Raw genomic sequence first — 56,667 nt, forward strand, 5'->3', positions numbered from 1 at the left:
ACTTTTTCAAACCCCCGCCCCGTCCAAAACCCCGAAAACTCAGTCTCCGAAGCCCCGTTGGGCCAGCCCGTCTCCGAGCGAGGCGGCGATATACGAGGCGCTTTTCTCGAGGGCAATAGGCAAAACCAGCTTTTCCGATCTATCCACAGATCGAGCCTTTATGCACAGGTCGCCCAGCGCCTTAGCCGCCCCCTACCCCGCCGCTATATAGGTACGCAGGCTTTCGGCCTCATGCGTAGCCTGGGCGATCTGGCATTTGACCACGTCGCCGATCGAGACGACGCCGGCCAGACGCTTGTCCAGCAGGACAGGCAGGTGGCGGATGCGGCGGTCCGTCATTCGGGCCATCAACGCTTCAACGGTCTCGGCCGGATCGGCGAAAACCACCTCGCTGGTCATATAATGGGAGACAGGGCGCTCCAGGGCCTGCGTCCCGTCGCGAGAAATCGCGCGCACAATGTCGCGCTCGGACAGGACGCCCACCACGCCATCGCCTTCGCAGACGATCAAGGCCCCCACCTGACGGCGCTCGAGCTCGGCGCAGGCTTCATTCAGATTGGCGTCCGGCGCCAGTGTGAACACTGCGCCTCCCTTGCCCTTGAGAATCTCGGCGACCAGCATGGCGACTTCCTCCTGATGGGCAGGCCGTCGTCCGCGCGTCGCGGGCGGGCCGCAAGACCGACAGGTTGGCTCAGACGCCGCCGATAGGCAAATCACGGCGCGCGGCGAACCAGCCTCCGATCGGCCCGATGGCGAGAATGCCGAACACGAAGCCGATGGCGTGCGCCTCCCAGGCGATGCGGGCGCCGTCCGCCCCCGGCGCCAGACCGATCAGACCCACAATGAGATTCACCGCCATCCAGGCCGCCGAAGCGCGCAACACCATCGGATGGAACAGCGGAAGGACGCGCCCATGCCCGCCCATCAGCCTGGTGGCGGCTCCGATCAGGCCGAAGACCGCGCCCGACGCGCCGACCAGCGGCCCCATGCTGTGCGGATGCACCAGGCCATAGCCCAGGGCCGCCACGACGCCGGCCGCTATATAGAAGAGGATGAAGACCAGCGGTCCCGGTCCGCGTTCCATCAGACGGGCGACGGGTGCGCCGAAGGCCAGGGCGCCCACCGCATTCATCGTCACATGAGCCCAGCCCCCGTGCAGCAGCATGGAGGTGAACAGACCCTGCCAGTCGCCCGCCCACAGCCTTGCCGGAACGAAGGCCATCGACACCCCCAGATCAGGAAGCCGCTCCTGCAGATAATAGAGCACCGGCATGGATGCTGCGATCAGCAGGGGCAGGAAGGGCGCGTTGAACATCTTTTCGCGCGGCGGCCGCGGCGAACGGGCGTCAGATTGGGACATTCGTCCTTGATGAGGCCAGTCGCATTCCAGCTCAAGGCGTCGTTTTGCGCCATTCCGAGACTGATACGGTCTGGCACGGTCATTGCGAGGGCCCTTCCAGAAGTTCTCGGGAGCGCCTGATGCCGTCTCATAGACTGACACTCATGACCGTTGCGGCCGCCGCCGCCGTGCTGGCGGGCCTGCCCGCCGGTTCGGCCGTCGCGCAGTCGACCGGCTCGGCCGGCGCGGGCCAGTTCCAGGCCGGCTACGGCGCCTCGCGCTACACCACCGCCCAGGCCAGCCGCGGCACGACCCGCGACGCCAAGGGCAACCGCCTGGTCGTCGACGGCATCATCCAGCAGAACGGCAGCGCCTATTCGCGAAGCGACAGCAGTGCGTCGTCCAGCATTTTCAACGGCGGCGTCGGCTCGAGCGGCGGGACCAACATCGGCGGCTCGACCGCCATCGGCAACAACCTGAATGTGGTGGTCCAGGGCAACCGCAACACGGTTGTCGTCAACTCCAACCAGACCAACACCGGCGACATCAACGCCGGCACCACCCTGAACGGGCCGCGTCCATGAAAATCTCAGCCATCCGCCGCTCGCCTGTGCGCGCCCTCGGCTGCGTCGCCGCCGCCGCCGCCCTGCTGGGCGGTTGCGTCAGCACCTCCGCCGGGCCGTCGGGCCAATACGCCAAGCCGATCGGCAACGCCCCGGTGACGTCAAACCCGACGCCCTATTCGACCGCGCTCTATTGCCTGGCCGACTATGCGCGCCGCTATAACCTGCCCTCGCCGCGCATGGCCGTGGGCCGGATCAGCGACTACACCGGCTCCATCTCTTCGGACGGCGGTCGCCAGATCACCCAGGGCGCGTCCCTGATGGCGAACACCGCCCTGGCCAAGGCCGGCGCCCGCATCGTCGAGCGCTACGACACCTCGGTGTCGGAGCTGGAGTTGCGCTACGCCAACAACAAGCTGATCGGCGACGACGTGCCGAACGGCGGAGCCCAGGACGCCGCCTTCCGCCGCATCCTGGCGGGTCAGGTGCCGGGCTCGGACTTCTATGTGGTCGGCGGCATCACCGAGGTGAACTACAACATCCGCTCGGGCGGCTTCGACGTCGCCGGCGGCGAAGTGAAACAGAACGGCGGCTCGGGCCTGATCACCGGCAAGGTGTTTGTGATGAACGTCGCGATCGACCTGCGTCTGGTGCAGACCACCACCCTCGAAGTCGTGGATGTCGTCTCCTATCAGAAGCAGATCGTCGGCCGCGAAGTGTCGGCAGGCGTGTTCGACTTCCTGAACGGCAACGTCTTCGACATTTCGGCCGGGTCCAGCGGCCTGGAGCCGGTTCAACTGGCCGTCCGCGCCCTGGTCGAACGCGCCACGGTCGAGTTCATGGCCAATCTGTACGGCGCCCCCGGCCCGGAAATCTGCCTCAACCCCGCCAACGACCCGCTGGCCGACAGCCCTGTCGGCGCCACCGGCGGCTATTATCCCGCTTACGCAAACACGGACACGAACAATGGCCAAACTCGCGCCGACCCGTCTCGCTGGCACGATCGCCGCGACAGCGCTGTGCGTAGCGGCGGCCGCTGAGGCTTCCGCTCAAGATCGCGGGCTGGTCCTGAATGAGCAGCTCAACCTTGGCGACGTCATCAGCGGTCAACGCCTGAACGTCGTCAACGTCAGCGACAACGTCGCCGTGTCGAACGCCGCCATGGGCAACGCCCTGTCCGGCGGCGCCGAAGGCCGCGCCGCCGACATCCGTTCGACCCAGGACATGCAGGGCGCCGCGATAGCGGACACCTCCCTGACCCTGCGCGGCGATACGGGCTATGTGAACAGCGTCACCCAGGCGCGCGGCAACTATCTGGCCGCGACCGCCGTCAACACCGGCATCGACGTGGACGCCGGTCAGAATCTGGATGGCGACGTCACCGCGCGTACTCGGATCGAGGAAACCGGCGCCCGCCTGAACTACGGCGGCCACGTCTCGGCCGACGCGATCGGAAACACCGTCGCCCTGGGCGCCAGCGGCACGGGCGACCAGCGCGGCGCCATCACCGGCCGCGCCGATCAGAACTCGACCGGTCAGATCTATGCCGAGAACGAAGCCCGTTTCACCTACGCCCCGGCCCCGGCGGTCTTCACCAGCCATGCTTCGGCCAATGCCGTGCAGGCGACTTCGACCCCGAACTCGCACCAGGATCTGTCAGTCAGCCAGAGCGCCTCAGGCGCCGGGGTCACCGCCTGGACCGGCGTGTGGGCGGGCAACGCCTGGGACATCGCCGCGCGCAGCCGCGCCGCCTCCAACCAGGCGGCCTTCTACAACCAGGGCGGCGCTTTGCTGGTCGACGTGGACCAGCAGAACTCGGCCGAGGTTCTGTCGCGCACCGAGCTCAGCTCCTACGACTTCGGCGCCGCCTATTCGACCGCCGAGGCTGTCGGCAATGAGGTTCATGCGGGCAACAACGACATCTATGTCAGCATCGACAACACCCAGATGAACACCGGCGGCGTCACCGCCAGCGCCGGGTTCACCGGCCAGAACGGCTACGACGCCTATGTCGGGGCCAATGCGGCGGGCAACGCCGTCACCGGCTTCGCCTGTTCGACCTGCGGCGGCGACCTGAACGTCCGCAACAGCCAGACCAACGCAGGCGACGTGCGCGCTACGGCGACCGCCACCGTCAACGGTTGGGGCCGCAATGTCGTCGCCGGCGCCAACGCCGTCGGCAACACGGCGACCTTCTATGTCGCACGACCGGGAAATTAACTTTCGGTAACTTGAGCTAGTCAAGCTCGTTTGTCACCGTAAACAGGCGCGAGGCTGAAGAAGCTTCGCGCCTGTCTTACGTGCAGGGCCGCAATCAGTCCCGGGGGCCGCCCGCTCGCACGTCGCGGAGACCACCGAATGCGATCCCCTCGCCCTCGCCGCCTGCTTCTGCTCGCCGCGTCCAGCCTCGCCCTGATGGGCGGCGCGGCCCTCCCTGCCGTCGCTTTGACGCCGCCTTCGGCCGTCGCGACGCAGAACGCTCAACCATCCAAGCCTTGGGCTCAGGCGGCCAGCGACATCCCGGCCGACGCGGCCGTACGTTTCGGCGTCCTGCCCAACGGCATGCGCTACGCCATCATGAAGAACGCCACTCCTCCGGGTCAGGCGTCGCTGCGCCTGCGGATCGCGGCCGGTTCCCTGATGGAGAACGAAGACCAGTTGGGTCTGGCCCACTTCATGGAGCATATGGCCTTCAACGGCACGACGAACGTGCCCGAGAACGAGCTGCTGCGGATTCTGGAGCGTCTCGGCCTAGCCTTCGGCGCCGACACCAACGCCTTCACCAGCTTCGACCAGACCGCCTATACGCTGGAGCTGCCGCGCACCAACGACGAGACGGTCGACACCTCGCTGCGGATCATGCGCGAACAGGTCTCCGAGGCCCTGATGAAGGCCGAGGACATCGATTCCGAACGCGGCGTGATCGAGGGTGAAGAGCGGCTGCGCAACACCCCGGCCCTGCGCTCGCTGAAAGCCCAGATCGCATTGCTGGCGCCGGGCCAGCGCCTGTCAAACCGCCTGCCGATCGGCGACCTCAGCATCATCCGCAGCGCCCCGCGCGAACGCTTCGTTGAGTTCTACGAGGCCTACTACCGCCCCGAACGGGCCACCATGATCGCCGTCGGGGACTTCGACGTCGATCAGATGGAAGCCAAGATCAAGGCGACCTTCTCGGACTGGACCCCCAAGGCCGCCGACGGCCCCGAGCCCGATCTGGGACAGGTCGCCCCGCGTCAACCCGAGACCCGCATCCTGGTCGAGCCGGGCGTGCAGTCGTCGGTTCAGCTGAACTGGATCCGCAACCCCGACCTCGATCCCGATACGGCGTCCGAACGCCGCGACGCCCTGTTGCAGAACCTGGGCATGGCCGTGCTGAACCGCCGTCTGGGCGAACTGGCCCGCGCGGACAACCCGCCCTTTATCGGCGCCGGCGGCGGACAGGGCACCCTGTTCAAGACCCTGGACCTGGCCAGCGTCTCGGCCGCCTTCAATCCCGGCGGCATCCAGCGCGCGCTGGAAACCATCGAACAGGAACAACGCCGCCTGGTGCAGTTCGGCGTGTCCCAGATCGAACTGGATCGCGAGATCGCCAACAGCCGCGCCGCACTCGAAACGGTGGTGCAGGCCGCAGCCACACGCAGCACGCCCGCCCTGGCGAACTCCCTGTTGGGCGCTGTCAACGACGACAAGGTCTTTTCCTCGCCCGCCACCAACCTCGCCTTGTTTGAAGCCACGGTGAAAGACCTGCAGGCGGCCCAGGTCAGTGAGGCCGTCAAGCGCGCCTTTGAAGGTCAGGGGCCCCTGGCGCTGGTCGTCACGCCCGAGCCGATCGAAGGAGGCGAGGCCGGCGTCACCACCCTGCTGGAAGCCAGCCGCGCCACGCCGGTCGCCGCCCCGGCGGAACAGGCGGCTCTGGATTGGCCCTACGCCGACTTCGGCGCCGTCGCCACGCCCGCCTCGACCACCGAAGTCGCCGCCGTCGGCGCCACGGTCGTCACCTTCCCCAACGGCGTGCGCCTGACCGTCAAGCCGACGACCTTCAAGGACCAGCAGATCCTGATTTCGGTCCGCACCGGCATCGGCGAGATGGGCCTGCCGACCGATCGTTTCACCGCTCAGTCCCTGGCCCCGATGGTCTTCACGGCGGGCGGCCTCGGCAAGCTGACGGCCGACGAGTTGAACCGGGTCCTGACCGGCAAGATCTATGGCGCTGGTTTCAGCATCGACAGCGACGCCTATCAGCTGTCGGGCGCTACCCGTCCGGCCGATCTGCAACTGCAGATGCAGGTGCTAGCCGCCTATCTGACCGATCCGGGCCTGCGTCCGGCGCCGTTCGAACAGATCAAGGCCGTCCTGCCGCAGTTCATGGCGCAGCAGATGGCGACCCCCGGCGGCGCCTTCGGCCTTCAAGCCTCGGGCCTGCTGGCCAGCGGCGACAAGCGGGAATCCATGCCTTCGCCTGCGGAAATCGCCGCCTTCACCCTGGATGAACTGAAGCAGGGCGTGGTTCAGGGCCTAGCGACCGGCCCCATCGACATCGTCATGGTCGGAGACGTCAAGATCGAGGACGCAGTCGCCTCCGTCGCCTCAACCTTCGCCGCCCTGCCCGCCCGCGCTTCGGCCGCCCAGCCTCTGGCCGGTTCGGACCAGCGCCGCTTCCCGGCGCCGACGGCCCAGCCGATCCGCCTGACCCACGCCGGTCCGGCGGAGCAGGGTCTGGCCTATGTCGCCTGGCCGACCACCGACGCCGTCAACGACCGGACCGAAGCGCGCAAGGCCTCCATCCTGGCCGAAGTTCTGAAACTGCGAGTCATGGAGGAGATCCGCGAGAAGCAGGCCCTGGCCTACTCGCCCGGCGTCCGCGCCTCGTCGTCCGACGTGTTCACGGGCTACGGCTCCATCTCGATCACCGCCGACACGGCGCCCGAGAAGTTCGACGCCTTCTTCTCCGCCGTTGACGCCATCATCGCCGACCTGCGCGACAAGCCGGTCAGCGAGGACGAGTTGAATCGCGCGCGCCTGCCGGTGATCGAAAGCCTGCGCCGCAGCCAGGCGGGCAATGAATACTGGCTAGGCCAGTTGGAGGATCTGGCCGCCAGGCCCGCTACGCTGGAACAGATCCAGACGCACATCAGCGATCTGGAATCCTTCACCGCCGCCGACATTCAGGCGGCCGCGCGCCAGTATCTGAAGCCCGATACGGCGTGGAAGGCCGAGGTCGTCTCGGTCAACGCCGCCCAATAACGAAGAAAGGGCCCCGTTCCGCAAGGAACGGGGCCCAGTCGTTTAGGCCTATCGACGGAGAGTCGATGGCTGAGACTAGACGCCGGCGTCTGTCGCCAAGCTGAACAGCGGGTTCAGAAAACCCGGCCGCCGACCCCGCCGTCCATCATGATCATGCCGGTAGAGGCGGCGCCCTCGACCATCTCCTCGCGATACTCGGTGTAGGTCTCTTCGCGGATCATGGTCAGAACCTTCACGCCGGCGCCGTAACGGCGCAGCAGCGAGCGCTCATTACACTGACGCGCCTGCTTTTCAGGACGGCATTCCAGACGGCCGCCGGCGCCGTGCCACAGGGCGTCGCCCTTGTTGCAGGCCGTGGTTTCGCCGGCCGCGCCTTCCGCCTCGCTGACAGTCCACTGCAGCTTTGTCCCCGCCAGGCAGCGGTACAGTTCGCCGTCGTAGCTGTCCGCGACGTCGCGGCCCGGAACGACCTGGGACGCCGGGTGCGGCACATTGCGGTCGTCGATGCAGACGGCCTGCAGCACGACCTGCTTCTCGATACGGCGCGACGCGGTGAAGGGCACCCGCACCATCTGCATCCCGCCCTGGACGTTCAGTCCCTGAATGGTGGTGGGATAGGGCTGATCGACGTTGAAATAGGCCCCGCCGCCGCCCGCCACGATCACCGTAGACGCTGCGCGCGATCCGGCCCAGGCGCGCGCCGAGGCGTTGGCGCTGGCGTTCGCATTAACGTTGACGTTGACGTTCACATTGCCGCCGCCAGAGCCGCAGCACGGAGGGGGCGGAGGCGGCAGGCATCCTCCGCCGCCGCAGGGGGGCGTCACCGGCGGGCGCGGGGGCAGACAGCCGCTGGGGCCGCAGCCACCGCCCGGCGGCGTCACCGGCGGGGTGATCGGCGTCGGCGGAGGCAAGATCGGCGTGGGCGGCGGCGGCGGCAGGCAACTGGACGGCCCGCACTGCGCCGCAGCCGCATCAGCAACCGCCATCAGCCCCACAAAGGCCACAGCGCCGGCCAGCATTTTCGTAATCCCTATCCGCATGGGATCGGACTCCTGCATTGATCGTCAGCAGAGGCAATGCAAGCGCCGGGCCGTTCCGAGTGTCCGCCAATGGGCTGTTTCATCCCCTCATGCGCGAGTTTGCGCCGTTCCGACCCGTTAGTCGCAGCGCCTGTCCCATTGTGATCCGTGCCATTGTGGGGCGACGGTCAGTCGATCCGCTTCAGGTCTGTCACATAGCGCCGCCAGTTCTGGACATAGTGCTGCGCCGACATACGCAGACCCTCGATCTGACCCTCTTCCAATTCCCGCACCACCTTGCCGGGCTGGCCCATGACCAGACTGTTGTCGGGAATGACCTTGCCCTCAGTGATCAGGGCGTTGGCGCCGATCAGGCAGTTCTTACCTATGCGCGCGCCGTTCAGGACGACCGCGCCGATGCCGATCAGGCTGTTGTCGCCGATTTCGCAGCCGTGCAGCATCACCTTATGCCCCACCGTGACCCCGGCGCCGATCGTCAGGGGCGATCCGAGGTCGGTATGCAGGATGCTGCCGTCCTGAATATTGCTGTCGGCTCCGATGACGATGGGGTCGTTGTCGCCGCGCAGCACAGCGTTGAACCAGATGCTGGCGCCCGGATGCAGAATCACATTTCCTAGGACGGTCGCACTGGGCGCAATCCAGTATTCGCCTTCCGCTGGAAGCTGAGGCTTGCTGTCGCCCAGACTGTAAACACTCATCCGCACACCGCCTATTCTTCTTAAAATGAAGGCTTTAACCCTTCAGAAACCACGTTAGCATCAGTCTGTTGATGCGATTCGGCAGGCCCCATTCGCCCCCGGATCCGAAGCCGGATCAAGCCCGGTCCGGTCAGATGCTGGAGAATGCGCTTGGCGTGTTCGCGACCAGTTCGGGGACGGCGACGCACCTGCTGCGGCGAAGACCCTGCGACCGTTCGGGACGGCTGCGCGACTTCGGCCCCCACCTCCCCCACCGACGACCAAGGCGAGACCCAGCCGGGCTCGCCTTTTTTCATGCCCTGGAGGCGTCCATGAGCAAACGATCGGCCATCAAGCGTCAGCTGCGCGAAGGCGTGCTGGATTCGCCCGAATTCATTCAGGACGCCAAGGTACGGCGATTGCCCGCCCGCGTTGGCGGCTGGTCGCCCCTGCCTTCGAATGATGAGCGGGACCAGGCCTATATGAAGACGCTGAAGCCCAAGTCCGACGGCCAGGCCGAACTGATGGACGCCGTCGACCATGCCAATCTGGTGCTGGCGCTGGGCCCGGCAGGCACGGGCAAGACCTATCTGGCCGTCGCCAAGGCGGTCGAGGCGCTGGAGGCGGGCAAGGTCGGCCGCATCGTCCTGAGTCGTCCCGCTGTCGAGGCCGGGGAATCGATCGGCTTCCTGCCCGGCGACATGGAAGACAAGCTGGCCCCCTATCTGCGCCCGCTCTACGACGCCCTGTCGGACCGTCTGTCGATGAAGCGGGTCAAGGCGCTGATGGCCGAGGGCCTGATCGAGATCGCCCCCATCGGCTACATGCGCGGCCGCACGCTGAACAACGCCTTCATCGTCGTGGATGAGGCGCAGAACTGCACCTACGTCCAGCTGAAGATGCTGCTGACCCGACTGGGCTGGCACTCGACCATGGTGGTCACGGGCGACCCGCAGCAATCCGACCTGCTGCCGGGGGTCTCCGGCCTGTCCGACATCGCCGACCGTCTGGAAGCCGTGCCCGAGATCGCAGTCGTCCGCCTGGCCGAGCGCGACATCGTGCGCCACCCGCTGGTCGCCAGCATGATCGGAGTGCTGTGACCCTTTTCCGCCTCTGACGAGAGAAGGAAAAAAGAGAGTCCAATTCGTCTGAATCGTCTGAAATCTCCCCTCGGCCCGCGCGCAGTCTAACACAGGCGCCGAGGGGGGATGGCCGATTGCGTTGCGATCCCTGCCCTTCTCCCTCCCCTTCATGGGGAGGGTGGTCGCGGAGCGACCGGGTGGGGAGGGCTTGGTGATACGGAACTCAGCCCCCCGAGTGCAAACGACCCAGTTCAGCGCCTGAATAGCGAAGCCGCCCCCACCCGGCTTCGCCCTACGGGCTCAGCCACCCTCCCCATGAAGGGGAGGGAGAGGCGTTGCGCCTATGTCAGGCGCGTACCGCCCGGCTGGCGTCGACGCCCAACGCCGTCACGGCGGCGGCGGCGATGTGTTCGGCGTTGAGGCCGGCCTGGGCGTACATGACCTCGGGCTTGTCCTGATCCTGGAAGATGTCGGGCAGGTGAAGGGTGCGGACCTTCAGCCCGCCGTCCAGCGCGCCCTTCTCGGCCAGCAGTTGCAGCACGAAGGCGCCGAAGCCGCCCATGGCGCCTTCTTCCACCGTGATCAGCGCCTCATGTTCGCGCGCCAGACGCAGGATCAGATCGGCGTCCAGCGGCTTGGCGAAGCGGGCGTCGGCGACGGTGGCCGAGACGCCGCGCGCGGCCAGCATATCGGCCGCCTTCAACGATTCCTGCAGGCGGGTGCCCAGCGACAGGATGGCGACCGACGTGCCTTCGCGCACGATGCGGCCCTTGCCGATCTCCAGCGGGCCGGCCAGTTCGGGGATGTCGACGCCGACGCCCTCGCCGCGCGGATAGCGGAAGGCGCTGGGGCGGTCGTCAATGGCGAGCGAGGTCGAGATCATCGCCGCCAGTTCGGCCTCGTCGGCCGCCGCCATCAGCACCATGCCCGGCAGAGCGCCCATATAGCCGATATCGAACGACCCGGCGTGGGTCGCGCCGTCCGCGCCCACCAGACCGGCGCGGTCCATGGCGAAGCGCACCGGCAGGGACTGGATCGCCACATCGTGGACGACCTGATCATAGCCGCGCTGCAGGAAGGTCGAATAGATGGCGCAGACCGGCTTCATCCCATCAGCGGCCAGACCGGCGGCGAAGGTCACGGCGTGCTGTTCGGCGATGCCGACGTCGAAGGTGCGATCCGGGAAGGCCTGGCCGAACAGGTCCAGCCCCGTGCCCGACGGCATGGCGGCGGTCACGGCCATGACAGTCGGATCGACCTGCGCGTGCTTGATCAGTTCGGTCCCGAACACCTTGGTGTAGCTGGGGGCGTTGGAGATGGCCTTGGCCTGCTTGCCCGACACCACGTCGAACTTGACCACGGCGTGCAGCTTGTCGGCGCTGCTCTCGGCCGGAGCGTAGCCCTTGCCCTTCTGGGTGACGACGTGGACCAGCACCGGGCGGTCGGTGATGGCCGCCGCATTCTTCAGGATGGGGACCAGATTCTCCATGTCGTGACCGTCGATCGGCCCGACGTAGTAGAAGCCCAGCTCCTCGAACAGGGTGCCGCCGACGATCATGCCGCGAGCGTATTCTTCGGCCTTGCGCGCGGCGTCACGGAAGGGGCGCGGCATGTGGTCGACGAACTTCTTCCCGACCTTGCGGATATTCTGATAGGCGCCGCCCGAAACCTGTTTGGCCAGATAGGCGCTCATGCCGCCGACGGGCGGAGCGATTGACATGTCGTTGTCGTTCAGGATGACCATCAGCTGGCCGCTGGTGGCCTCGGCGGCGTTGTTCATCGCCTCATAGGCCATGCCCGCCGACATGGAGCCGTCGCCGATGACCGCCACGACGCGATTGTTCCCGCCCTTGGCGTCGCGCGCGGCGGCGAAGCCCAGCGCCGCCGAGATGGAGGTCGAGGCGTGGGCCGCGCCGAAGGGGTCGTATTCGCTCTCGGACCGCTTGGTGAAGCCCGACAGGCCGCCGCCCTGTCTCAATGTGCGAATCCGGTCGCGCCGCCCGGTCAGAATCTTGTGCGGATAGCACTGGTGGCCGACGTCCCAGATCAGAATGTCCTGCGGCGTCTCGAAGACGTGGTGCAGGGCGACCGTCAGTTCGACCACGCCCAGACCCGCGCCCAGGTGCCCGCCGGTCACCGACACGGCGTCGATGGTCTCGGCCCGCACCTCCTCCGCCAGCTGTTTCAGCTGGGGAATGTCGAAGCCCCGCGTGTCAGCAGGAAACTTGACGGTGTCGAGAAGCGGGGTGTTGGGCATAGGGATCGGGGGCCTTCAGACGACGGAGCGTCAAACAGTAACCCGCTGAGGGCGGGCGCGTTTCCTATCAGGACCGGCGTTTAAGCACAAAGTCCACGCTGGCCTTGAGGATTTCGGCCTCATGACCGAACAGGTCAAGGTGCGAGCGGGCCTGATCGGCCAGGTGCGCGACCCTCTGTCGCGCCGCATCGACGCCCAACAGGGTGACGAAGTTGGTCTTGCCCAGGGCCGCATCCTTGCCGCCTGCGGCCTTGCCCATCTCTTCGGCCGAGCCTTCCGCGTCCAGAACATCGTCGACGATCTGATAGGCCAGACCGATGTCGTGGGCGAAGCTGGTCAGGGCGTGCCACGCCGCCTCATTGGCGTCGGCGACGATCAGGGGAATCTCGAAGGCGTAGGCGAACAGGGCGCCGGTCTTCAGCCGCTGCATCCGGGCCACCCCGCCCAGATCATCGCGCACCCCCATCAGGTCGATCATCTGGCCGCCCGCCATGCCGCGCGCGCCCGAGGCGAAGGACAGACGCCGCGCCAGTTCGCAGCGCACCGCCGCCTCGTCGTGGGTGTCCTCGTCCAGAATGATGTCGAAGGCCGCCGTCTGCAGCGCGTCGCCCGCCAGAATGGCCGTCGCCTCGTCATAGGCGATGTGCAGGGTCGGACGCCCGCGCCGCACGTCGTCATCGTCCATCGCCGGCAGATCGTCATGCACCAGCGAATAGGCGTGGACGCATTCCAGCGCGCAGGCGGCGCGCAGGACGGCGCGGTCGTCCGCCTCAAGCATCCGGCCCGCCTCAATGGCGAAGAAGGGACGCAGGCGCTTGCCCGGCCCCAGGGCGGCGTAACGCATGGCCTCGGTCAGGCGCACTTCCGGTCCATCGGCGCGCGGCAACAGTTCATCCAGCGCTACGGTGACGACATCGGCGACCTCAGCGACGCGGTCGATGACAGCCTGCTCGGGCGAGTTGGCGGCCAGCACCTTCAAAACAGCCTCCCGCCCAGCGGCAGGTCGCGATCGACGCCGACCAGGACGACGTTCCCCTCCGCATCCGGGAAGCCGAGGGTCAGCACCTCGGACATCACCGGGCCGATCTGGCGCGGCGGGAAGTTGACGACGGCGGCGACCTTGCGGCCGTCCAACTGGTCCAGGGTGTAATGATGGGTGATCTGAGCCGAGGACTTCTTGACGCCGATGGCGTCGCCGAAGTCGATGGTCAGCTTATAGGCGGGCTTGCGCGCCTCGGGGAAAGGTTCGGCCTTGATGATCCGGCCGACGCGCACGTCGACCTTCATGAAGTCGTCGAAGCCGATCTGCGGCGCGAGGTCGGTCGCGGACATCAGCCGAACTCGGCCGGTTCGACGCCCTTGGCCTGGCCGTCGGCGCCGACGACGATCTTCTCGACCCGCAGCTGGGCGGCCTTCAGCCGGTCCTCGCAGTGGGCCTTCAGCCGCGCGCCCTCTTCGTACAGGGCGATGGATTCTTCGAGCGGCGCCTGACCCGATTCCAGGCGCGAAACGATGCCCTCCAGACGCGACAGGGCGTCCTCGAAGCTGAGATCGGCGGGCACGGCGGGGGAAACGGATGCGTCGGTCATGATGGGCGCAACCTAGAGAGGCGCGCGCCCCGCTTCAACGGCCTTCCTGAGGCCGCGACGTCAGCGCTTCACGAAACGGCGCTGGGACCAGTATTTGAAGCCCTGATTATGGGCCAGTCGCCAGCCGTGCGCCTTCAGCCGCTGGCCGACCATGTGGTTGAAATAGCCGTGCGCCAGCACCAGCACGTCATGGCCTTCAGAGGCGCGGGCGATCAACACGCGCGCGGCCTGATCGGCGCGGACCTCGGCCTCGGCGCGGGTTTCCTGACCCTCATGATGATTGAAGGCGTGCCACCAGATCCGCGAGATCACGCCCCAATAACGCGGCGACAGCTTGATCCAGGCGGGAAAACGCGGCGGCGGCAGGGGCGCTTCGATGAACAGGGCGTCGACCAGCACGTCGCGATCCGGCGCCACCGCTCTGGCGGTTTCCTGCGCGCGCGGCCGTGTCGAAGCGTAGATGGCCCCCGCTCCTTCGGCCGCCGTCAACAGCGCCTGAGGCGGCGTCTGGCCTGCGCGCAGACCGCCGATCTCATAGCGGCCCCACCAGTCGCGATATTGATCCGAGGTGATCATGCATTTGCGCGACAGCGCCGGTTCGCCGTGGCGCGCCAGCGTAATGGCCCCATAGGCGACTTCAGCCCCGGCGGAGCGGGCGGCCGCGACCGGCGTCTGAGTTGCGGATTCGGAATGAGTCATGAGCGCAGGAGAAGTCATAGCACGGGGATCGGCCTGTGAAACCAAGGCCTTGGCGTCCCTTAACCTCCCCATCCGAGCATTGGCGTGCGCCGCAGACGACGCACCTTGGACAAAGGTGGTAGCCCTCGTCGCCCGCCCCTGCAACCACGCAAAGGTGACGAGGCTGCGATGATGTCGCCACGCGGGTCTCGACACGCCTTCACCCGACGCCCGCCCGGCGCTATTGCGTCGATCATGAGCGACCCTGTGATCCGCCCCGCCCGTCCTGACGACGCCGCCGCCCTGGCCGTGCTGGGACGCCAGACCTTCATCGACACCTTCGTCACTGGCTTCGGCATTCCCTATCCGGTCGCCGACCTGACCGCCTTTCTGGACGCCAGCTTCAACGCCGAGGCCATCACCACCAAGCTGGCCGAGCCGGGCGCCGCCTGGTGGGCAGCCGAGCGCGACGGCGAACTGCTGGCCTTCGCCAACGCAGGGCCGAACACCCTGCCCCACCCCGACGGTCGCGCCAGCCACGCCGAGCTGCGCCGCCTCTATGTCGGCAAGCAGGCGCAGGGGCTGGGCCTCGGCACGAAGCTGCTGAAAATCTCGCTGGACTGGATGGAGGCCAATACCGACGGCCCCCTGTGGATCGGCGTCTGGAGCGGCAATCTGAAGGCCCAGAAACTCTACGCCGCTTATGGCTTCGAGAAGGCGGGCGAGTACCAGTATCCGGTCGGCGCCTGGATGGACGACGAGTTCATCTTGCGGCGCGGCTAGGCCGGGGCCAGTCTTAAACCCATGCTGCTGCCCTTCTTCACCGCCCTGCGCGAGGCCAAGGTGCCTGTGTCGCTCAAGGAATGGCTCCATCTGATGGATGCCATGGACAAGGGCGTCGGCGGCCGCGACGTCGAGGCCTTCTACCACCTGTCGCGCGCCGTCCTGGTCAAGGACGAGAAGCACTACGACCGCTTCGATCAGGTCTTCGGCAAGGTGTTCAAGGGGCTGGACGGCGTCAGTCCCGGCGAAGAGATCACCGCCGACATCCCCGAGGACTGGCTGCGGCTGCTGACCGAAAAATACCTGACCGACGAGGAGAAGGCGCAAATTGAGGCGCTCGGCGGTTTCGACAAGCTGATGGAGACGCTGAAGCAGCGGCTGGAGGAGCAGAAGGAGCGCCACCAAGGCGGCAACAAGTGGATCGGCACGGGCGGAACCAGCCCCTTCGGCCACGGCGGCTATAACCCCGAAGGCGTGCGCATCGGCGGCCCGGGCCGTCACGGCCGCGCGGTCAAGGTCTGGGAAAAGCGCGAATACAGGAACCTGGACGACACGGTCGAACTGGGCACGCGCAACATCAAGGTCGCCCTGCGCCGCCTGCGCCGTTTCGCCCGCGAAGGCGCGGCCGAAGAACTGGACATCGACGGCACCATCGACGGCACGGCGCGTCAGGGCTGGCTGGACATCCAGATGCGGCCTGAGCGGCGCAATACGATCAAGGTGCTGCTGTTCCTCGACGTCGGCGGCTCGATGGACGGCCATATCCAGCTATGTGAAGAGCTGTTCTCAGCCGCGCGGACCGAGTTCAAGAACCTGGAGTTCTTCTACTTCCACAACTGCCTCTACGAAGGGGTGTGGAAGGACAACCGGCGCCGCCACAGCGAACGCATCCCGACCTGGGACCTGATCCACAAATACCCCGGCGACTGGCGCGCCATCTTCGTGGGCGACGCGACCATGTCGCCCTATGAAGTGACCATGCCCGGCGGCTCGGTCGAGCACTGGAACGATGAGGCCGGCGCCGTCTGGCTGAAACGCGCCCGCGAACAGTGGGACAAGTTGGTCTGGTTGAACCCCGTGCCCGAACGCCACTGGTCCTACACGCCTTCGGTGAACCTGATCGGCGAGGTTATGGAGCACCGCATGTTCCCCCTGACGCTGGAGGGGCTGGAACGGGCGATGCGGACGCTGGCGCGCTAAAAAACCGCCGCCCAGCAAGGGCGGCGGTCGAGACGAAATCAGTCCTTGTCGCCCTTCAGGGCGTCCTTGACGCCGCCGACGGCGTTCTGGACCTTGCCCGCGACCTGATCGGCGCGGCCTTCGGCTTTCAGTTTTTCATCGCCGGTGACCTTGCCGGCGGCTTCCTTGATCTTGCCGCCGATGTTCTTGGCGGCGCCTTCGATGCGGTCGTGATCGGCCATGGGGAGCTTCCTGTCTGACGGCCGCCGGGACTGGCGGCCTCTCAGGGAAAACAACCCTTTCTGCTCAACCCGGTTCCGAGGCTGCGGCATGACGGTCGCGCAGCCAGCGGGCTACGGCCCAGCTGTGGGCCTCATGGCGCAGGCTGAACAGGACGCGCATCGGCTCCATCCAGACCAGTTCGTGGTCGGCTTCCTGTTTGGTCGAGGGGTCGGCGCCGGTCACGCTGACGACCCAGACCCCGCCGACGTTGTTCACCGGCGTGCCGTCAGACTTGAGGAAATACTGTCCCGCCTCCGTCAGGCGGTCGACCGGCTGGATGATCAGGCCGGTCTCTTCAGCGAACTCGCGGACCAGGGCCTGCTGTTCGGTCTCCTCGCCATCCAGGGCGCCGCCGGGCAGATCGTAATAGACGACCCCTTCGCCGCGATCCACGCGGACGCAGGCCAGACGGCCTTCACGCTCGGCGATGCCGAAAACAGCGGGGCGGTGGATGTAGTCGAGGCCCGGGCGGGCCGTGCCGAACTGAAGCTTCATTTCACCGAGCTTAAACCCGCCGCGCCGCCGGGCGAAAGCCCCAAATGCACGCTCAGAGGTCGAACGCCAGTCGCGCGCGCACGCCATGATGCGCCGGGTCCACCTCAATGGCCGAGCGCAGGCCGCTGGCCATCGCCGAGATGATCTTGGAGCCCAGGCCGGTGCCCTTGGGCGCGCCGTCGCCAAGACCCGGCCCGTCGTCCTCGACAGTCAGCAGGGCTCGCCCGCCGCCCTCCGCCTGTTCCAGGATGATGCGGATTTCGCCTGCCGCGCCGGGCTCATAGGCGTATTTGACGGCGTTGGTGACCAGTTCGGTCACGATGACGCCCAGAGACACGGCCTGATCCGTCGTCACCCTCAGGGGCTCGGCGCGCAGGGTCAGGCGCGACCCATCGCCATCCGGCCCGATCGACTTGCTCAGTTCCTCGACCAGCCCGGCCAGATATTCATCCATCTGCACCCGTTCGACATCGGCCGAGGTGTAGAGGCGGCGGTGGACATGGGCGACGGCCTCAATGCGGACCTGAGCCTCGCGCAGAGCGGCCCGCGCGCCTTCGTCGGCGAGCTGGCGCAGTTGCAGGGAGATGAAGCTGGAGACCAGTTGCAGCGAGTTGCCCACGCGGTGATTGACCTCGCGCAGCAGAGCCTCGGCGCGGTCGCGCTCTTGCCGCACTTCATCGTTCGCTCGCTGGTTCTCATGCTCCAGACGGCGACGCAGCAGGGCGTCCTCGACCGCCGAACGCAACAGGGCGGTGAAGTCCTCGGACACGTCCTTGATGACGTAGTCGGCAGCGCCCGCGCGCAGGGCGGCCACGGCGATCCGCCCGTCCTGCGCACCGGTGACATAAACCACCGGCGGCGGGGTCGGCAGGGCCAGGATGTCCGGCAGAACGTCCAGTCCTTCGCGGCCCGGCATATAGTGATCCAGGGCGCAGACATCGAAGGCTTCCGCCTTGAGCGCCTCATAGCCCGCATCGGCGTCGGGCGCGCAGACGACCTGATAGCCGTGGCGCTCCAGTTCCTTCTGGACCAGGCGCGACAGGCCGCGATCATCGTCGATGTACAGAAGCCGTATGGGAGGCTGGACCTGATCCACGTGTCAGATCTCGGGGGCTTGCATGACGGAAAGGAACAGGCCCAGCTGACGGATCGCGCCCGCGAAGGCCTCATAGTCGACCGGCTTGGTGATGTAGACGTTGCAGCCCAGGTCGTAGCAGCGCTGGATCTCGCCCTTGTCGTCCGTCGTGGTCAGCACCACCACCGGGGCGCGTCGCAGGCGCTCGTCCGCCTTGACCCGCTCCAGGATATCCGTGCCCGACATGTCCGGCAGATTGAGATCCAGAAGGATCAGCAGAGGGCCGCTGCGGCGAACCTCTTCCTGAAAGAGATAATCCAGCGCCGCATCGCCATGGTCGAAATGAACGATGTCGTTGGCGATATTCGCCCGCCGGATGTTCTTCTCAATGAGCTTGGCGTGGCCATGGTCGTCCTCCACCATGACGATCTTCACCGAGTGGCTCACAGGCGATCTCCTTGATAGTCACCCAGCATAATCAGACGCTTCGGAAATTTTAGGTAAAAAGTCGAGCCTTCGCCCAGTTCGGATTCGACGTCGATCACGCCGCCCATCCGGCGAACGATGTTGCGTACGAACGCCAGTCCCAGGCCTTCGCCCGGCGTGTCCTGCTTGCCCGAGCGCCGGAACAGCTCGAATATCCGTTCATGATCCCGAGGCGAGACGCCCCGGCCGTTATCTCGCACAGCATAAGAGACCCAGCCGTCCGGCTCCTGCCGGCCGCTGACCTCGATATGGATCGGTCGGCCCGGCTGCTGATACTTGACGGCGTTGTCGATCAGATTGCTGAAGACCTGCTCGATCGACAGACGGTCGTTCTCCATCGCAGGCAGGTCGCTGATCGTGATCTCGCCGCCCGTTTCGGCGACCTGATGGCTGACGGTGTCAGCGATGGCGCGGACCATGGCCGTCATATCGAGCGTCTCGGGCTGAAGGGCGCGGCGCCCCTCGCGCGACAGGCGCAGGATGGCGTTGATCAGCCGGTCCATCTTGGCCGTCGAGGTGCGGATAAAGCCTACCGCTTCGGGCGCGTCCTCGCGCACTGAACGCAGCGCCTCAGCGTCCACAAGCTCCGGGTGGGTCGCCTCCAGCGAGGTCAGCTGCTGTTCCAGAGCCTTGCTGACCTGCTCCAGCTCGGACGTGTAGCCCATGACATTGACAAGGGGCGCGCGCAGATCGTGGCTGACGATATAGGCGAACCGCTGGATTTCCTCATTGGCGCGGGTCAGCTCGGCGGTGCGGTCACGGACCTCGTTTTCAAGCCCGGCGTTGACGCGGTCGAGTTCGAAATGCGCCTCCTCGATCTCGGCCACATAGCGTCGCACCATCCAGACGCTGATGCCCGCCAGGATCAGCACCAGAACCGCCGCGAGGGCGTTGACTGCGACCGTGACCGTTTGCGCCCGCTCGGACTGACGCGTCCTTTCCGTCAAACGCTGCGCCTCGACCGCATCCACTGCAGACAGCTCGACGCGGATCTGGTCCATCAGAAACTTGCCGCGACCGTTACGGATCAAGGACACCGCTTCGCCGATGCGCCCCGTTCGCGTCAGCTCGATCGTGTCCGCCATCAGTTTCAGACGCTCGCGATAGAGCCCCTTCACCTTGGCCACCCGGCGGGCCTGATCCTGGTCGCCGACCGCCAGTTGCTCCATCCGCTCGACCACGCCCGGCAGCTTGGCCACGGCGTTCTCGTGCAGCCCCAGATATTCGGTCCGAGCCGTCAGCATGAAGCCTCTCTGACCCGTCTCGGCCTCGGTCAGCAGCATCAGCATGTCCTTGGCCGCCAGACGCACCTGCTGGCTGTGGTCGACCGTATCGTTATAGGTCGCCGTCCGCTGGATCATGACGAAGGTCGCGGCGTTCACCGCCATCAGCAACAGGATGGCCAGCGCCAGAAGCGCGATGATGGAGCGACTGAGGGTCGGGGTGCGCAGGAAGGTTCCGAAGGTGCGCAGGGCCGGCCGAATGCGTTTCATGGCCGGAACCATATTCGCCGCCTGCGCGGTGTCCAGCGATTAACCGTGAAGTCGCCTAAACCGAGCCGACGGTGCGCAGGCGGGCCTTGGGGTGAATCTCATTCTGGCTCATCACCACCGTCTGACCGCGGAAGCGCTCGATGATGGAGCGGACGTAGGGGCGCACCTGCGGCCCGGTCAGGAGGACCGGGTTCTCGCCCGTCATGGCCGCGCGCTCGAACACGTCGCGCACGGTGCGGATGAAGTCCTGAAGTTTGCTGGGCGCCATCGCCAGCTGCTTGTCTTCGCCGGGACCGACCAGACTGTCGGCGAAGGCCTGCTCCCACTCGGGCGACAGGGTGACGATGGGCAGGGCGCCGTCGTCGGCCTTGTGCTGCCAGCACAGCTGACGCGCCAGACGGCTGCGGACGTGCTCGACCAGGGTGGAGACGCTGGTGGTGTGCGGCGCGGCCTCGGCCAGGCCTTCAAGAATGGCGGGCAGGTCGCGGATCGACACCTTCTCGCGCAGCAAGGACTGCAAGACGCGCTGAAGCGTCGTCACGGTGACGACCGAGGGGATCAGCTCCTCGACCAGCTTCTGCTCCTCGCCCTTCAGCTCCTTCAGCAGCTTCTGCACCTCGGCGTAGGACAGCAGCTCGGCCATGTTCTCCTTGAGGATTTCGGTCAGGTGCGTGGTCAGCACTGTCGAGGGGTCGACGATGGTGTAGCCGCGGAAGGTCGCCTCCTCGCGCAGGGACTCGTCGATCCAGGTGGCGGGAAGGCCGAAGGCGGGTTCGCGCGTGTGTTCGCCGGGCAGTTCGACCTGACGTCCCGCAGGGTCCATCGCCATCAGGGAGGACAGACGCACCTCGCCCGATCCGGCGTCCATCTCCTTGATGCGGATGGCGTAGCCCTGATTGGGCAGGCGCATGTTGTCGAGGATGCGCACGCTGGGCATGACGAAGCCGTATTCCTGGGCCAGCGATCGGCGCAGGGCGCGGATTTGGTCCGTCAGGCGCCGCCCCTCCAGATCGTTGATCAGAGCCAGCAGGGCGTAGCCCAGTTCGATCTTCACCTCGTCGATGGTCAGGGCGGTGGAGATCGGCTCCTCGACATCCTCCCGTGGTTTGAGGTCCACCGGCTCGGCGGGCGGAGGCTTCAACCGGTCGCGGCCGAGTTTCCACGCCATGAAGCCCGTCGCCAGCGCCAGTCCCGCGAACGGCAGCAGCGGCATCCCCGGGATCAGGCCGATCAGGCCCGCCGTGCCGGACACCACCCCCAGCGACACCGGGTTGGTCGCCAGTTGGGCCGCGAAGGCCTTGTCGGCCGAACCCTCGACCCCGGCCTTGGTCACGAGGAAACCCGCCGCGACCGAAACGATAATGGCCGGAATCTGCGTCACCAGACCGTCGCCGACCGTCAGCTGCACATAGGTGTTGGCGGCCTCCATGGCCGGCATGCCGTGCTGCAGCACCCCGATCAGCAGGCCGCCGATGACGTTGATGAAGGTGATGATCAGGCCCGCGACCGCATCGCCGCGCACGAACTTCGAGGCGCCGTCCATGGCGCCGAAGAAGGTGGATTCCTGCTCCAGCTCCTTGCGACGCAGCTTGGCCTGTTCCTCATTGATCAGGCCGGACGACAGGTCGGCGTCGATGGCCATCTGCTTGCCCGGCATGGAGTCCAGGGTGAAGCGGGCCGAGACCTCGGCGATGCGGGTCGCGCCCTTGGTGATGACGACGAAGTTCACCACCAGCAGGATGGCGAAGATGATCACCCCGATGATGAAGTTGCCCCCCATCATCAGTTCGCCGAAGGCCTGGATGATCTTGCCCGCGCTGTCGTGGCCTTCCTGGCCGTTGCTGAGGATCAGCCGCGTCGAGGCCAGATTCAGCCCCAGGCGGTAAAGGGTCGAGACCAGCAGCACGGTCGGGAAGATGGCGAAGTCCAGCGGCCGCTTCATCATCACGGCCGTCATCAGGATCAGCACGCTCGAGACAAGCGAAATCGCCAGCAGCAGATCCAGAAGCATCTTCGGGACCGGCAGGATCAGCAGCATGATGACGCCGATGACGCCGACCGCCATGCCGACTTCGCCACGCAACAGCCAGCCCATCGCATCACGCCCCGTGGGGCGCGCCATGCCGTCCTTCATCAGGAACGGCGCGTCAGCCATGACGACGTGCGAAGGTCATGTCGCCTGATGACAGGATTCGCCAGATCTCATCCATGTCAGCCATGCCCCAGCGCCTTGAGCGCCTGCCGCGTCGCATCGGCGACCACCGCCTCGCGCTGGGCGTCGGTCGAATCCTTCGTGGCGTGGAAATAGACGGCGATGGCGATGGGCTCGCCGTCGGTCGGATACAGCACGCCGATGTCATTCACCGGACCGTCGCCGCCCGTGCCGGTCTTGTGCGCGACGGTCCAGCCGGAAGGAACGCCCGCCTTCAGGCGCGCCTGCCCCGTCGGCGACGCCACCATCCATTCCAGAAGCAACCGCTTGAAAGCCGACTCGAGCGGCGAGTCCTCCGACAGGATCAGCCGCTCGATATTGCGGGCCGACTGCGCAGGCTGGATGGTGTCCTTGTCGCCGTCCGCCCGGTTCAGTTCAGGCTCCAACCGATCCACGCGGGTCGTCTCATCGCCGATGCCGCGATAGAAGGCGCGCAAGGGCTCCAGCCCGCCCATTTCGCGGATCAGGATGTTGGCGGCGGGGTTGTCGCTGACTTCGACAGCGCCCTTCATCAGTTGCTCGATGGTCAGGGTCGAACCGACGGCCGGCTCCGTCACCGGGGCGTGGCTGATCATGTCGGCCTGCGTCACCGGGATCGCCCGGTCCAGCCGCTCCTGCCCCGCCTGAACGCGCAACAGGGTGGCGGCGGCCAGATACATCTTGAAGGTCGAGCAATAGACAAACCGCTCGTCGCCGCGCCAGTCGGCGCGCTTGCCTTCGGTCAGGACCGAGACGCCCAGACGGCCGCCGTGGCGGGCTTCCAGCGCCGACAGGTCGAGATCGAGAACGACGGGCTTGGCCGTCGCAGGCTCTGTCGCTCGCGCACAGGCACCCAAGGCCGTGCCCCCAAGCGTCAGGGCGCCCGCGCCGATCAGCAGGGTGCGACGGTCGGCGCGCACCGGATCAGCCCGCCGCGCCGTAGGCGGCCGCCACGCCCGACTGGGGCGCCGGGATCGGCGTGCCCTGATCGGCGTATTCGTTCAGCTTGTTGCGCAGGGTGCGGATGGAGATGCCCAGGATCGTCGCCGCATGGGTGCGGTTGCCCAGGCAGTGGCTGAGCGTGTCCAGAATCAGCGTCTTCTCCATCTCGGCCACGGTCTGGCCGACAAAGCTGCGGGTCACGGCGTCGGCGGCCTGAGCCGCCTGACCGGCCACGCCGGCGTCATAGGTCGAGGCGGCGGGGGTGGAGGCTCCCTCCCCGCCCAGCAACGGGCGTCCGTCCGGCAGGCGGATGGCGTCGACGTCGATCTCGGACCCGGACGCCAACAACACCGCGCGGTGCATGGCGTTTTCCAGCTCGCGCACGTTGCCGGGCCAGCGGTGAGCGACCAGGGCGCGTCTGGCCTCAGGGCCGATGGCGCGCGGCGGCACGCCGTTGGCGGCGGCGTATTTCTTGACGAAGTGGTCGGCCAGCACGGCGATGTCGCCGGGGCGTTCGCGCAAAGACGGCAGGCGCAGGTTCACGACGTTCAGCCGGTACAGCAGGTCTTCGCGGAACGTCCCCTCGGCCACCGACTTGGCCAGGTCGCGGTTAGAGGTGGCGATGATGCGGATGTTGACGGGCACCGGCTTGGAGCCGCCGACGCGGTCGATCACCCGCTCCTGGATGGCGCGCAGCAGCTTGGCCTGAAGGCGGGCGTCCATCTCGGAGATTTCATCCAGCAGAAGCGTGCCGCCGTCGGCTTCCTCGAACTTGCCGATCCGGCGCGCCACGGCGCCGGTAAAGGCCCCCTTCTCGTGACCGAACAGCTCGGATTCCAGCAGGTTATCCGGGATGGCGGCGCAGTTGACGCTGATGAAGGCCTTGTCCGCACGGCGCGAGCTGCTGTGCAGATAGCGGGCCATCACCTCCTTGCCGACGCCGCTTTCGCCGGTGATCAGGATGGAGGCTTCCGAACGCGCAACCTGATCGGCCAGTTGGATGACCGACTTCATCGCCGGATCAGCCGAGATCATCGGCCGCTCGTCATCCGCCACCGCCGACAGGACGGCGGCGATCAGGTCCGCCTCGGGCGGCAGGGGGATGAACTCCTTGGCCCCGGCGCGGATGGCGTCGGCCGCTTCCTTGGCGTCAGCGTCGACGCCGCAGGCCACGACCGGCACATGGATTCGCTCGGCGTCGTTGGCGGCGATCAGGGCCGCGATGTCGATGCGGTAGTCGACCATCAGCAGGTCCGCGCCCTGCCCCCGGCGCAGTTGCTCGGTCGCCTGATCGGCGCGCTCGACGTGCTGGACCTTGGCGCCGTGCGCCATGGCCATCTTCACCGCCGTCGCCAGTTGGCCGCTTAAACGACCCACCACCAGAAGACGCATCGCCCTACTCCTTCAAATCCTGTCCGTGACGAGGCGGCCGATCAGGCGCCCTTGTCCTCGGTCTTGATGATTTCCGTCATGGTCACGCCCAGACGATCCTCGACGACGACGACCTCGCCGCGCGCCACCAGACGGTTGTTGACGAAGATGTCGATCGCCTCGCCGACCTTGCGGTCCAGCTCCAGCACCGAGCCCTTGTTCAGCTTCAGCAGCTGGGCGACCGACATGTGCGCCTTGCCCAATACGGCCGAGATGTTGACCGGCACGTCGAAGACAGGCGCCAGATCGACAGCGGACTTCTCGCCGCCGTCATCGGCCAGATTCAAGGCGGTGGAATCGCCGAATTCCTCAAGCGAGAGATCGTCGGTGGCCATCAGAAGCCCCTCCTGTCATGGGCGCCGCCTTCAAGGGGCGGCTCAGCGTGGCCGGCTTCGGCGGCCAATGCGGCGTTGAGCGCCGCAACGACGCGCGCTTCAGCTTCGGCCGGGTCGAACTCGGCGCGCCCGTCAGCCCATTCCAGGGCGAAGGCGGCGGCGGGCAGATGCGGTTCGTCGCGGAACACCACCAGCCCTGAAAAACCCGCCTGAGCGCACAAAGCCTCGATCTGAGCGCGGCCGTCCTCGTCCAGCCCCGAGGCGCGGACGACAAGGCGCGGCGTGGCGTCCATCTCCTGCCCCAGAGACTCGATGGCGGCCTCCAGCGGACGATGCGGGAAGCGTTCGAAGGCGGCCGAACCGATCACACGCGCGGCGGCCAGCGCCAGTTCGGCGGACTCGCGGCGGTGCGCCTCGGCCACGCCGCGCAGGGCAGTCGCCGCCTGGGACACCGTCTGCGCCACGATGGACAGGGCGTCGGCGCGCAGGGCCTCGACCTCGTTCAACGCCTGCTGGCGGGCCTCCAGCCGCGCCTGTGCCACCAGGGCGTCGACCTCGGCGGGGGCGAAGGACCGCTTGGTCGGCTGCCAGGTCGAGGCGCGCAGCACGGCGCCGTCAGCCCCGAACTCGGTGTCGAAGGCGAAGGGGACGGCGTTGGAAGGCAGGGCGGTCATGTCAGTAGATCAACTCGTCGTCGCCGCCCTGACCGGCCAGCATGATGTCGCCGCGCGCCGCCAGATCCTTGGCCACCTGGACCATGGCCATCTGGGCGTTATCGACGTCCTTGAGGCGGACAGGCCCCATCGAATCCATGTCCTCGCGCATGATCTTCGAGGCGCGCTCGGACATGTTGGAGAAGAACATTTCACGCAGGGAATCCGAGGCGCCCTTCAGCGCCAGCCCCAGTTGGTCCTTCTCGACCGAGCGCAGCAGGGTCTGCACCCCGCCCGGATCAAGGCGCGACAGGTCCTCGAACACGAACATCAGGGCGCGGATACGCTCGGCCGCGTCGCGGTTGCGTTCCTCCAGCGCGCCGATGAAGCGGGCCTCGGTCTGGCGGTCGAAGCTGTTGAAAATGTCGGCCATCAGTTCATGGCTGTCGCGCTTGGACGTGCGCGCCAGATTGGACATGAACTCGCTGCGCAGGGTCTGTTCGATCTTGTCGAGGATGTCGCGCTGCACCGGCTCCATGCGCAGCATCCGCTGGACGCATTCCAGGGCGAAGTCCTCGGGCAGGGCCGTCAGCACGCGCGAGGCGTGGTCCGGCTTGATCTTGGACAGGACCACCGCGACCGTCTGCGGGTATTCGTTCTTCAGATAGTTGGCGAGCACGGCCTCGTTCACATTGCCGAGCTTGTCCCACATGGTGCGGCCGGCGGGACCGCGGATCTCCTCCATCAGGGCCTCGACCCGGTCGGAAGGCATGAAGGAGGCCAGCAGACGCTGCGTCTGCTCGTAGGAGCCCATCAGCGAGCCCGAGCCGCCGATGCCAGAGACGAACTCGACCAGCACCTCTTCGACCACGGCGGCGGTGACGCTGCCCAGCCCCGCCATGGCCTGGGAGACCTCCTTAATCTCCTCATCGTCGAGTTGCTGCCACAGGGCCGTATGCTCTTCGCCCAGAGACAGAAGAACGACGGCCGCCTTTTCAGGCCCCGTCAGCTTCTTGGCGTCGTCGACCGCCGCGCCTTTTGAAACCAGCCGCGCCGCCATCAGGTTTCATGCATCCAGGCGCGCAGGATCGCCGTGGATTCCTCTGGGTGGCTGTCGACGAAATCGGCGACCTTCTTGATGGACGAGGCCTTCACCTGACCCTCGATGCGGGCGATGTCGATGCGTTGCTCCATGTCGCTGGGACCGGCCAGCATGGGCGCGCCGCCCGGCAGGGTTCCGCCGACGAGCTGGGTGTCCAACGCCGTGACGGGAATGCCGCCGGCGCCGGCCAGGGCGGGCACGCCCGCACGCCCGTGACCCGATGCGGTCTTCAGCAGCGGACGCAGGACGAAGAAGATCAGCAGCAGGCCGGTGACCAGCAGGACCAGCAGTTCGACCCCGCGCATGATGTCGTTCTTGTCGAAGGCGAACAGCGACGACCCCTGTTCCTCGCCCGGCGCGGCGGAGGGTTCGCGGTTGAAGCGGACGTTGACGACTTCCAGCTTGTCGCCCCGCGCCTCGTCGATGCCGACGGCGGCGGCGACCAGGGCCTTGATCTGCTGAACTTCCTCGGCGGTGCGGGCGGCGTAGGTCGGCTCGCCCTTGCCGTCGGCGGCGGGAGTGTATTTGCCGTCGACCGCGACCGAGACGGACAGTTTCTTGACCTCGCCCGGCTCCTTCACCGTCGTGGTGGTGGTGTTGGAGATTTCGTAGTTGGTCGTCTCGGTATTCTCGGCGCGGGTCGAGCCGATCGGGTTGGCGACCGGAGCGTCGTCGCCGGGAATGTTGGCGGTAGCGGTCGCGCCATCGCCCTGACCGGTCGTTTCCTGCGACTGGCTGCCGTTCGTCGAGGTCGAGCGGACGACCTGACCGTCAGGGTCGAACTTCTGCTCCTGAGTGGTCGAGCGGCTGTGGTCGATGTCCGCCGTGACCTGAACGCGCGCGGCCCCGGCGCCGACGACGCCTTCGACGATGTCCTTGATGCGGGCCTGCATCTGCGCCTCGGTCGAGGCCTTGGCGGCGTCGGCGGTGGCGGAGGTGAAGCCGGTCTCTTCGGAGCCCGCAGCCAGGGTGCGGTTGGCCTGATCCGTCACCGTGACCTTGTCCGGCTTCAGATTGGGCACGGACGACGCCACGACGTTGCGGATGGCGCGCACCTGATCGGTCGTCAGGTCGCGGCCCGACAGACCCACGACCACAGCGGCGGTCGGATCGATGGCGGCCGCCTGGAACATCTCGCGCCGGGGCATGGTGATGTGGACGCGGGCCGAGGCGATGCCGCGCATCGACATGATGGTGCGCGCCAGTTCGCCCTGAAGCGCGCGCTGTTCGTTCAGGTTCTGCTGGAACTCGGTCTGGCCCAGCACCGACTGATTGTCGAAGAGTTCGTAGCCGACGCTGCCCGAGGTCACGAGCCCCTTGCCCGCCAGCATCAGACGCGCCGTGCCGACTTCGTCGCGGCTGACGAAGAGGGTCGAGCCGTCGCCCTTGGAGGAATATTTGATGCCCGCCTGGCTCAGGGCGGCGCTGATCTCTGAGGCTTCGCGCAGGTCGAGGTTGGAATAGAGCAAGGCGTCCGGCGCCTGCCCCACGCGCAGCATGACGGCGACCAGCACAGCGGCCACGCCTGCGGCCACGCCGAGGATCGCGGCCAGGCGTCCGATACCGAACTTCTTCAAAGCTTCCGTGAAGCCGCCCACGCGCAACCGCCCCTGCACACGCGGGACGAACCGAACCCGCTAGGCAGAAACTGCCGCCTGGATGGTAAATGCGGCGTTAAGAGGCGTTAAAGAGATGGGAATCCGCGCCCCCGCTCCCGATGCGAGAGGGATAACTCGCGCACAAAAGAAAAAGGGGCTGCGGGACCATCACGCCCCGCACCCCCTTCGGCGCCCCCCGGCGCCCGCCCGCTTCCTAAACGGAGGCAGGCTGTCTGGTTGAAAGCCTTAGACCTTCTGGGCCTCGGCCTTCTTGTCGGCGGCGACCTTGATGCGGGCCTCGGCGATGGTGTCGGCGATCAGGTGGGTCGGCTTGTTCTCGGAAACCGAACGCTCGAGGATTTCCTCGAAGGTCTCCATCAGGCGCGACAGCTTGCCTTCGACCCACGAGGCGTCATAGGCGCCGCCGGTCTGACGGGCGTTCATCTCCGAAGCGACGTTGATGATGCCCCCGCCGTTGATGACGTAGTCAGGCGAATACAGGATGCCGCGCTTGAACAGCTCGTCGCCGATATCGGCGGTGGCCAGCTGGTTGTTGGCGGCGCCGCAGACGGCCTTGACCTTCAGGCGATCCAGCGTCTGCGGGTTCAGCGTCGCGCCCAGGGCGCACGGGGCGTAGATGTCGGCGGCGACGTCATAGATGGCGTCCGGCGCGACGATCTCGGCGCTGGTCTTGGCGGCCACGGCTTCCAGGTTGGCCTGGTTGACGTCGGTGATGATCAGCCTGGCGCCGGCCTTGTGCAGCTTCTCGGCCAGATAGGCGCCGACGTGGCCCACGCCCTGAATGGCGACGGTCAGGCCGGTCATGTCGTCCTGTTTGAACAGGCGGCGGGCGACGACCATGTTCGAGCGGAACACGCCCTCGGCGGTGACCGGGCTGGGATCGCCCGAGGCTTCCGGGCCGTCCTTCAGGCCCAGAACGAATTCGGTGACCTTGCGTGCTTCGGCGATGTCCTCGACCGAGGTGCCGACGTCTTCGGCGGCGTAGTAGTGGCCGCCCAGACCGTTCAGATAGCGGCCGAAGGCGTGGAACAGCTCAGGCGACTTCTGGGTGCGGCTGTCGCCGATGATGACCGACTTGCCGCCGCCCATCTCCAGATCGGCGATGGCGTTCTTGTAGCTCATGCCCTTGGACAGGCGCAGCACGTCTTCCAGAGCCTCGGCCGAGGAAGCGTAGTTCCACATGCGGGTGCCGCCCACGGCCGGACCGCGCGCGGTGGAGTGCACCGCAACAATAGCCTTCAGGCCGGTTTTCTCATCATAGAAGGCGTGCACGCCTTCATGGTTCGCAAACGAGGGAGATTCAAACAGCGTCGTGCCCATGACAGGCCTTTCCTGGGGTATTTTTTGTGCGCATGGACATACGCGCCCCCTGCCCAAACGGCAAGCATCACCGTGCAGCCGCCGCTGGTTCCGGGCCGACTGCGGCTTGAGGCCTGATTTACCGCAGATTTTGCGTTCAGCGCGCCTTGGGATCGGCCCGCAGCGCCGGCAGGACCGCGGGTGCCCCGGACGGCAGGGGCCGCGCCGGGTCGCGCAGCCAGGCCTCGACGTCGGCGAAGACGGCTTCAGCCTGCAGGTCCCGGTTCAGGATATGCCAGCCGTCGGCATAGTAGCCCGTCGTCAGATTCGCCCGCTCGCCCGCCTGCTCCAGGGCGCGGCGCATCGGCCGCTTGGTGATGATCTGGTCGTGGGCGCCGTACAGCAGCAGGGTCGGCTTTTCGACGCGGCCGAGGCGCAGGGTCGCCGTCTCCATCAAGTCGACCAGGCCGTACAGGGAATCGAACCGGGTCGACAGGATCGATAAGGGATCGCGGCCGTTGCGGATCAGCTCCAGCGTATTGTCCGAGGCGCGGATGTCGCGCACGGCGAACGACGGCGGCTCGACCCGCTTGGCCCCCATCAGGCGAGCGGCGGCCCACAGCCCGGCGCGATTGAAGGCGCTCTGGCTGGACCAGCCCCAGACGCCGGGCGCCAGCAGCACCACCCGGTCGGCGTCAGGGGGAGTGTCCGAGCCGAAGGCGGCGATGGCGGACGATCCGCCCATGCTCTCGCCCGCCACCACGATCAGGGCGTCCGGCCTTTGCGCGCGGACCAGGGCGACGATGGTGCGCAGGTCCTGGCTGGTTAGGCTCTCGGCCGCAAACTCGCCCCGTCCGGGCGCCAGGCCGAAGCCGCGCTGGTCATAGGCCCAGGTCTCGATGCCCCGTGTCGTCCACCACGGCCCGGCGAAGCGGAAGGAGGCGTAGTGGTCGTTGAACCCGTGCAAGGCGACGATGACGGCCCACGGCGCCTGCTCCTGCGGGCTCCAGCGCAGATAGGGCAGCCGCGCTCCGTCCTGCACCACAAAGGCGCCGCGCCCCAGGGTTCCTTTCTCGACGCGCGGACCGGTGAAGCCTGAGGGCGGCGTCAGGGGCGGCTGGACGTAAGGCGTGGCGCAGCCTGCGAGACTGAGGGATAGGGCTGCAAGGGCTACCGCCCATCCACTCCGCCTAGTCTTCACGCCAATATCTCCGCTGTCCTCTGGCGAAGGTAGGGCAGAACCTCGGCCTCGAACCAGGGATTCTTCTTCAACCAGGCCGTATTGCGCCAGGACGGGTGCGGCAGGGGCAGGATATCCGGCGCATAGTCGCGCCAGGCGCGCACCGTCTCGGTCATATTGGTCTTGACCCTGTCGCCCAGCGCCCAGGCCTGCGCATAGCCGCCGACCAGCAGGGTCAGCTCGACCTTGGGCAGTTCAGCCAGAAGGCGCGGCCGCCAAAGCTCGGCGCAGCGGCGCGGCGGCGGATAGTCGCCGCCTTTCGGATCGGTGCCGGGGAAGCAGAAGGCCTGGGCGGCGACGCCGAGGCGCGCGTCGCCGTAGAAGGTCGCCTCATCCACCCCCATCCAGTCGCGCAGGCGAACGCCGGACGGGTCGGTGAACGGCAGGCCGCTTTCATGCACCCGCCGGCCCGGCGCCTGGCCGCAGATCAGCAGGCGGGTTTCCGGCGCGACCATGACCACCGGGCGCGGCGTGTGCGGCAACAGGCCCAGACACGCCCGACAGGCGTGGATTTCGGCCAGGACCGCGTCGAGCGCAGTCTCCGGGCCGTTTTCTGGATCAGTCGAAGTCGTCATCCGACGCTTCGACCGGCGGCAGAGCCGCGAGGGCTGCGGCCGTCTCGGCCTCGGTCGGGAGGCGCAGACGGATCACGCCGCGGAAGTTGTTGGGGTCGACGACCTTGCCCTTCTTGGTGATGGTCAGCCTGCCCTGACGCATCAGGCCCAGCGCCGTGGCCTTCACCTTGGGCAGCATCCGCTGCCACTGTTCGGGCTGCAGTTCCTTGGCCACATCGGCCGGTTCAATGCTCTTGCCGCCGACGTTTTTCGGATCGGCCTTGGCCAGTTTTTCAAAAATGGCTGCTTCGATTGGATCGCTCATAGGCGCTATATGCGGCAGCCCGAGTTCAGAAAGAAGGCGTAATCGCATGGTCGGCAGGATCACCATCACCGAAGGCGAATTCGCCGGCTGGGAAACCTATGAGGTGACGCACAGCACCTTTGATTCGACCGTCGGCCCCTTCTATCGCCGGCCCGACCCTGACGGCTCGATGCGCTGCGCCTTCCGGGCCGAGCAGAAGCACATGAATTTCGGCGGGCGGATGCACGGCGGCTGCCTGATGACCTTCGCCGACATCGCCATGTTCCAGATCGCCTATCAGGAGATGGAGGGGGCTTCGGGCGTGACGGTGCAGCTGGATTCCACCTTTATCGACGGCGCCTATGTCGGCGAACTGATCGAAGCGACGGGCCAGGTGACCAAGGCGGGCAAGAGCCTGATCTTCGTGCGCGGCCAGATCGTCACCGGCGAGCGGCTGCTGATGACCTTCTCGGGCGTGATCCGGAAGTTCACGCCGCGCGATTGAATCGCACGCCTAGCGCCAGTGTCATGGCGACGGCAGCGGCCGGCCACAGAGCGTCCAGTCCCAAACGGCCATAGACCACGGCGCCCAGCAGCGCGCCGCCGACCAGCCCGGCCCACAGCACCATATAGGGCCGGAACGCCCAGGGATCGCCGCCCCGCACCGCCGCCGCCAGGGCGTGGCCGGTCTTGACGAGCGTTCCCGTCATATAGGTCAGGCTGACCCCGACCTCGCCGTCGCGCAGGAAGACCGAGTTCTCGACGGCCATCGCCATGACCATCAGGCCGATGGCCACAGGCGCGATCCCCGCCCCCGCCGCCACGGCGGCTCCGCCCAGCAGGAAGGCCTCGACCGCCAGCACCCGGCTGCGCGACCGCGCGCCCTCGCCGCCCGCGACCAAGGCGCCGAGCATGGCGCCCAGCACGAACAGCGCCAGCACCCCGGCCACCGCGCCCGTCGCCTGCCACCGCCCCTCGGCCAGGCTGACGGCCAAGCGGGTGCTGTTGCCGCTCATGAAGGAGACGAACACCCCGCCCAGGTGCAGGAAGCCCAGGCTGTCGACATAGCCCGCCAGGGCCGCCAGCAGCAGAGCCAGCCAGCGATCCGACCGCGTCAGAGTGCGCAAGGCAGGCTCACATCCCCGCCGCCGCCGCCGGACGGGCGCGGCACGCCTCCAGCCAGCGGGCCAGATGGGTCAGTTCCTCTGGCGGGCGGCATTTGACCAGCCGTGCGAAATCCAGGCCCACGGCCCCGACGATGTCGGCGATGGTGAAGCGGTCGGCGGCGATGAACTCATGATCCGCCAGATGCCGGTCCAGCGTCTTCATGAAGCGTTCGGCGCCCAGGCGGTTGTATTCGGCGACCTGGGGCTGGGGCGCCTCAAGCGCGGCCAGGGCCGGATGGGTGAAGCGCACGTTCAGCATCATCGGATTGGCCAGATACATCTCGCACCGGCGCATCCACATCTCGATGATCGCCTGCTCCTTCGGATCGCGGCCGAACAGGTTCGGCTCGGGGTGCAGCGCCTCCAGATAGCGGCAGATGGCGATGGATTCGGTCAGGCAGGTCCCGTCGTCCAGTTCCAGCGCCGGAACGTGCGGCACGCCGAACTTGGCGCGATAGGCCGGTGTGCGGTGCTCGCCCGCCAGAAGCTCGATCTCGACCAGTTCGACGTCGGTCACGCCCTTCTCGGCCATGACCCAACGGACGCGGCGCGGATTGGGCGCGCGGCGGCTTTCATAGAGCTTCATCAGAGGGTCCCTTCGGCTGCCCTCGGAAACGCTACTAGGCGAAGACGGCGGCGGGCAAGGCCCCGACGATGCAGGCGGTCATCAGGGTCGCCAGAAAGCCGGCGAACAGCGCCTTCCACACCAGGCCCAGCACCTCCTCGCGACGCTCGGGCATCAGCACCGACAGGCCGGTGACGGTGATGCCGACCGAGCCGATGTTGGCGAAACCGCACAGGGCATAGGTCATCAGCATGCGGGTGCGCTCGCTCATCTCGGCGGCTGGGACCTTGCCCAGCTCGATGAAGGCGACGAACTCGGTCAGGGTCAGCTTGACCCCCAGCAGCCAGCCCGCCTTCTGGGCGTCGGCCCATTCCACGCCGGTCAGCCAGGCTACCGGAGCGAACAGCCAGCCCAGGATGCGCTCGACCGTCAGCGGATCTCCGGCGATGACGAAGCCGCCCAGAATGATGTTGGCCAGCGCCACCAGGGCCACGAAGACGATCAGCACGGCCGAGATGTTCAGCACCACCATCAGGCCGTCGGACGTGCCCTTGACGATGGCGTCGACGGCGCTGTCGTACTTCAGCGCCGAGTTGTAGTCGGCCACCGCCCCGCCCTCGCCGGGCTTCTCCGGGATGATGACGCGCGCCAGCATGACCCCGGCCGGAGCCGAGACGATGGACGCGACCAGGACGTGGCCCGCCGCATTGCTGAGCACCGGCGACAGGATGGTCGCATAGGCCACCATGGTCGAACCGGCGACAGTGGCCAGACCCACCACCATCATCAGAAAGACTTCCGAACGGGTCAGCTTGTCCAGATAGGCGCGGATGACGATGGGGCTTTCGATCATGCCCAGAAAGACGTTGGCCGCCACCGCCAGCGCCGAGGCGCCGCCCAGCCCCATGGTCCGCTGGAACAGGAAGCCGAAGCCCAGGGTGATCCACTTCAGGATCTTCCAGTGCCACAACAGGGCCGACAGGGCCGAGATCACCAGGATCAGGGGCAGCACCTTGAAGGCGAAGGTGAACAGGGCGCTCTCGTTGGCCACGGCGTAGGGCTGATCCCCGCCCGCCAGGAAGCCGAAGACGAACTTGGTGCCCTCCTCGGTCGCCAGCTCCAGCCCCTTTACGGCATTGTTGATGCCGTCCAGCACCACCTGCGAGCCGGGAATGGCGAAAGTCGCCAGCACCAGAGCCGCCTGCACCAGCACCGCCCCGATCGCCAGCCGCCACGGAAAGGCGCGGCGGTTCTCGGAGATCGCCCAACAGACGGCGACAATGACGACCAGCCCGAACAGGCTCTGGAGGTTCAGAAGGCTGAACATGAAACAAGCGGCTCCGCGACCGGCGCTATGGGAGCCGGCTTCTTAAGTTGCGCATCAACGCCAGCAGAAGGCCGCTGGCAAGGGGAGACTTCCCTTCTCCCGATGGGAGAGGGCGACTAGAGCGTTCCGCGCACCAGCTTGCCGTAATCGTCCATCAGGCTGAGCGACAGGTCGCCCGGCGTGAAGCGATAGTCGCCGACCTGGCCCACCGGCGTCACCTCTGCGGCCGAGCCGGTCAGGAAGCATTCGGAGAAGTCAGCCAGTTCTTCCGGCAGGATGTCGCGCACGACGACTTCGACGCCGCGCGCCTCGGCCATCTCGATGACGGTCTGCCGGGTGATGCCGTCCAGGATGTGGTCCACGCGCGGGGTGTGCAGAACGCCGTCCCTGACGAAGAAGACGTTGGCGCCGGTCGCCTCGGCCACATAACCGCGCCAGTCCAGCATCAGGGCGTCGTTGAAGCCGCGCTTTTCCGCCGCCGTCTTGGACATGGTGCAGATCATGTACAGCCCCGCCGCCTTGGCCGTGGACGGGGCCGTCGCGGGGTCGGGACGACGCCATTTGGCCCACTCCAGCGCAATGCCCTTCTTCTTGACCTCGGGGTCGAAATAGCTGGGCCATTCCCAGGCGGCGATGGCCAGGTGAACCTTGCTGTTCAGCGACGAGACGCTCAGCTGTTCGGCGCCCAGGTAGGCGACAGGCCGGATATAGCAGTCGATCAGGCCGTTGCGGACGCAGGTTTCCTTGCAGGCGGCGTCGATCTCGGCCACGCTATAGGGAATCTCGAAGTCGAGCAGTTCGGCAGAGCGCTTCAGGCGCTGGCTGTGGGCTGTGAGCTTGAAGATTTCACCGCCATACATACGCTCACCCTCGAACATCGACGAGCCGTAGTGAAGGCCATGGGTCAGGACGTGCGTTTTCGCTTCCCGCCAGGGGACGAAGTCGCCGTCAAACCAGATCCAGCCGTCACGATCGTCGAAAGGAACGAAGGCCATTGAAGTACGTCTCCTGCGCAACGATCTCGGTTAGACGCCTGCCGCAACCCAGCGTCAACGGCGCCTCGCAGGGAGAATGGCGATGAGCATGGTCGAGCCGCGCGCCAACGGCCGTTCCGGTCCCGTCGCCCCGGCCGGCAGCGGACGGCACATCCTTGTCGTCGACGACGACGACCGCATCCGCGAACTGCTCAAGGAGTTCCTGAGCCGCGAGGGCTATCGCGTCACCGGCGCCGCCCACGCGGGCGCCGCGCGTCGCATGGTCGAACTGATCGAGTTCGACCTGATCGTGCTGGACGTGATGATGCCGGGCGAGAGCGGCTTCGACCTGACGACCTGGATCCGCAGCCAGGCGGCGCTGTCCAAGACGCCAGTGCTGCTGCTGACGGCCAAGGGCGACCCGGACGACCGGATCGAGGGCCTGTCGCGCGGGGCCGACGACTATATGTCCAAGCCCTTCGATCCGCGCGAACTGGCGCTGCGGATCGAGGCCATCCTGCGCCGCACCGGCGGCAAGCTGATGACGCCCAGAGAGATCCACATGGGCCCCGCCGTCTTCGACATGGAGCGTCTGGAACTGACGCGCGACGGCGCCCTGCAGCGCCTGACCGAGGCCGAGGCGCAACTGCTCAAGACCCTGGCCATCCACGCCCATTCGCCGGTCGAGCGCATGACCCTGTCGCCCGACACCGCCGATGTGACCGGCCGCGCCGTCGACGTGCAGGTCACCCGCCTGCGCCGCAAGCTGGAGGCGGACCCCAAGAACCCGCGCTACCTCCAGACCGTGCGCGGCATCGGCTATATGCTGGCCCCGGACTGAGGCGACGCCGATGCGGCTGATGCCGTTCAACGTCTGGACGCGCTGGATCAAGCGCCGGGTGCCGACCTCTCTGTGGGGCCGCTCGCTGCTGATCATCGTCCTGCCTGTCCTGATCATGCAGGCGGCGGTGACCTGGGCCTTCTTCGACGCCCACTGGCAGGCGGTAACGGCGCGCCTGTCCGAAGGCCTGGCGGGCGACGTGGCCTGGGCGGCCGAGAGCTATCGCGACGACCCCTCGGCCCGGAATCTGGCTCTGATCTCGGAACGCGCCGAGCGGTCGATGCAGTTGTCCATCGCCTTCCAGCCCGAAGCCTCCCTGCCCGCCGAAGAACGGCGCGGCGCCCTGGGACTGGTCGACAGGACGCTGGAAAAGGCCCTCGCCTCGCGGCTGGACCAGCCCTTCTGGTTCGACACCACCCGCTACCCAGCCTATGTCGATATCCGCGTGCAGGAAGCGGACGGCGTCCTGCGCGTCATCGCCCCGCGCGAGCGGGCCGTGGCGACGCAGGCCCACATCTTCGTCCTGTGGCTGATGATCGCCACCGTGCTGCTGCTGGCCGTGGCGGTGCTGTTCATCCGCAATCAGGTGCGCGCCATCGAACGTCTGGCCCACGCCGCCGAAGCTTTCGGCCGGGGCGAAAGCGTGCCGCGTTTCAAGCCGCACGGCGCGCGTGAGGTGCGGGCCGCCGCCAGCGCCTTCCTGGACATGCGCTCGCGCATCCAGCGCCACATCGACCAGCGCACGGCTCTGCTGGCCTCGGTCAGCCATGACCTGCGCACGCCCCTGACCCGTCTGCGGCTCGAACTGGCCCTGGCGCCGCCCTTCAAGCGCGCCGAGGCGATGAAGGGCGATCTGGACGAGATGGAGCATATGATCGACGAATACCTGGCCTTCGCGCGCGGCGAGGCCGGGGAAGCCGCCCAGACCATCTCCGTGCCCGAAATGCTGCGCCGCGCCGCCGACGACGCCCGCCGCGCCGGGGCCGCCGCCGAGGTCGAGACGCCCGACGACCTGAACATGCTGGCCCGGCCGCTGGCCTTCCGCCGGGCGATCAACAATCTGGTCGGCAACGCCGCTTCGCATGGCGAGCATGTGCGGCTGTCGGCGCGCCCCCTGCCCTCCGGCGGGCTGGAGATCACGGTCGAGGACGACGGCCCCGGCATCCCCGAAGACATGCACGAAGAGGCGTTCCGCCCCTTCTCGCGGCTGGACGCCTCGCGCAACCAGAACCGCAAGGGCGTGGGCCTGGGCCTGGCCGTGGCTCGGGACGTGGCGCGCAGCCACGGCGGCGACATCGCCCTGGGCCGCAGCGAACTGGGCGGGCTCAAGGCCGCGATCCGGCTGCCGGCGGATCGTCGCGCCCCCTAGATCTTTGAGCGGCGCCCCTAGCGGAACCGTAAAATCATCGCCATCTTGTCCCGTGTTCCAGGGGGGCCTGGAATTCTGGAGCCTGACTATGCGTCCTATTGCTTTTCTTGCACCGATCGCCGCCGTTCTCGCCCTCTCTGGCGCGGCTGCGGCTCAACCCTCGGCCGTCGTCGTGACGGTCAGCCCCCACTTCGCCAAGACCGCTGCGGAGTTGGGCGAGCGCGACGTTCAACAGCAGGTCAGCGATCTGACGCGCACGCTTGAACGCGTGTTGACGGATCGTCATGCGCTGGACGGCGCCCGGCTTGAACTGGTCATCACCGACCTGAAGCCCAACCGTCCGACCATGCAGCAGTTGTCCGACAAACCGGGGCTGGACGGCATGCGCAGCCTGTCGATCGGGGGCGCCGCGATCGAAGGCACGGTGACGACGGCTTCCGGCGAGGTTCAGCCGGTCAAGTTCGACTACTACACCCGGACCCTAGCCGACGCGCGCGGCGCCACCACCTGGACCGACGCCCAGCGCGCCTATGACCGCCTGGCCCGCAATCTGGCCGACGGGCGTTACGTCAAGCGCTGAAGCGCCTGACGATCAGCCGCTGAGTTCAGTGGACTTGGCGACCGCCGCCTTCACGGCGCTTTCGACAGAATGGTCGAGAGCGCCGTTTTCATTGAGGGCGACCAGACCGGCCTGTGTCACGCCGCCTGGCGAGGCCACACGGTCGATCAGGGTGTTCAGCGCCTCGTCGCCCTCCACGCCCGCCGCAGCCGAACGCAGAGTGGCGCGCGCCAGGCGGGCGGCGGCCTGGGGCGACAGGCCCTGGGCCTCTCCCGCCTCGGCCAGAGCCCGCGTGAAGGCGAAGAAATAGGCCGGGCCGCAGCCGGACACCGCCGTCGCCGCGTGCATCAACGCCTCGTCGTCCAGCAGGACGGTTTCGGCGATCGGCTCGAACAAGGACTGGCCGAGCTTCAGGGCGTCCGCGTCGGCCGACCACAGCGTCGCCACGCCCCGCGCCTGAGCCACGCCGGTCGTCGGCATGACACGCACGACCGGGCGGCCGTTGTAACCGTCAGAGATCGTCTCGCCGCGCACCCCGGCCATGACCGAGACGATCACGGCTTCAGCGGCCAGATGCGGCAGCACCGCCTGCGCGGCTTCCAGCCATTTGGCGGGCTTGACGCCGATGACGAAGGCGCGGGCGTTCGCCAGTTCTTCCAGCGGCGGATTGATCCGAGCGCCCCTGGCCCGCGCCGCCTCGGCGACCGGCTTCTCCGAAGGCGTCAGAATGATCAGATCGGTCGGGTCGACGGCGCCCGTCGCCAGCCAGCCTTCCAGAATGGCCGAGCCCAGGCGTCCCACGCCCTGAAGAACGACCGGACGTCCCACACTAGCCATCAGGCATTGCCCACCGTCTCGAACAGGCAGGCGTCGATCGCCTCCTGCGGCTTCTTGGAGCCGCGCACCATGAAATCGAAGGCTGGATAATAGCGGTCCGCCGCCTCGACCGCCGCGTCGATCATGGACGCGGCCTGCGCCAGCGTCGGGCGTTCGGTGTGCGGGAGGGCCAGGGCGTGGCGGAAGACGATCTCGCCCTCGTCCGGCCAAATCTCGAAATGGCCCAGCCAGGTGCGCTGATTGATCATGGAGACCAGTTCATAGGCCGCCGCCCGGCGCGTCTTGGCCACGCGAAGGTCCAGCGCCAGGCACAGCTGAAGACAGTCGCCTTCGGGCCGCCAGGCGAACCACAGCTCATAGTCCTTCCAGTCGCCGGCCAGGGCGAAGGCCAGATCGCCCTCGTCCGTGCGGTCGAACGGCAGGTTCTCCGCCGTCAGGACGTGTTCGACCACATCCAGCGGATCAAAGGGCAGGTCGACCTCTTCGGGTCTCACAGCATCCATCAGGCGTTCAACTTCTTCAGCAGCGACAGCGACTCAAGTGAGCGCTTTCGAGGACGGTAGGCGTGTTCGCAGATTCGGCTCAACCGGCTGAATCCGGGGTCGAGGCTGCGTCTGTGGACGATCCCTTGGCGGCCTTCTTCGGGGCGACGGCGGCGGCCTTCAGCGCTGCGATCTCAGTGCGCAGGGCGGCGATCTCGTCCTTCAGCACATCGAACTCGTCGCGACGCACCAGATCCATTTCGGCGACGAAGCGGTCGGCCTGGGCGCGCCAGGCGGCCTTGGCCTCTTCGCCCGCGGCCTGGGCCAGGCCCATGGCGCCGGTGGTCAGCTTGGCGAACTCATCAAGGAGGGGATTGCGCGTCTGCATGGCGGCCTCTTGAGAACTCCCGGACCATCGGCCCGGACATGGTTAACGGTGCATTGATTTGGGTAAACCAAACCTTACCTGCCTGCGGCCTATAGACTGCTTCGCGGGAAAAGCGCGCGACGAATGCAGTCCCGCTTGCTAGACCAAGGACAACTTCTGAAGGCGCAGACGGAGGCCCCGTGCCCTTTCCCGAATTCGACCCCGTCCTGATCCATCTCGGCCCCCTGCCCATCCGCTGGTACGCCCTAGCCTATGTGGCCGGCATCGTGCTGGGCTGGTGGTATGCTTCTCGCCTGGCCAAGACCGAGCGGTTGTGGGCGCCCGGCAAGCCGCCGGTGACGGGACCGCAACTGGACGATCTGGTGCTGTGGATCACGCTGGGCGTCATCCTGGGCGGACGTTTCGGCTACGCCCTCTTCTACAAGCCGGCGATGTTCGCCCAACTGTTCACCGGCGACAGCTGGGGCGAGCGGCTGGAATTGCTGCAATTGTGGACCGGGGGCATGAGCTTCCACGGCGGCTTCCTGGGCGTGGTCGTGGCCCTTGCCCTCTACGCCCGTCGGCAAAAGGTGAACCCGCTCAGCCTGGGCGACCTGATCGCCCCGGTCGCGCCGCTGGGTCTGTTCTTCGGCCGTATCGCCAACTTCATCAACGGCGAGCTGTGGGGCCGCGAAACGACGGTCCCGTGGGCCATCCGCTTCTGCAACGAGCGCATCCAGCAGATGTACGGCTTCTGCCCCGCCGGCAATGAGCCGCGCCACCCCAGCCAGCTTTATGAGGCCGGGCTTGAGGGCCTGCTGCTGTTCGTCATCCTGTCGCTGGCGATCTGGAAGTGGCGGATGCTGAAACGTCCGGGCTTCGTCACCGGCCTGTTCCTGCTGGGCTACGGCGTCTGTCGCGCCGCGCTGGAGAACGTGCGCCAGCCCGACGCCGGGCTGGAGAACCTGCCGCTGGGCCTGACCATGGGCATGATCCTGTCGATCCCGATGATGCTGGTCGGCGCCTGGCTGATCTGGCGGGCGCTGAAGAAGCCGGAAGTCGCGGAGGCGTAAGACCACTATGGCGGAGACGCTCAAGGACCGGCTGGTCCGCGAGATCGTGCTGATCGGGCCGATGACGGTGGCGGACTACGTCACCCGCTGCCTGCACGACCCCAGGGGCGGCTATTACGCCACGCGCCCGGCGCTGGGGGAACGAGGCGACTTCATCACCGCCCCCATGGTCAGTCAGATGTTCGGCGAACTGATCGGCCTGTGGGCCGTCGAGACGTGGAGCCGCCTCGGCGCGCCCGAGCGGGTGCGGCTGGTCGAGGTCGGCCCCGGCGACGGCACGCTGATGTCCGACGTGCTGCGCGCCGCGCGGCTGGTTCCGGCCTTCCTAGAGGCGGTCGATCTGATCCTGATCGAGCCCAGCGCCCCCTTACGCGCCGAACAGGCCCGGCGCCTAGCCGACGCCGACGTGCATCCGCGATGGCTCAGCGCCCTAAATCAGGTCGAAACGGACGCCCCCGTCATCCTGATCGCCAATGAGGTACTGGACTGCCTGCCCGCGCGCCAGTTCATCAAGACCGAGGGCGGCTGGGCCGAGCGCCGCATCGGCGTCACCGACGACAATGAGCTGACCTTCGGCCTGACCGCCATCGCCGACGGCTTCGAAACGCCCGGCTTCGATGTCGAACCGGGCCAGATCATCGAGATTTCCGAACAGCAGGCCGCCTTCGGCCGCGATCTGGCCAGTCTGATCCGGGCCGCCTCGGGCGCCGCCCTGCTGATCGACTACGGCCGCAGCAGACCCGAGGTGGGCGACACGCTGCAGGCCCTGCGGCGGCACCAGAAGGTCGATCCCCTGTCGACGCCGGGCGAGGCCGACCTGACGCAATGGGCTGACTTCCCCCTGGTGCTGGAGGCCGCCGTGCGCGGCGGCGCCGACGTCACCGGCTGCGTCGGCCAGGGCGCCTTCCTCAAGGCGCTGGGGATCGAAGCCCGCGCCCAGCGGTTGATGCAGGGACGCCCCGAAGCCGCTCCGGTCATCCAGCGCCAGTTGGACCGCCTGACCGCGCCGGATCAGATGGGCGAACTGTTCAAGGCGGCGGCGATCTTCTCGCCGCGCTCGCTGGCCCTGCCGGGATTTGAAGTATGAGCTTGGCCCCCATCACCCACCCGTTGCTCGACAGGGCCGGGGTGCGCCACGGCTTCTTCACCCGCGCGGGCGGCGTATCCGAGGGCGTCTACGCCGGGCTGAACGCAGGCGTGGGGTCCAAGGACGACCCAGCCCACGTCGCCGAGAACCGCCGCCGCGTGGCCGAATGGATGGGCGGCGCCGCTGACGACCTGTGCGGCTGTTATCAGATCCACTCCGCCGTCGCTCGCGTGGCCGAAAGCGGCTGGGCCGGAGAGCGTCCCGAAGGCGACGCCGTGGTCGCGGGCGTGACGGGACCGGTCCTGACCGTCCTGACAGCCGACTGCGCCCCCGTCCTGTTCGCCGACGCCGAGGCGGGCGTGGTCGGCGCCGCCCACGCAGGATGGAAGGGCGCCCTTGGCGGGATCATCCACTCGACCGTCGCCGCCATGCAGAGCCTGGGCGCCGAACCGGCGCGCATCGTCGCCGTCGTCGGCCCCTGCATCGCGCAAGGCTCATACGAAGTCGGCGCAGATTATCAGGACCGCTTCGCCCACCACGACCCCGGCAGCGAACGCTTCTTCGCTCCCGGCGCGACCGACGACAAACGCCAGTTCGACCTGCCCGGCTTCGTCCTATGGCGTCTGGAACAGGCAGGCGTTAGCGAAGCGGCATGGACCGGCGACGATACCCGCGCGGATGAAGGGCATTTCTACTCCAACCGTCGCGCCTTCCTGGCGGCCGAACCGGACTTCGGGCGGTTGATCAGCGCAATCACGCTAAGCTGACCCTTCTCCCTCAAGGGGAGAAGGAAGGCCTCAGCCCGCCATCGCCATGTCAGGCACGCGCACTGTTTCGCGCCACGCGTCCGGCTGGGCCAGCAGAGCGCGGACCAGTTTGTTGTTCAGGGCGTGGCCCGCCTTGACGCCTTCATAGCGGCCCAGCAGCGGCGCCCCGAGGACATAGAGGTCGCCGATGGCGTCCAGCGCCTTGTGGCGCACAAACTCGCGTTCCATACGCAGGCCGCCGGGGTTCAGGATCTGGTCGCCGTCGATGACCACGGCGTTCTCCAGCGAGCCGCCACGGGCCAGACCGGCCTGGCGCAGAGCCTCGACCTCATGGGCGAAGCCGAAGGTGCGGGCGGCCATGATGTCCGAACGGAAGGTCGCCTCGTCGACGACGAAATCCACCACCTGATTGCCGATGACCGGCGTCGGGAAGTCGATCTCGAAGCGCATCTCATAGCGGTCGCAGGGCAGAAGGACAGCGGACTTGTCGCCCTCCTCCACCCGGATCGGCTTCAGGATTTCGATAAAGGTCTGGGGCGCTTCCTGACGACGGAAGCCCGCGCGGTCCAGCAGTTGCACGAACTGCAGTGCCGAGCCGTCCAGGATCGGCAGTTCCGGCCCATCCACCTCGATCACGGCGTTGGAGACGCCCAGCGCCGACAGGGCGGCCATCAGATGCTCGATGGTCGACAGGCGCACGCCCGCCGCATTCTCGATCATGGTGTTCAGGCGCGCGTCCACGACCGCCTCGCCCGAGACGGGGATGCGGTTGTCGCGGTCGGTGACGTCGGTGCGCACGAAGACGATGCCGTGGCCGGGCGCAGCCGGCCGCACCACCAGACGCACGCGGCGGCCGGTGTGCACGCCGACGCCGGCGCAGATGGCCGGGGCGACGATGGTCTGTTCGTACTGGTCGTTGCGGACCGTCACTCGGATACTCTCTGTTGCGCGACCCGCCCCATGCAGGACGGTCTTCGCCTCACCCGACGTTTAACCACGCCGCCGCCAGGTCGAAAGCCAAGTCCAGTTTCGGATTGTTTCGGTTCGGTTACGGCAGGGCTTGAAACAGCCTGTCGCCGGGCAGCCATCCAACATCGGCCGTGATGAACGCCAAAAGAAAACGCCCCGGAGGTCGGCTCCGGGGCGTTCAATATCAGGGCTTTTTGGGTCGATCAGTTCGCGAGGCGGCGAAGAAAGGAAGGGATCTCCAGGTCGTCATCGTCGGACTGGCCCACCTGCGGGTCTTGCTGTTGGGGCTGCATCGACTGGGTCTGGCGCAACTGCTGGGTCGTGCGGTTCGACGACGGCGGCGGCGCATAGGATTGTTGCTGCTGCGGCTGCTGACGCTTGCGGCCGAACAGGCTCCAGCCGCTGCGGCGGTGATCGCGTTCGTCATAGAAGGGCTCTTCGGCGGGCTCGTCATGACGGGCGGCCGGACGCTGGGCCGGTTGCTGCGGCGCAGGCTGCTGACGCTGCGGGGCGCGATCGAAATAGAGGTCGCCCTGCTCAGTCGAGGCCGCAGGCTGAGTCCGGCTGGCGCCCTGCTCATATTCCTCGACCCACGGATCGACGATCGGCTCCAGATTGCGCGGCGCGTCACGGATGACAGGCTCAGGCTTGGCTTCAAACTTCGGTTCCGGCGCGCGGGCGGCCGGGGCTTCATAGGTCGGGGCCGGTGCCGGTTGCGACGACGCCTCGCGCACGGGGTCGATGCGGACTTCCGGCTGACGCGGCGCAGAAGCCGACGGAGCGCCCGTTCGGCTGAAGGTCTGACCCTGCGGCTCGATCTGCTGGATGACGGCCTCGTCCATACCGGTCGCGACGACCGAGACGCGGATCTTGCCGTCCAGGGCCGGGTCGAAGGCGGCGCCGAAGATGATGTTGGCGTCGCCGTCCACTTCGCCGGCGATGGCGTTGGCGGCCTCGTCGACTTCCAGCAGTGTCATGTCCATGCCGCCAGTGATGTTCACCAGCACGGCCTTGGCGCCCTTCAGGCTGGTTTCGTCCAGCAGCGGGTTGGCGATAGCGTTCTGAGCCGCCAGCAGGGCGCGGTCGTCGCCCGTGGCCTCGCCCGTACCCATCATGGCCTTGCCCATCTCGCTCATCACGGCGCGGACGTCGGCGAAGTCGAGGTTGATCAGGCCCGGCAGGATCATCAGGTCGGTGATCGAACGCACGCCCGAGTGCAGGACTTGGTCGGCCATGCCGAAGGCGTCCGAGAAGGTGGTCCGCTCATTGGCGACGCGGAACAGGTTCTGGTTCGGAATGACGATCAGGGTGTCGACGTAACGCTGCAGTTCGGCCACGCCCGCGTCGGCCAGGCGCATCCGGTGGCGGCCTTCGAAGGTGAAGGGCTTGGTCACCACGCCGACGGTCAGGATGCCGCGATCACGGGCGCATTTGGCGATGACCGGCGCCGCGCCGGTTCCAGTGCCGCCGCCCATGCCGCAGGTGATGAAAACCATGTGCGCGCCTTCCAGGTGCGCGTGGATCTCGTCGGCGCTTTCCTCGGCGGCGTTCATGCCGACCTCGGGGTGGGCGCCCGCGCCCAGGCCTTGCGTGATGGTCTCGCCCAGTTGGATGCGACGGTCGGTCTTGGCGAAACTCAGATGTTGGGCGTCAGTATTGGCGACGACGAACTCCACCCCCTCAAGGCCGGAGTCGATCATGTTGTTGACGGCGTTTCCGCCCGCTCCGCCTACGCCGAACACGACGATGCGGGGCTTCAATTCCGTGGCTTCCGGCCTGACCAGCGAGAGAGACATTGTGTAATTCCGACCTAAGGACCCTGCCCTTCGTCCCCAACGCGAAATCCCCGCCGAATCGCATTGGTTATGAGCGCGTTAAGGAAAACCCTGTCTGAGTTAACGAAGAGTTACCCTCGGTAGCGTGAGTCGTCGCGACAGGGAGCCCTGCGACCTAGCTTGGCCGCAAATAATTCTAGGAATCGCCTAGCGACATGCAGGCCAAGAAAAAGGGCGGCTCCGAAAAGCCGCCCCTCGTCTTGGTTGCTCAGCCTAGTCTTACCACGGACGGTAGTTCAGGCCGATGTTAAAGCGACGACCATAGGGGTCGAAGTTCGAGTAGATCGTGTTGCCAAGCCACGGAGCCTGCTCGGCGTCGAAGATATTGGTCACGCCAGCGCGCACGCTGAGATTGTCGCGCACGTTCCAGCGAACCAGCAGGTCGTTACGGACGAAATCACCCGTCCGCAGATACTCTACCGGACGAGCATCCATGTTGCTGATGAAGTCGCGGTACTTGGTGATGTGCTGCGACGATTGCCAGTCGGCAGTCCAGGTCACGCGCCACGTTTCATTCGGCGACCAGCTGAGGGCCGAGGTGAAGCGAACCCGCGGGTACGAACCGCCAGTGACCGCATAACCAGCGTACGAGGTGACATCGCCGGGGTCATTAACATTGTTGTAGTTGTCCTGCTGGATCAACCAGCTGCCGTTGATGCGGTAGTCAAACACCCCCCAGTTCCGGCTCAGGAACTCCTCGGTGTAAACTCGGTAGTTAGCGCCGAAATCCAGGCCCCGAACTTCGCGCTTGGCGTAGTTCAACGGCCGTTGGATGAAGGCGCCAATCGGATCCGTCGACGGCGCGCCGATCTTGAAGGCTTCCGAACGCTCTTGAGCGTTGGTGGGATTTTCGAACGCCGCATTCTTACGGAAGATGTCCGCGCAAGCGAGCTCATTCAGGCTCGGCCCCTTGACGCAGTTCTCAGCGACTGTCGCAGCCGAGACGGAAGCGATGACGTCGTCGATACGGATCTCATAGTAATCGAGCACCATGCTGAAGTTCGGAATGAACCGCGGCTTGAGCACGACCGAGAAGGTGAACGATTCCGATTCTTCCGGCCGCAGATTCACGCTGCCGCCGTTCTGCCCGGAAATCCCGGAAGAGTAGAGCGGGCGGTAGTCATCCTCGGTGGACGCCGTGTCGCCGGCAAAGTCATACGACAGGCCCATCTGAGCGGCCAGAGCCGTACAGTTCTTGATACGATTGGCCTTCTCTTCGGCCGGGATCGAACCGTTGATCTGACGCGTATCGCAAGGGTCGACGACGCTGTTCCAGAACGTCTCGCTCAGAGGACGGAAGTTCTCCGAAAGCGTCGGCACCCGAATAGACGTGTTCAGGCTCGTCTTGAACGCGATGTCCGGGATCGGCCGATAGACGAGGTTAACCCCGTACACCTCTTGCCCGCCGACCGTGGTGTAATCGGAGTAGCGGTAGGTGCCGCTCAGTTCTGCATATTCGCCCAGCATGCTGTCGCGGAACAGCGGAACGGACAGTTCGGCAAAACCTTCAGTGGTCTCATACGAGGCTGGCAGGAAATCCGCGCCGGTGTTCAGCTGAAGACGACGGTTGCCCGTGTCGGACGACCGGCCAATCGCTTCAGTATACTCTTTGCGATATTCCGCGCCCAACGCGACGCCGATAGCGCCCGCCCCCCAGAAGTCCCAGAGTTGGCCAGACACGACGGCAACGGCGTCGTGCTGTTCGTTGCGTTCACGGACGTTAATCGCCGCGTCGATGTAGGCTAGGCCCTCAGCGCTCTGGTTGCCCGCGCCGAAGACGTTCAGCGGCGTGCACTCATCGATGGCCGCGCGACCTTCTGCGCTGCCGCCGACCGTGCCGCCACGAATGGGGTCCGGAAGCGCGACGCCTTGGGCGTCCAGCAGTTTGGCACGGCAGACAATCGCGCCAGGGGCTCCGAGCACGCCGGCCGTATCGAAGACGGAATCGGCTGCAAAGTGTAGCCGCTCAACATCGACGCCGCGCTCCGTGTTGATGTTGTCCATGCTCCCGTAGGTGTAGGACAAATCCCAGCCGAAGTTTTTGACGAAGCCCACCTGGTCGTAATCGCCTTTGAGGGCCACAACATAGCGTTGCAACTCGCGATTGTTGGTTTGCGTGCGATCGGGGCCAAAGATGACGTGGCGAGCCCAAGGCGCCGGCGTCGGCGCAAGGGCGGCGCCCGGCTCCGTGAGCGTCGGTGCGCCGTAGTTGGTCACCGTGTTGGCGGCGATAGCGGCCTTGAGGTTGGCCGGGATAAAGGCGTTGTCCGACCAGCGCATGATCGCGTTGTTGCCCGAAATAGCCACCTGACGCGTGTCCGGGATAGCGCTGTCGCTCAGATACCAGTCGAAGAAGGACGGCTGGGTGACGAGATAGGTGTCCTCGTTGACGTACTTAGCTTCGACGTAGGCCGTGACGTTGGAAGTCACCTTCAGGTTGGCGCCGACCTGGAAGCGCTGCGACTCGGAATCCGGCAAGCGCGTGTTGGCCGAGAAGGTCGACGGGTTATCGCCATCGCCGCCGATATTGTAGGGGCGGTTAGCGCCTACCGTGCCGACCCGCGAGCCGAAGTTGGCCAGGCGCGCCGTGGTGCCGTCGAACCACCAGGTTTTCGCAGGATCTACGCTGTAGCAGGCTGCCGCATTGTAAGCGCCGCAGTTGGCTTGGGTGACCAGCGGGTTATTGCTGGCCGTCGGCTGCTGGGCATTCGCCAGCGTGGTTTGGCCCCACCGCGGCCGGTCCAGACGACGCACGCCCGTGAAGAGCAGGTTGTCATAGACGCCGTCGGCGTTCGGACCGATCGCGGGGCTGGTGGGATCGGCGTCAGTCCCCAGGACAACCGGCGCACGGCGCAGCCAGTCCATGTCGAGGCTGTCGACCGGATCCATGGCCTCATACTCGCCGAATGCGTACACATTCAGACGGTCGTCGAAGAAATTCCTACCAACCAAGGCCGAAAAGCGCTTGGACGCCTGACCGTCTTCGTTGATCCAGGCGTAGTTGGCGTCCATCTCGACGCCTTCGAAATCCTTCCTAAGAGTGAAGTTGAGAACGCCGGACACGGCATCAGCGCCGTAAACCGACGAAGCGCCGCCGGTGACGATCTCAATGTTCTCGATCAGAAGGCGAGGAATCGTGTCGACATCAACCGCCAAGGTGGCTCCTTGCGAGCCGACGTGACGACGGCCGTCGACAAGCGTCAGCGTGCGCCCAGCGCCCAACGCCCGAAGGTTCGCCAGCGCCAACCCGCCGCCATTCAGGAAACCCGTGGTGTCGGACGGAATCTGCGAGTTCGACAACGCCGGGATGCTGGCCAGGTAGTCCACCACCGTGGCCGCGCCCGTCTCCAGCAGCGCTTCGCGCTGGACTTGGATCAGCGGCGTCGGAGACGTGGTGGGATCGCGGCGAATACGCGAGCCCGTGACGACAATCTCTTCGACCTGGGACACCTGCTCCTCAGGCTGCGTCGACTGCGCCAGCGCCGGCGCCGAGATCGCCATGACGCCAGCGAGCACCGTCGTCCCAAAAAGATAACTGCGGTTCATTTTCATTGGATGTGCCCCAACTGTTAAACTCAAAGCGCCCAGGGAATTGAAGGACCCTTGTTAGCTTGGGTCTAACCAATAGCGGCCGGCAAGCAAGCTTTGTGTCGTGAATGGGGCCAATAAACGTCGTTCGTGTAACAATACGGCCACAACCTTGCCTCAGTTAGGTCCTGAACAAGGCGAATAGAACGAGGGTCGGTGAATTATAATTTTCGAAATTGCGGGAGGCGCGCATGAACAGATTCGCGCCTGCATGACAGCAAGCGCGGGACTCCGGCTCGTGTTAATTCCGTATCTACGGACATATGACAGGCCCGCCGCCCGAAGCACCGGAGTTGCATAAGCCCCGCTGCGGAGTGCAACGCTTACAAATTATCCCGCAGCCACCCGGCCGCGCGGGCCACCATTCCCCCGCGATGCACCTTGGGCGCGTCGGCGGCGGTGATCTGGCGGGACATCAGTTTGCGAGCTGAGACCGCCTCGCGCGGGCCATAGGCGGCGCGAAGCAGGACGCCGGCGGCTGAGCAGAAGGCCGGGCCGGCGGCGGCGTCGGCCAGGTGGGGCGCGCGTTGCGGGCGGCCCAGGCGCACCGGGCGGTCAAAGACGCGCACGGCCAGTTCGCGGACGCCGTTCAGTTGACTGGCGCCGCCGGTCAGGACGAGGCCAGCGCCGGGCTCCAGGCCCATGCCGGCGTGCTTCAGCCGGTCGCGCAGCAGTTCCAGCGTCTCTTCGACGCGCGGAGCGATGACGGTCTTGAGCATGGCGCGCGGGACGATGACCGGGCCGGCCGAGGCGTCCTCGCCGCGCGGCGGGGCCTCCAGCATTTCGCGGTCTTCATTGGCCGACGCCATGGCCGAGCCGTGCAGGGTTTTCAGCCGTTCGGCGCCGACGCGCGAGGTCGACAGGCCGCGCGCGATGTCGGCGGTCACATGGTCGCCGCCGACGTTCAGGCTTTCAATATGCAGCAGGGAGCGCCCGCCCCAGACCGCCGCCGAGGTCGAGCCGCCGCCCATGTCGATGCACAGGGCGCCCAGCTCCATCTCATCTTCTTCCAGCGCGGCGAGGGATGAGACGACGGGCGCGGCGGCCACGCCCTGAAGGTCGAGATGGGCCAGTTCGAGGCAGTGGCTGAGGGCGTTGAACGAGCCCTCGGACATGGAGACGACCAGCAGGTCCAGCCCCAGCGAGCCGCCGCGCATTGAGCGCGGGTCATGGACGCCGCGCGCCCCGTCCACCGACCAGGCGATGGGCAGGACGTGGATCGGACGTCGGTTCGGCAGGCGAATCTGGGCCAGGGCCATTCCGATGGCGCGCGCCAGATCGGCGTCGCTGATCGGGTGGGAGCCGAGAGAGACACGCGCCTGCACCCGGTGGCTGGCCATCTGCCCGATGGCCGTGGTGACGACGACGCCGGAGACCGGCGCTCCGGCCGCGCGCTCGGCGCGTTCGACGGCGTGGCCGATGGCCTGCGCGGTTTCGTCCATGTTGACGATGGCCCCGCCCTTGACGCCGCGCGACTGGACGTGGCCGGCCCCGGCGACGCGGATGGTGCGGTCGGCGTGGCGCACGCCGTCGGGCTTCATGATGAAGCAGGCGACCTTGGACTGACCGAGATCGAGCGCGGCCACGACCGGCGCGCGCGGCGCGCCCCTGCCCTGTTCCGGCTTCATGTCTCGGCTGCGTCCAACCATGGGGTCGTGTCCTAAGAGGTCAGAGAGTTAAACGGCGCCTTCGGAAGGGCGGACGGCCACTTCTTCGGGCGTGCGAAGGTCGATGCGGGCGAAGCCCAAATCCAGCAGGCGTTCGCGCTGATCCAGAGCGTCGAGGCGGATGAGGGCGGATTCCTGATCCACGGCTGGCAGCTGAATCAGGGCGCCGTCCTTGAGACGCAGGTCCCAGCGGCGCTCGTCCACGCGGACGAGGGCGTCGATCTTGGCCATCAGGCGCGGGCGCTGAGCCAACAGGGGCAGGACGTCCGAGGCGGCCTGATCGGCGCCCTTGCCCACCACCAGCGGCAGGCGCGGATAACGGCCCGCGTCGGCGCCGGAAATGACCAGTCCCTGCGCGTCGATGACGTGCGCCTTGCCGCCCACCTGCCAGACGGCGAGACGGTCATGCTCCTTGACGTCGACGATCAGGGTGTCGGGCAGCAGGCGCACAACGCGCGCTTCCTTGACCCAGCCGACCGACTGCACCCGGTCGCGCACGGCGGCCAGGTCCAGGCTGACGATGGGCTGATCGGCATGGACGCCGACGGCGGCGCGCACGGCGGCGGCGGCCTCGGGCGAGGCGCCGGTCACATGGACCTGACGCACCTTCAGACCCATGCCGGTCGTCACGGCGTCAAAGCGTTCGCTGACGGCGGTCGAGATGCGCTCGGCGCGCGCGCCGGTCGCCAGCACGGCCGCCAGTATGCCGACGCCGACCACCAGGGTCGCCGCCACGACGCGCGGCGACATGTCCAGACGGCCGATCTCGGCCGCGCGGCCGGACGGAGCGCCACGCGCGCCGCCCTTGCCCGAAGACTGTCGCCGACCGCCGCGCACTACCGCGGGCATGAGGCGTCCTCCACCATCCAACGTACCAGTTCGCGATAATCCATACCGACAAAGGCCGCCTGCTCGGGAACGAGCGAGGTCGGGGTCATGCCGGGCTGGGTGTTCACCTCCAACAGAACGAGAACGTCGTTAACATCGTCATAACGGAAGTCGGCTCTGGAAACGCCTCGGCAACCCATGGCCGCGTGGGCCAGCTCGGCCTGACGTAAAGCCTTGTCAAAAACGTGCGGCGGCAGCTCGGCGGGCAGGACATGGCGAGAGCCGCCGGGCGCGTATTTGGCCTCGTAGTCGTAAAAGCCCTTGGTCGGGGTGATGTCGGTGATGGTCAGGGCGCGCGGGCCGGTCGCCTCGCCGATCACGCTGACCGCCAGTTCCTTGCCGGGGATGAAGGGCTCGACCATCACCAGATCGCCATAGGCCCAGTCGTCGGCGCCGACCTCAGCCACCGGACGGTTGGCGCCTTCACGCACCAGGAAGACGCCGACGGACGAGCCTTCGGCGTTCGGCTTGACCACATACGGCGGGTCAATGACGTGACGCGACGCCACCTCATGCCGGTCGAACAGGCCGCCGCCGGGCACGATGACGCCCGCCGCGTGCAGAACGGCCTTGGACTTGTCCTTGTCCATCGCCAGGGCGGAGGCCAGGACGCCGGAATGGGTATAGGGCAGCCTCAGCGTCTCGAGGATGCCCTGGACGCAGCCGTCCTCGCCCCATTTGCCGTGCAGGGCGTTGAAGACGACGTCCGGTTTCAACGCCGTCAGCACCTGGGCCAGATCGCGCCCGGCGTCGACGCGCGTGACCTTGGCCGCCTGCCCTTCCAGAGCATCCGCGCAGCCGCGCCCCGAGGACAGCGAGACCTCGCGTTCCGACGACAGGCCACCCATCAGGACGGCGACATGGAGGGTGTTCAGGGGCGCACGCATGGCAACATCCGAAGACTAGCCCACCCCTATGCCCTGAATACGGTTAACCGGTTGGAAACGATACGGGGTCGTGGAAGGAAATTCGTCACCATTTCCCTTCTCCCCTTGTGGGAGAAGGTGGCAGGCGGAGCCTGACGGATGAGGGGTGACTGCGTGGCGGCGTGAAGGTTGGGCTGCAAGGTCGCCCCATCATTGTCCAAGCACGACGCCGACACCCCTCATCCGAGCGCCTTCGGCGCCCACCTTCTCCCACAAGGGGAGAAGGATTACGGACGCCCGATCCGACGGATTTCCCAGTTCAACTGCACGCCCGTCTTTTCCAGCACATCGGCGCGGACGGCTTCGCCCAACCCCTCGATGTCGGCGGCGGTCGCCTCACCAGGGTTGATCATGAAGTTGGAATGAAGCTCGCTGAACTTGGCGCCGCCTCCGGTGACGGCGTGCAGCTTGCCGCGCCAGCCCGCGTCGTCGACCAGCTTCCATGAGGAATGGCCGTCCGGGTTCTTGAAGGTCGAGCCGCCGGTCTTTTCGCGGATCGGCTGGGTCTTCTCGCGACGCTCGGTGATCTCGCTGATGCGGGCGGCGACGGCCTCGGGCGCGTCGGGCGTGCCGCGCCAGGTCGCCTCGATCCAGATGATGTCGGCCGGGGCGTTGGAGTGCCGGTAGGTGTAGCCGAAGTCGACCAGGGCCAGCTCGACCCGCTCGCCCCTGCGGTTCAGGCCCCAGGCGGACACCAGCACGTCCTTCGTCTCCGCGCCGTAGCAGCCCGCGTTCATCGTCAGGGCGCCGCCGATGGAGCCGGGGATGCCCGCATAGAACTCCAGCCCGGCGATGCCCGCCTTGGCCGAGGCGCGCGCCACCATGCTGTCCAGCGCGCCCGCGCCCGCCGTGACGGTGTCGCCCTCGGTCGTCACCTGCCCCCAGGCGCGGCCCACCAGCCGGATCACCACGCCCTCGACCCCGCCGTCGCGCACGATCAGGTTGGAGCCGACGCCGATCGCCGTCACCGCCACGTCCTCGGGCAGGGCCTTCAGAAAGTCGGCCAGATCTTCGGCGTCCGCCGGAATGAACAAGGCGTCGGCCGCGCCGCCGACACGGAACCAAGTGTAAGGCCCCAGCGGCTCGTTCAGCAGCAGCTTGCCGCGCACGGCGGGGAGATTATCGCGCCAAGGCATCATTATTTCCGCTCATCCCCGCGGAGGCGGGGACCCAGTAAGAGCTACTGCGATGCCCGCTCATGACAACCCGCGCAAGACCCCGAGCGTCGCAGCCTGAAGCCAAAGCACTGGGTCCCCGCCTCCGCGGGGATGAGCGGGTGGTGGGAAGGCTCAGCCCAGCGCCTCCAGCTGCGCCGGCAGGGCGTAGGCCCAACTGGTGATGTCGCCCGCGCCCAGCAGGACGACCAGATCGCCCGGCTTCGCCTCTTCGCGGATGACGCGCGGCAGGGCGGCGGCGTTCTCCAGCGCGGCGACGTGGCGGTGGCCGTAGCGGCGGACGCCCTCAACCAGGGCGTGCTTGTCGACGCCCTCGATCGGCTGTTCGCCCGCCGGATAGACATCGGCGACCAGCACGCTGTCCGCGTCCGAGAAACAGGTCGAGAAATCCTGCATCAGATCGCGCAGGCGGGTGTAGCGATGCGGCTGGACCACGGCGATGACGCGGCCGGGATTGTCCGCGTTGTGGACCACCTGACGTGCGGCCTTCAGCACGGCGGCGATCTCAACCGGGTGGTGGCCGTAGTCGTCGATGACCCGCACACCATGGGCCACGCCCGTGGTGGTGAAGCGGCGCTTGACCCCGCCGAAACCGGCGAGTCCTGAGCGGATGGCGTCCTCGTCCACCCCGATCTCGCGCGCCACGGCGATGGCGGCCAGGGCGTTGGAGACATTGTGCCAGCCCGCCATGGGGAGATGCAGGTCCTCGATGCGCGCAGGCTCTTCCAGAGCATCCATGCCCTGACGCTGGATCACCACGTCGAAGCGCGATCCGTCCGGGTCCATCCGCACATTGTCGGCGCGGACCATGGCCTGCGGATTGAGGCCGTAGGTGACCAGACGGCGATTGTCGATCTGGGCCGCCAGCTTCTGCACCTCAGGGTGATCGAGGCAGACCACGCCGAAGCCATAGAAGGGAATGTCCTCGATGAAGTCGCAGAATGCCTTCTTCACTGCATCGAAGTCGCCGTAGTGGTCCAGGTGCTCCGGGTCGATGTTGGTGATGATCGCGACCGTGCATTTCAGGCGCAGGAAGGAGCCGTCGCTCTCGTCCGCCTCGACCACCATCCAGTCGCCGTCGCCGACCTTGGCGTTGGTGCCATAGGCGTTGATGATGCCGCCGTTGACCACCGTCGGGTCCAGCGACCCGGCGTCCAGCAGGGCCGCCACCATGGAGGTCGTCGTCGTCTTGCCGTGGGTGCCGCCGACGCCGATCGAGAACTGCAGCCGCATCAGCTCGGCCAGCATCTCGGCCCGACGGACCAGAGGAATGCGGCGTTCGCGCGCCACCATCAGCTCGGGGTTCGTCGCCTTGACCGCCGTGGAATAGACCACCGCCGAGACGCCCTCGGTCACATGGGCCGCGTCGTGGCCGATGTAGATGCGGGCGCCCAGCTTCTCCAGACGTTCGGTGTTGGCGCTGGCCTTGGCGTCCGAGCCCTGCACCTGATAGCCGATCTTCAGCATGATCTCGGCGATGCCGCTCATGCCGATGCCGCCGATGCCGACGAAGTGGACGGGCCCAAGGGCGAACGGAACGGGGCGAAGACGACGGATCATGCACGCCTCATAGCCGCACCGTCGCCGACTGCGAAGACGCCCAGGACGCCTGCGCGGCATTATATGTAAAATCGGCTAGACCCGGCACCCAATTGCACAGACCGAACGTTCGTTGCTCGCCACTGACGGCTAGGAGGAGCGACGCGGTGCCCGAAAAATCGACAAAGCAGGACATCATCGGCCAAGGCGGGGAGCTGCATCAGCAGGCCTCGACGCCCCAGACGCGGCTGACCACCAACCACGGGACGCCGATCAGCGACAACCAGAACTCGCTGAAGGCCGGGCCGCGCGGGCCGACACTGCTCGAAGACTTCATCCTGCGCGAGAAGATCCAGCATTTCGACCACGAGCGCATTCCCGAGCGCATCGTCCACGCGCGCGGCTCGGCCGCGCACGGCGTGTTCGAGCTGACCGAGAGCCTCGAACAATACACCACAGCCAGTATCCTCACCGAGGTCGGCGAGAAAACCGAACTGTTCGCCCGCTTCTCGACCGTGGCGGGCGGCGCGGGTTCGATCGACACGCCACGCGACGTGCGCGGCTTTGCGGTGAAGTTCTACACCAAGGAGGGGAACTGGGACCTGGTGGGCAACAACATCCCGGTCTTCTTCATCCAGGACGCGATCAAGTTCCCCGACCTGATCCACGCCGTGAAGATGGAGGCGGACCGCGGCTATCCGCAGGCCGCGTCCGCCCACGACACCTTCTGGGAC

General features: G+C 66.9%; 55 protein-coding genes (1 of these 55 only partly in view). 15 read left to right on the forward strand and 40 right to left on the reverse strand.

All coding sequences use genetic code 11. The features are described from left to right. Positions 1-192: 192 nt before the first annotated feature. Together H556_RS0112330 and H556_RS0112335 are read right to left on the reverse strand one after the other, a co-directional pair. Positions 193-621, reverse strand: a complete 429-nt coding sequence (locus tag H556_RS0112330; protein WP_024354725.1) for a CBS domain-containing protein — start codon at positions 619-621, stop codon at positions 193-195. Between the two features lie 70 nt (positions 622-691). Continuing rightward, positions 692-1,360, reverse strand: a complete 669-nt coding sequence (locus H556_RS0112335; RefSeq protein WP_029673610.1) for a rhomboid family intramembrane serine protease — start codon at positions 1,358-1,360, stop codon at positions 692-694. Positions 1,361-1,503: 143 nt separating this feature from the next. On the opposite strand from H556_RS0112335, the gene hfaA reads away from it, so the two are divergent. The 4 genes from hfaA to H556_RS0112355 all read left to right on the forward strand — a co-directional run bounded on the left by hfaA (position 1,504) and on the right by H556_RS0112355 (position 7,146). Further along, entirely contained in the window at positions 1,504-1,923 is a 420-nt protein-coding gene (gene hfaA, locus H556_RS0112340) for a holdfast anchoring protein HfaA (protein ID WP_035303056.1), read from the forward strand. Then, positions 1,920-2,942, forward strand: coding sequence for a holdfast anchoring protein HfaB (gene hfaB / locus H556_RS0112345; protein ID WP_024354728.1), 1,023 nt, complete (start codon positions 1,920-1,922; stop codon positions 2,940-2,942). The genes hfaA and hfaB overlap by 4 nt, the downstream gene beginning before the upstream one ends. Beyond that, the gene (hfaD, locus tag H556_RS0112350; RefSeq protein ID WP_024354729.1) at positions 2,869-4,122 is read left to right on the forward strand and encodes a holdfast anchor protein HfaD; all 1,254 of its coding nucleotides are present in this window, start codon (positions 2,869-2,871) and stop codon (positions 4,120-4,122) included. Before hfaB ends, hfaD begins: the two co-directional genes overlap by 74 nt. 138 nt (positions 4,123-4,260) lie before the next feature. Continuing rightward, on the forward strand, positions 4,261-7,146 hold the full coding sequence (locus tag H556_RS0112355; protein ID WP_024354730.1) for a M16 family metallopeptidase: 2,886 nt from the start codon (positions 4,261-4,263) through the stop codon (positions 7,144-7,146). A 113-nt stretch (positions 7,147-7,259) separates the two neighbouring features. Here the strand turns inward: H556_RS0112355 and H556_RS0112360 are convergent, their stop codons facing one another. Then, positions 7,260-8,165: a hypothetical protein gene (locus H556_RS0112360; protein ID WP_244093404.1), complete on the reverse strand. Its 906-nt coding sequence runs from the start codon at positions 8,163-8,165 to the stop codon at positions 7,260-7,262. Between the two features lie 188 nt (positions 8,166-8,353). Beyond that, positions 8,354-8,884: a gamma carbonic anhydrase family protein gene (locus H556_RS0112365; protein ID WP_024354732.1), complete on the reverse strand. Its 531-nt coding sequence runs from the start codon at positions 8,882-8,884 to the stop codon at positions 8,354-8,356. A gap of 299 nt (positions 8,885-9,183) precedes the next feature. Here H556_RS0112365 and H556_RS0112370 point away from each other — a divergent pair, with 299 nt between their 5' ends. Further along, positions 9,184-9,963: a PhoH family protein gene (locus H556_RS0112370; protein ID WP_119413691.1), complete on the forward strand. Its 780-nt coding sequence runs from the start codon at positions 9,184-9,186 to the stop codon at positions 9,961-9,963. A gap of 328 nt (positions 9,964-10,291) precedes the next feature. On the opposite strand, the gene dxs is transcribed toward H556_RS0112370, so the two are convergent. From dxs to H556_RS0112395, 5 genes are all read right to left on the reverse strand, one after another. Next, entirely contained in the window at positions 10,292-12,202 is a 1,911-nt protein-coding gene (gene dxs, locus H556_RS0112375) for a 1-deoxy-D-xylulose-5-phosphate synthase (protein ID WP_024354734.1), read from the reverse strand. A 67-nt stretch (positions 12,203-12,269) separates the two neighbouring features. Next, positions 12,270-13,142 carry a polyprenyl synthetase family protein gene (locus H556_RS0112380; RefSeq protein WP_155802490.1) on the reverse strand — a complete coding sequence of 291 codons (873 nt, stop codon included), beginning with the start codon at positions 13,140-13,142 and terminating at the stop codon, positions 12,270-12,272. A 35-nt stretch (positions 13,143-13,177) separates the two neighbouring features. After that, positions 13,178-13,534: a tRNA-binding protein gene (locus H556_RS0112385; protein WP_024354736.1), complete on the reverse strand. Its 357-nt coding sequence runs from the start codon at positions 13,532-13,534 to the stop codon at positions 13,178-13,180. Continuing rightward, positions 13,534-13,791, reverse strand: coding sequence for an exodeoxyribonuclease VII small subunit (locus H556_RS0112390; protein ID WP_024354737.1), 258 nt, complete (start codon positions 13,789-13,791; stop codon positions 13,534-13,536). The genes H556_RS0112385 and H556_RS0112390 overlap by 1 nt, the downstream gene beginning before the upstream one ends. Before the next feature lie 60 nt (positions 13,792-13,851). Then, positions 13,852-14,490, reverse strand: coding sequence for a histidine phosphatase family protein (locus H556_RS0112395; protein ID WP_024354738.1), 639 nt, complete (start codon positions 14,488-14,490; stop codon positions 13,852-13,854). Positions 14,491-14,724: 234 nt separating this feature from the next. Between H556_RS0112395 and H556_RS0112400 the strand changes: the two genes are divergently transcribed. Together H556_RS0112400 and H556_RS0112405 are read left to right on the forward strand one after the other, a co-directional pair. Continuing rightward, positions 14,725-15,252, forward strand: coding sequence for a GNAT family N-acetyltransferase (locus tag H556_RS0112400; RefSeq protein WP_024354739.1), 528 nt, complete (start codon positions 14,725-14,727; stop codon positions 15,250-15,252). Between the two features lie 21 nt (positions 15,253-15,273). Further along, the gene (locus H556_RS0112405; protein ID WP_024354740.1) at positions 15,274-16,452 is read left to right on the forward strand and encodes a vWA domain-containing protein; all 1,179 of its coding nucleotides are present in this window, start codon (positions 15,274-15,276) and stop codon (positions 16,450-16,452) included. Positions 16,453-16,490: 38 nt separating this feature from the next. Here H556_RS0112405 and H556_RS0112410 read toward each other — a convergent pair whose 3' ends face one another. From H556_RS0112410 to H556_RS0112485, 16 genes are all read right to left on the reverse strand, one after another. Further along, positions 16,491-16,673 (reverse strand): CsbD family protein, encoded by a 183-nt coding sequence (locus H556_RS0112410; protein ID WP_024354741.1) that lies wholly within the window; start codon positions 16,671-16,673, stop codon positions 16,491-16,493. A 64-nt stretch (positions 16,674-16,737) separates the two neighbouring features. Next, positions 16,738-17,208: an NUDIX domain-containing protein gene (locus H556_RS0112415; RefSeq protein WP_024354742.1), complete on the reverse strand. Its 471-nt coding sequence runs from the start codon at positions 17,206-17,208 to the stop codon at positions 16,738-16,740. Between the two features lie 52 nt (positions 17,209-17,260). Next, on the reverse strand, positions 17,261-18,304 hold the full coding sequence (locus H556_RS0112420; protein ID WP_024354743.1) for a sensor histidine kinase: 1,044 nt from the start codon (positions 18,302-18,304) through the stop codon (positions 17,261-17,263). Between the two features lie 3 nt (positions 18,305-18,307). Continuing rightward, positions 18,308-18,730, reverse strand: coding sequence for a response regulator (locus tag H556_RS0112425; RefSeq protein ID WP_004370806.1), 423 nt, complete (start codon positions 18,728-18,730; stop codon positions 18,308-18,310). Next, entirely contained in the window at positions 18,727-20,262 is a 1,536-nt protein-coding gene (locus H556_RS0112430) for a sensor histidine kinase (RefSeq protein WP_024354744.1), read from the reverse strand. The genes H556_RS0112425 and H556_RS0112430 overlap by 4 nt, the downstream gene beginning before the upstream one ends. Positions 20,263-20,317: 55 nt before the next feature. After that, the gene (gene flhA / locus H556_RS0112435; protein WP_024354745.1) at positions 20,318-22,417 is read right to left on the reverse strand and encodes a flagellar biosynthesis protein FlhA; all 2,100 of its coding nucleotides are present in this window, start codon (positions 22,415-22,417) and stop codon (positions 20,318-20,320) included. Between the two features lie 56 nt (positions 22,418-22,473). Beyond that, positions 22,474-23,373, reverse strand: a complete 900-nt coding sequence (gene bla / locus H556_RS0112440) for a class A beta-lactamase (protein WP_024354746.1) — start codon at positions 23,371-23,373, stop codon at positions 22,474-22,476. A 4-nt stretch (positions 23,374-23,377) separates the two neighbouring features. Further along, entirely contained in the window at positions 23,378-24,787 is a 1,410-nt protein-coding gene (flbD, locus tag H556_RS0112445) for a sigma-54-dependent transcriptional regulator FlbD (RefSeq protein WP_024354747.1), read from the reverse strand. A 41-nt stretch (positions 24,788-24,828) separates the two neighbouring features. Then, positions 24,829-25,161: a flagellar motor switch protein FliN gene (gene fliN / locus H556_RS0112450; protein WP_024354748.1), complete on the reverse strand. Its 333-nt coding sequence runs from the start codon at positions 25,159-25,161 to the stop codon at positions 24,829-24,831. Next, positions 25,161-25,835, reverse strand: coding sequence for a FliH/SctL family protein (locus H556_RS0112455; protein ID WP_024354749.1), 675 nt, complete (start codon positions 25,833-25,835; stop codon positions 25,161-25,163). Before H556_RS0112455 ends, fliN begins: the two co-directional genes overlap by 1 nt. Position 25,836: 1 nt before the next feature. Beyond that, on the reverse strand, positions 25,837-26,874 hold the full coding sequence (gene fliG / locus H556_RS0112460; RefSeq protein WP_024354750.1) for a flagellar motor switch protein FliG: 1,038 nt from the start codon (positions 26,872-26,874) through the stop codon (positions 25,837-25,839). Continuing rightward, entirely contained in the window at positions 26,874-28,514 is a 1,641-nt protein-coding gene (gene fliF, locus H556_RS0112465) for a flagellar basal-body MS-ring/collar protein FliF (protein WP_024354751.1), read from the reverse strand. Before fliF ends, fliG begins: the two co-directional genes overlap by 1 nt. A gap of 246 nt (positions 28,515-28,760) precedes the next feature. Beyond that, complete coding sequence (locus H556_RS0112470; protein WP_029673616.1) at positions 28,761-29,855, reverse strand: Glu/Leu/Phe/Val family dehydrogenase; 1,095 nt, start codon at positions 29,853-29,855, stop codon at positions 28,761-28,763. Positions 29,856-29,991: 136 nt separating this feature from the next. After that, positions 29,992-31,035, reverse strand: coding sequence for an alpha/beta fold hydrolase (locus tag H556_RS0112475; RefSeq protein ID WP_029673617.1), 1,044 nt, complete (start codon positions 31,033-31,035; stop codon positions 29,992-29,994). Beyond that, entirely contained in the window at positions 31,032-31,649 is a 618-nt protein-coding gene (locus H556_RS0112480) for a uracil-DNA glycosylase family protein (RefSeq protein ID WP_024354754.1), read from the reverse strand. Before H556_RS0112480 ends, H556_RS0112475 begins: the two co-directional genes overlap by 4 nt. After that, positions 31,633-31,953 carry a DUF3253 domain-containing protein gene (locus tag H556_RS0112485; protein WP_024354755.1) on the reverse strand — a complete coding sequence of 107 codons (321 nt, stop codon included), beginning with the start codon at positions 31,951-31,953 and terminating at the stop codon, positions 31,633-31,635. Before H556_RS0112485 ends, H556_RS0112480 begins: the two co-directional genes overlap by 17 nt. A gap of 46 nt (positions 31,954-31,999) precedes the next feature. Between H556_RS0112485 and H556_RS0112490 the strand changes: the two genes are divergently transcribed. Then, entirely contained in the window at positions 32,000-32,437 is a 438-nt protein-coding gene (locus tag H556_RS0112490; protein ID WP_024354756.1) for a PaaI family thioesterase, read from the forward strand. Here the strand turns inward: H556_RS0112490 and H556_RS0112495 are convergent. From H556_RS0112495 to H556_RS0112510, 4 genes are all read right to left on the reverse strand, one after another. Then, positions 32,421-33,059, reverse strand: a complete 639-nt coding sequence (locus H556_RS0112495) for a YoaK family protein (protein ID WP_024354757.1) — start codon at positions 33,057-33,059, stop codon at positions 32,421-32,423. The two genes, H556_RS0112490 and H556_RS0112495, sit on opposite strands and share 17 nt — an antisense overlap. Positions 33,060-33,066: 7 nt before the next feature. Then, positions 33,067-33,684, reverse strand: a complete 618-nt coding sequence (locus H556_RS0112500) for a glutathione S-transferase family protein (protein WP_024354758.1) — start codon at positions 33,682-33,684, stop codon at positions 33,067-33,069. A 34-nt stretch (positions 33,685-33,718) separates the two neighbouring features. Further along, complete coding sequence (locus tag H556_RS0112505) at positions 33,719-34,990, reverse strand: NupC/NupG family nucleoside CNT transporter (RefSeq protein ID WP_024354759.1); 1,272 nt, start codon at positions 34,988-34,990, stop codon at positions 33,719-33,721. Positions 34,991-35,106: 116 nt separating this feature from the next. Then, on the reverse strand, positions 35,107-35,985 hold the full coding sequence (locus H556_RS0112510; protein ID WP_024354760.1) for a branched-chain amino acid aminotransferase: 879 nt from the start codon (positions 35,983-35,985) through the stop codon (positions 35,107-35,109). Positions 35,986-36,073: 88 nt separating this feature from the next. Between H556_RS0112510 and H556_RS0112515 the strand changes: the two genes are divergently transcribed. The 3 genes from H556_RS0112515 to H556_RS0112525 all read left to right on the forward strand — a co-directional run bounded on the left by H556_RS0112515 (position 36,074) and on the right by H556_RS0112525 (position 38,754). After that, entirely contained in the window at positions 36,074-36,805 is a 732-nt protein-coding gene (locus H556_RS0112515; protein ID WP_199683787.1) for a response regulator, read from the forward strand. Between the two features lie 10 nt (positions 36,806-36,815). Further along, a complete protein-coding gene (locus H556_RS0112520) occupies positions 36,816-38,174 on the forward strand; it encodes an ATP-binding protein (protein ID WP_004370787.1) in 1,359 nt (452 codons plus the stop codon). A gap of 88 nt (positions 38,175-38,262) precedes the next feature. Then, a complete protein-coding gene (locus tag H556_RS0112525; RefSeq protein WP_024354762.1) occupies positions 38,263-38,754 on the forward strand; it encodes a hypothetical protein in 492 nt (163 codons plus the stop codon). 12 nt (positions 38,755-38,766) lie between these two features. Here H556_RS0112525 and H556_RS0112530 read toward each other — a convergent pair whose 3' ends face one another. The 3 genes from H556_RS0112530 to H556_RS0112540 form a co-directional block, all read right to left on the reverse strand. Further along, the gene (locus H556_RS0112530) at positions 38,767-39,570 is read right to left on the reverse strand and encodes a pyrroline-5-carboxylate reductase family protein (RefSeq protein ID WP_029673620.1); all 804 of its coding nucleotides are present in this window, start codon (positions 39,568-39,570) and stop codon (positions 38,767-38,769) included. Then, entirely contained in the window at positions 39,570-40,073 is a 504-nt protein-coding gene (locus tag H556_RS0112535) for a type III secretion system chaperone family protein (RefSeq protein ID WP_024354764.1), read from the reverse strand. The genes H556_RS0112530 and H556_RS0112535 overlap by 1 nt, the downstream gene beginning before the upstream one ends. A gap of 79 nt (positions 40,074-40,152) precedes the next feature. Beyond that, a complete protein-coding gene (locus H556_RS0112540; RefSeq protein WP_024354765.1) occupies positions 40,153-40,440 on the reverse strand; it encodes an accessory factor UbiK family protein in 288 nt (95 codons plus the stop codon). A gap of 179 nt (positions 40,441-40,619) precedes the next feature. Here H556_RS0112540 and lgt point away from each other — a divergent pair, with 179 nt between their 5' ends. From lgt to pgeF, 3 genes are read left to right on the forward strand one after another with little or no spacing between them, the layout of a single operon-like run. Beyond that, positions 40,620-41,492 (forward strand): prolipoprotein diacylglyceryl transferase, encoded by an 873-nt coding sequence (gene lgt, locus H556_RS0112545; protein WP_024354766.1) that lies wholly within the window; start codon positions 40,620-40,622, stop codon positions 41,490-41,492. Positions 41,493-41,499: 7 nt separating this feature from the next. Then, the gene (locus H556_RS0112550) at positions 41,500-42,579 is read left to right on the forward strand and encodes a class I SAM-dependent methyltransferase (RefSeq protein WP_024354767.1); all 1,080 of its coding nucleotides are present in this window, start codon (positions 41,500-41,502) and stop codon (positions 42,577-42,579) included. Further along, positions 42,576-43,346 carry a peptidoglycan editing factor PgeF gene (gene pgeF, locus H556_RS0112555; protein WP_024354768.1) on the forward strand — a complete coding sequence of 257 codons (771 nt, stop codon included), beginning with the start codon at positions 42,576-42,578 and terminating at the stop codon, positions 43,344-43,346. The genes H556_RS0112550 and pgeF overlap by 4 nt, the downstream gene beginning before the upstream one ends. A gap of 30 nt (positions 43,347-43,376) precedes the next feature. Here pgeF and lpxC read toward each other — a convergent pair whose 3' ends face one another. The 8 genes from lpxC to murC form a co-directional block, all read right to left on the reverse strand. Next, on the reverse strand, positions 43,377-44,276 hold the full coding sequence (gene lpxC / locus H556_RS0112560) for a UDP-3-O-acyl-N-acetylglucosamine deacetylase (RefSeq protein WP_024354769.1): 900 nt from the start codon (positions 44,274-44,276) through the stop codon (positions 43,377-43,379). A 242-nt stretch (positions 44,277-44,518) separates the two neighbouring features. Further along, a complete protein-coding gene (gene ftsZ / locus H556_RS0112565) occupies positions 44,519-46,111 on the reverse strand; it encodes a cell division protein FtsZ (protein WP_024354770.1) in 1,593 nt (530 codons plus the stop codon). Positions 46,112-46,369: 258 nt separating this feature from the next. Then, positions 46,370-49,702, reverse strand: coding sequence for a TonB-dependent receptor domain-containing protein (locus tag H556_RS0112570; protein ID WP_024354771.1), 3,333 nt, complete (start codon positions 49,700-49,702; stop codon positions 46,370-46,372). 359 nt (positions 49,703-50,061) lie between these two features. Then, positions 50,062-51,387 carry a cell division protein FtsA gene (ftsA, locus tag H556_RS0112575; protein ID WP_024354772.1) on the reverse strand — a complete coding sequence of 442 codons (1,326 nt, stop codon included), beginning with the start codon at positions 51,385-51,387 and terminating at the stop codon, positions 50,062-50,064. Between the two features lie 27 nt (positions 51,388-51,414). Beyond that, a complete protein-coding gene (locus tag H556_RS0112580) occupies positions 51,415-52,254 on the reverse strand; it encodes a cell division protein FtsQ/DivIB (RefSeq protein WP_024354773.1) in 840 nt (279 codons plus the stop codon). Next, a complete protein-coding gene (locus H556_RS0112585; protein WP_024354774.1) occupies positions 52,242-53,180 on the reverse strand; it encodes a D-alanine--D-alanine ligase in 939 nt (312 codons plus the stop codon). The genes H556_RS0112580 and H556_RS0112585 overlap by 13 nt, the downstream gene beginning before the upstream one ends. A gap of 266 nt (positions 53,181-53,446) precedes the next feature. Further along, positions 53,447-54,355 (reverse strand): UDP-N-acetylmuramate dehydrogenase, encoded by a 909-nt coding sequence (gene murB / locus H556_RS0112590; protein ID WP_024354775.1) that lies wholly within the window; start codon positions 54,353-54,355, stop codon positions 53,447-53,449. A 153-nt stretch (positions 54,356-54,508) separates the two neighbouring features. Further along, entirely contained in the window at positions 54,509-55,954 is a 1,446-nt protein-coding gene (murC, locus tag H556_RS0112595) for a UDP-N-acetylmuramate--L-alanine ligase (protein ID WP_024354776.1), read from the reverse strand. 146 nt (positions 55,955-56,100) lie between these two features. Here murC and H556_RS0112600 point away from each other — a divergent pair, with 146 nt between their 5' ends. Then, on the forward strand, positions 56,101-56,667 hold the 5' portion of the coding sequence (locus H556_RS0112600; RefSeq protein ID WP_024354777.1) for a catalase. Its footprint extends 1,515 nt past the window's final position; only the first 567 of its 2,082 coding nucleotides appear in the window; its start codon is at positions 56,101-56,103; the stop codon falls past the right edge of the window.

The organism is Brevundimonas naejangsanensis DSM 23858 (genome assembly GCF_000421705.1).
Taxonomy (GTDB): Bacteria; Pseudomonadota; Alphaproteobacteria; order Caulobacterales; family Caulobacteraceae; genus Brevundimonas; species Brevundimonas naejangsanensis.

Excerpts from the sequence above, each read along its gene's own strand:
- H556_RS0112330 (WP_024354725.1), bottom strand. The coding sequence starts at position 621 with ATGCTGGTCGCCGAGATTCTCAAGGGCAAGGGAGGCGCAGTGTTCACA.
- H556_RS0112335 (WP_029673610.1), bottom strand. The coding sequence starts at position 1,360 with ATGTCCCAATCTGACGCCCGTTCGCCGCGGCCGCCGCGCGAAAAGATG.
- hfaA (WP_035303056.1), top strand. The coding sequence starts at position 1,504 with ATGACCGTTGCGGCCGCCGCCGCCGTGCTGGCGGGCCTGCCCGCCGGT.
- hfaB (WP_024354728.1), top strand. The coding sequence starts at position 1,920 with ATGAAAATCTCAGCCATCCGCCGCTCGCCTGTGCGCGCCCTCGGCTGC.
- hfaD (WP_024354729.1), top strand. The coding sequence starts at position 2,869 with ATGGCCAAACTCGCGCCGACCCGTCTCGCTGGCACGATCGCCGCGACA.
- H556_RS0112355 (WP_024354730.1), top strand. The coding sequence starts at position 4,261 with ATGCGATCCCCTCGCCCTCGCCGCCTGCTTCTGCTCGCCGCGTCCAGC.
- H556_RS0112360 (WP_244093404.1), bottom strand. The coding sequence starts at position 8,165 with ATGCTGGCCGGCGCTGTGGCCTTTGTGGGGCTGATGGCGGTTGCTGAT.
- H556_RS0112365 (WP_024354732.1), bottom strand. The coding sequence starts at position 8,884 with ATGAGTGTTTACAGTCTGGGCGACAGCAAGCCTCAGCTTCCAGCGGAA.
- dxs (WP_024354734.1), bottom strand. The coding sequence starts at position 12,202 with ATGCCCAACACCCCGCTTCTCGACACCGTCAAGTTTCCTGCTGACACG.
- H556_RS0112385 (WP_024354736.1), bottom strand. The coding sequence starts at position 13,534 with ATGTCCGCGACCGACCTCGCGCCGCAGATCGGCTTCGACGACTTCATG.
- H556_RS0112390 (WP_024354737.1), bottom strand. The coding sequence starts at position 13,791 with ATGACCGACGCATCCGTTTCCCCCGCCGTGCCCGCCGATCTCAGCTTC.
- H556_RS0112395 (WP_024354738.1), bottom strand. The coding sequence starts at position 14,490 with ATGACTCATTCCGAATCCGCAACTCAGACGCCGGTCGCGGCCGCCCGC.
- H556_RS0112400 (WP_024354739.1), top strand. The coding sequence starts at position 14,725 with ATGAGCGACCCTGTGATCCGCCCCGCCCGTCCTGACGACGCCGCCGCC.
- H556_RS0112405 (WP_024354740.1), top strand. The coding sequence starts at position 15,274 with ATGCTGCTGCCCTTCTTCACCGCCCTGCGCGAGGCCAAGGTGCCTGTG.
- H556_RS0112410 (WP_024354741.1), bottom strand. The coding sequence starts at position 16,673 with ATGGCCGATCACGACCGCATCGAAGGCGCCGCCAAGAACATCGGCGGC.
- H556_RS0112415 (WP_024354742.1), bottom strand. The coding sequence starts at position 17,208 with ATGAAGCTTCAGTTCGGCACGGCCCGCCCGGGCCTCGACTACATCCAC.
- H556_RS0112430 (WP_024354744.1), bottom strand. The coding sequence starts at position 20,262 with ATGAAACGCATTCGGCCGGCCCTGCGCACCTTCGGAACCTTCCTGCGC.
- flhA (WP_024354745.1), bottom strand. The coding sequence starts at position 22,417 with ATGGCTGACGCGCCGTTCCTGATGAAGGACGGCATGGCGCGCCCCACG.
- flbD (WP_024354747.1), bottom strand. The coding sequence starts at position 24,787 with ATGCGTCTTCTGGTGGTGGGTCGTTTAAGCGGCCAACTGGCGACGGCG.
- fliN (WP_024354748.1), bottom strand. The coding sequence starts at position 25,161 with ATGGCCACCGACGATCTCTCGCTTGAGGAATTCGGCGATTCCACCGCC.
- H556_RS0112455 (WP_024354749.1), bottom strand. The coding sequence starts at position 25,835 with ATGACCGCCCTGCCTTCCAACGCCGTCCCCTTCGCCTTCGACACCGAG.
- fliG (WP_024354750.1), bottom strand. The coding sequence starts at position 26,874 with ATGGCGGCGCGGCTGGTTTCAAAAGGCGCGGCGGTCGACGACGCCAAG.
- H556_RS0112470 (WP_029673616.1), bottom strand. The coding sequence starts at position 29,855 with ATGGGCACGACGCTGTTTGAATCTCCCTCGTTTGCGAACCATGAAGGC.
- H556_RS0112480 (WP_024354754.1), bottom strand. The coding sequence starts at position 31,649 with ATGACGACTTCGACTGATCCAGAAAACGGCCCGGAGACTGCGCTCGAC.
- H556_RS0112485 (WP_024354755.1), bottom strand. The coding sequence starts at position 31,953 with ATGAGCGATCCAATCGAAGCAGCCATTTTTGAAAAACTGGCCAAGGCC.
- H556_RS0112490 (WP_024354756.1), top strand. The coding sequence starts at position 32,000 with ATGGTCGGCAGGATCACCATCACCGAAGGCGAATTCGCCGGCTGGGAA.
- H556_RS0112500 (WP_024354758.1), bottom strand. The coding sequence starts at position 33,684 with ATGAAGCTCTATGAAAGCCGCCGCGCGCCCAATCCGCGCCGCGTCCGT.
- H556_RS0112505 (WP_024354759.1), bottom strand. The coding sequence starts at position 34,990 with ATGTTCAGCCTTCTGAACCTCCAGAGCCTGTTCGGGCTGGTCGTCATT.
- H556_RS0112510 (WP_024354760.1), bottom strand. The coding sequence starts at position 35,985 with ATGGCCTTCGTTCCTTTCGACGATCGTGACGGCTGGATCTGGTTTGAC.
- H556_RS0112515 (WP_199683787.1), top strand. The coding sequence starts at position 36,074 with ATGGTCGAGCCGCGCGCCAACGGCCGTTCCGGTCCCGTCGCCCCGGCC.
- H556_RS0112520 (WP_004370787.1), top strand. The coding sequence starts at position 36,816 with ATGCGGCTGATGCCGTTCAACGTCTGGACGCGCTGGATCAAGCGCCGG.
- H556_RS0112525 (WP_024354762.1), top strand. The coding sequence starts at position 38,263 with ATGCGTCCTATTGCTTTTCTTGCACCGATCGCCGCCGTTCTCGCCCTC.
- H556_RS0112530 (WP_029673620.1), bottom strand. The coding sequence starts at position 39,570 with ATGGCTAGTGTGGGACGTCCGGTCGTTCTTCAGGGCGTGGGACGCCTG.
- H556_RS0112535 (WP_024354764.1), bottom strand. The coding sequence starts at position 40,073 with ATGGATGCTGTGAGACCCGAAGAGGTCGACCTGCCCTTTGATCCGCTG.
- H556_RS0112540 (WP_024354765.1), bottom strand. The coding sequence starts at position 40,440 with ATGCAGACGCGCAATCCCCTCCTTGATGAGTTCGCCAAGCTGACCACC.
- H556_RS0112550 (WP_024354767.1), top strand. The coding sequence starts at position 41,500 with ATGGCGGAGACGCTCAAGGACCGGCTGGTCCGCGAGATCGTGCTGATC.
- pgeF (WP_024354768.1), top strand. The coding sequence starts at position 42,576 with ATGAGCTTGGCCCCCATCACCCACCCGTTGCTCGACAGGGCCGGGGTG.
- ftsZ (WP_024354770.1), bottom strand. The coding sequence starts at position 46,111 with ATGTCTCTCTCGCTGGTCAGGCCGGAAGCCACGGAATTGAAGCCCCGC.
- H556_RS0112570 (WP_024354771.1), bottom strand. The coding sequence starts at position 49,702 with ATGAAAATGAACCGCAGTTATCTTTTTGGGACGACGGTGCTCGCTGGC.
- ftsA (WP_024354772.1), bottom strand. The coding sequence starts at position 51,387 with ATGGTTGGACGCAGCCGAGACATGAAGCCGGAACAGGGCAGGGGCGCG.
- H556_RS0112580 (WP_024354773.1), bottom strand. The coding sequence starts at position 52,254 with ATGCCCGCGGTAGTGCGCGGCGGTCGGCGACAGTCTTCGGGCAAGGGC.
- H556_RS0112585 (WP_024354774.1), bottom strand. The coding sequence starts at position 53,180 with ATGCGTGCGCCCCTGAACACCCTCCATGTCGCCGTCCTGATGGGTGGC.
- murB (WP_024354775.1), bottom strand. The coding sequence starts at position 54,355 with ATGCCTTGGCGCGATAATCTCCCCGCCGTGCGCGGCAAGCTGCTGCTG.
- murC (WP_024354776.1), bottom strand. The coding sequence starts at position 55,954 with ATGATCCGTCGTCTTCGCCCCGTTCCGTTCGCCCTTGGGCCCGTCCAC.